General features: G+C 69.2%; 55 protein-coding genes, 1 pseudogene and 1 riboswitch (1 of these 57 running past the window's edge). Of the genes and pseudogenes, 20 read left to right on the top strand and 36 right to left on the bottom strand.

Going from position 1 to position 55538, the window contains the following annotated elements; all coding sequences use genetic code 11:
• Positions 1 to 958, bottom strand: partial view of a polyprenyl synthetase family protein gene (locus QM619_RS13710; RefSeq protein ID WP_415109700.1) — the 5' portion only. 131 nt of this gene lie to the left of the window's left edge; 958 of the gene's 1089 nt are visible here — the first part of the coding sequence; its start codon is at positions 956 to 958; its stop codon lies beyond the left edge, outside the window.
• 52 nt (positions 959 to 1010) lie between these two features.
• On the opposite strand from QM619_RS13710, the gene QM619_RS13705 reads away from it, so the two are divergent.
• Positions 1011 to 1955: a methylenetetrahydrofolate reductase gene (locus QM619_RS13705; RefSeq protein ID WP_415109697.1), complete on the top strand. Its 945-nt coding sequence runs from the start codon at positions 1011 to 1013 to the stop codon at positions 1953 to 1955.
• Here the strand turns inward: QM619_RS13705 and QM619_RS13700 are convergent.
• The 16 genes from QM619_RS13700 to QM619_RS13625 form a co-directional block, all read right to left on the bottom strand.
• Positions 1879 to 4077, bottom strand: a complete 2199-nt coding sequence (locus QM619_RS13700) for a HelD family protein (RefSeq protein WP_415109694.1) — start codon at positions 4075 to 4077, stop codon at positions 1879 to 1881. The genes QM619_RS13705 and QM619_RS13700 overlap by 77 nt on opposite strands.
• A gap of 87 nt (positions 4078 to 4164) precedes the next feature.
• Positions 4165 to 5661: a glucose-6-phosphate dehydrogenase gene (gene zwf, locus QM619_RS13695; RefSeq protein ID WP_415109691.1), complete on the bottom strand. Its 1497-nt coding sequence runs from the start codon at positions 5659 to 5661 to the stop codon at positions 4165 to 4167.
• A 67-nt stretch (positions 5662 to 5728) separates the two neighbouring features.
• The gene (locus QM619_RS13690) at positions 5729 to 6415 is read right to left on the bottom strand and encodes a TetR/AcrR family transcriptional regulator (RefSeq protein WP_415109688.1); all 687 of its coding nucleotides are present in this window, start codon (positions 6413 to 6415) and stop codon (positions 5729 to 5731) included.
• A 38-nt stretch (positions 6416 to 6453) separates the two neighbouring features.
• Positions 6454 to 6633, bottom strand: a complete 180-nt coding sequence (locus QM619_RS13685) for a hypothetical protein (protein ID WP_415109685.1) — start codon at positions 6631 to 6633, stop codon at positions 6454 to 6456.
• Between the two features lie 63 nt (positions 6634 to 6696).
• On the bottom strand, positions 6697 to 8094 hold the full coding sequence (locus tag QM619_RS13680) for an MFS transporter (RefSeq protein WP_415109682.1): 1398 nt from the start codon (positions 8092 to 8094) through the stop codon (positions 6697 to 6699).
• Positions 8095 to 8196: 102 nt separating this feature from the next.
• A complete protein-coding gene (locus tag QM619_RS13675) occupies positions 8197 to 9108 on the bottom strand; it encodes a shikimate dehydrogenase (RefSeq protein WP_415109679.1) in 912 nt (303 codons plus the stop codon).
• Positions 9105 to 9965, bottom strand: coding sequence for a sugar phosphate isomerase/epimerase family protein (locus tag QM619_RS13670; protein ID WP_415109676.1), 861 nt, complete (start codon positions 9963 to 9965; stop codon positions 9105 to 9107). The genes QM619_RS13675 and QM619_RS13670 overlap by 4 nt, the downstream gene beginning before the upstream one ends.
• A gap of 9 nt (positions 9966 to 9974) precedes the next feature.
• Positions 9975 to 11741, bottom strand: a complete 1767-nt coding sequence (locus QM619_RS13665; protein ID WP_415109673.1) for a thiamine pyrophosphate-binding protein — start codon at positions 11739 to 11741, stop codon at positions 9975 to 9977.
• Between the two features lie 22 nt (positions 11742 to 11763).
• Positions 11764 to 12654, bottom strand: a complete 891-nt coding sequence (locus tag QM619_RS13660) for a citryl-CoA lyase (RefSeq protein WP_415109670.1) — start codon at positions 12652 to 12654, stop codon at positions 11764 to 11766.
• A 9-nt stretch (positions 12655 to 12663) separates the two neighbouring features.
• Positions 12664 to 14103 (bottom strand): aldehyde dehydrogenase family protein, encoded by a 1440-nt coding sequence (locus tag QM619_RS13655; protein WP_415109667.1) that lies wholly within the window; start codon positions 14101 to 14103, stop codon positions 12664 to 12666.
• Between the two features lie 155 nt (positions 14104 to 14258).
• Complete coding sequence (locus tag QM619_RS13650; RefSeq protein WP_415109664.1) at positions 14259 to 14669, bottom strand: type II toxin-antitoxin system VapC family toxin; 411 nt, start codon at positions 14667 to 14669, stop codon at positions 14259 to 14261.
• Positions 14666 to 14917 carry an AbrB/MazE/SpoVT family DNA-binding domain-containing protein gene (locus QM619_RS13645; RefSeq protein WP_415109661.1) on the bottom strand — a complete coding sequence of 84 codons (252 nt, stop codon included), beginning with the start codon at positions 14915 to 14917 and terminating at the stop codon, positions 14666 to 14668. The genes QM619_RS13650 and QM619_RS13645 overlap by 4 nt, the downstream gene beginning before the upstream one ends.
• Positions 14918 to 15038: 121 nt before the next feature.
• A complete protein-coding gene (locus tag QM619_RS13640) occupies positions 15039 to 16085 on the bottom strand; it encodes a Gfo/Idh/MocA family protein (RefSeq protein WP_415109658.1) in 1047 nt (348 codons plus the stop codon).
• Between the two features lie 13 nt (positions 16086 to 16098).
• Positions 16099 to 17403: an ATP-binding protein gene (locus tag QM619_RS13635; protein WP_415109654.1), complete on the bottom strand. Its 1305-nt coding sequence runs from the start codon at positions 17401 to 17403 to the stop codon at positions 16099 to 16101.
• A 79-nt stretch (positions 17404 to 17482) separates the two neighbouring features.
• Entirely contained in the window at positions 17483 to 17926 is a 444-nt protein-coding gene (gene aroQ, locus QM619_RS13630) for a type II 3-dehydroquinate dehydratase (protein WP_415109651.1), read from the bottom strand.
• 37 nt (positions 17927 to 17963) lie between these two features.
• Positions 17964 to 19535, bottom strand: a complete 1572-nt coding sequence (locus QM619_RS13625) for a shikimate kinase (protein ID WP_415109648.1) — start codon at positions 19533 to 19535, stop codon at positions 17964 to 17966.
• A 155-nt stretch (positions 19536 to 19690) separates the two neighbouring features.
• Between QM619_RS13625 and QM619_RS13620 the strand changes: the two genes are divergently transcribed.
• Positions 19691 to 20077: a hypothetical protein gene (locus QM619_RS13620; protein ID WP_415109645.1), complete on the top strand. Its 387-nt coding sequence runs from the start codon at positions 19691 to 19693 to the stop codon at positions 20075 to 20077.
• Between the two features lie 26 nt (positions 20078 to 20103).
• Here QM619_RS13620 and QM619_RS13615 read toward each other — a convergent pair whose 3' ends face one another.
• The gene (locus tag QM619_RS13615; protein WP_415109642.1) at positions 20104 to 21393 is read right to left on the bottom strand and encodes a DUF222 domain-containing protein; all 1290 of its coding nucleotides are present in this window, start codon (positions 21391 to 21393) and stop codon (positions 20104 to 20106) included.
• 294 nt (positions 21394 to 21687) lie between these two features.
• Here QM619_RS13615 and infA point away from each other — a divergent pair, with 294 nt between their 5' ends.
• The 7 genes from infA (at position 21688) to rplQ (ending at position 25482) form a co-directional block, all read left to right on the top strand.
• Entirely contained in the window at positions 21688 to 21909 is a 222-nt protein-coding gene (gene infA, locus QM619_RS13610) for a translation initiation factor IF-1 (RefSeq protein WP_415109639.1), read from the top strand.
• Between the two features lie 100 nt (positions 21910 to 22009).
• Positions 22010 to 22123 (top strand): 50S ribosomal protein L36, encoded by a 114-nt coding sequence (gene rpmJ, locus QM619_RS13605; RefSeq protein WP_002514836.1) that lies wholly within the window; start codon positions 22010 to 22012, stop codon positions 22121 to 22123.
• A gap of 219 nt (positions 22124 to 22342) precedes the next feature.
• The gene (gene rpsM, locus QM619_RS13600) at positions 22343 to 22717 is read left to right on the top strand and encodes a 30S ribosomal protein S13 (RefSeq protein ID WP_415109636.1); all 375 of its coding nucleotides are present in this window, start codon (positions 22343 to 22345) and stop codon (positions 22715 to 22717) included.
• A gap of 43 nt (positions 22718 to 22760) precedes the next feature.
• Positions 22761 to 23177, top strand: coding sequence for a 30S ribosomal protein S11 (rpsK, locus tag QM619_RS13595; RefSeq protein WP_415085041.1), 417 nt, complete (start codon positions 22761 to 22763; stop codon positions 23175 to 23177).
• 26 nt (positions 23178 to 23203) lie between these two features.
• On the top strand, positions 23204 to 23809 hold the full coding sequence (gene rpsD, locus QM619_RS13590) for a 30S ribosomal protein S4 (RefSeq protein WP_415109633.1): 606 nt from the start codon (positions 23204 to 23206) through the stop codon (positions 23807 to 23809).
• A gap of 114 nt (positions 23810 to 23923) precedes the next feature.
• Complete coding sequence (locus tag QM619_RS13585) at positions 23924 to 24928, top strand: DNA-directed RNA polymerase subunit alpha (protein WP_415109630.1); 1005 nt, start codon at positions 23924 to 23926, stop codon at positions 24926 to 24928.
• A gap of 23 nt (positions 24929 to 24951) precedes the next feature.
• Positions 24952 to 25482 carry a 50S ribosomal protein L17 gene (gene rplQ / locus QM619_RS13580; protein ID WP_415109627.1) on the top strand — a complete coding sequence of 177 codons (531 nt, stop codon included), beginning with the start codon at positions 24952 to 24954 and terminating at the stop codon, positions 25480 to 25482.
• 110 nt (positions 25483 to 25592) lie between these two features.
• On the opposite strand, the gene QM619_RS13575 is transcribed toward rplQ, so the two are convergent.
• The 12 genes from QM619_RS13575 to trmB all read right to left on the bottom strand — a co-directional run bounded on the left by QM619_RS13575 (position 25593) and on the right by trmB (position 37110).
• Entirely contained in the window at positions 25593 to 26210 is a 618-nt protein-coding gene (locus tag QM619_RS13575) for a transglycosylase family protein (RefSeq protein ID WP_415109624.1), read from the bottom strand.
• A gap of 31 nt (positions 26211 to 26241) precedes the next feature.
• Positions 26242 to 27345 (bottom strand): ubiquitin-like domain-containing protein, encoded by a 1104-nt coding sequence (locus QM619_RS13570; RefSeq protein ID WP_415109621.1) that lies wholly within the window; start codon positions 27343 to 27345, stop codon positions 26242 to 26244.
• Positions 27346 to 27527: 182 nt separating this feature from the next.
• Positions 27528 to 28142 carry a superoxide dismutase gene (locus QM619_RS13565; RefSeq protein WP_415109618.1) on the bottom strand — a complete coding sequence of 205 codons (615 nt, stop codon included), beginning with the start codon at positions 28140 to 28142 and terminating at the stop codon, positions 27528 to 27530.
• 44 nt (positions 28143 to 28186) lie between these two features.
• The gene (locus QM619_RS13560) at positions 28187 to 29086 is read right to left on the bottom strand and encodes an ECF transporter S component (RefSeq protein WP_415109615.1); all 900 of its coding nucleotides are present in this window, start codon (positions 29084 to 29086) and stop codon (positions 28187 to 28189) included.
• The gene (locus tag QM619_RS13555) at positions 29083 to 30672 is read right to left on the bottom strand and encodes an ABC transporter ATP-binding protein (protein WP_415109613.1); all 1590 of its coding nucleotides are present in this window, start codon (positions 30670 to 30672) and stop codon (positions 29083 to 29085) included. Before QM619_RS13555 ends, QM619_RS13560 begins: the two co-directional genes overlap by 4 nt.
• Entirely contained in the window at positions 30669 to 31802 is a 1134-nt protein-coding gene (locus tag QM619_RS13550) for an energy-coupling factor transporter transmembrane component T (RefSeq protein WP_415109610.1), read from the bottom strand. The genes QM619_RS13555 and QM619_RS13550 overlap by 4 nt, the downstream gene beginning before the upstream one ends.
• Positions 31781 to 32644 (bottom strand): hypothetical protein, encoded by an 864-nt coding sequence (locus QM619_RS13545; protein WP_415109607.1) that lies wholly within the window; start codon positions 32642 to 32644, stop codon positions 31781 to 31783. The genes QM619_RS13550 and QM619_RS13545 overlap by 22 nt, the downstream gene beginning before the upstream one ends.
• Positions 32641 to 34224: a hypothetical protein gene (locus QM619_RS13540; RefSeq protein ID WP_415109604.1), complete on the bottom strand. Its 1584-nt coding sequence runs from the start codon at positions 34222 to 34224 to the stop codon at positions 32641 to 32643. Before QM619_RS13540 ends, QM619_RS13545 begins: the two co-directional genes overlap by 4 nt.
• A gap of 102 nt (positions 34225 to 34326) precedes the next feature.
• Positions 34327 to 34393, bottom strand: a riboswitch (cobalamin riboswitch).
• Positions 34394 to 34465: 72 nt separating this feature from the next.
• Positions 34466 to 34825, bottom strand: a complete 360-nt coding sequence (locus QM619_RS13535; protein ID WP_415109601.1) for a hypothetical protein — start codon at positions 34823 to 34825, stop codon at positions 34466 to 34468.
• A gap of 130 nt (positions 34826 to 34955) precedes the next feature.
• The gene (locus QM619_RS13530) at positions 34956 to 35555 is read right to left on the bottom strand and encodes a class I SAM-dependent methyltransferase (protein WP_415109598.1); all 600 of its coding nucleotides are present in this window, start codon (positions 35553 to 35555) and stop codon (positions 34956 to 34958) included.
• The gene (gene truA / locus QM619_RS13525; RefSeq protein ID WP_415109595.1) at positions 35552 to 36385 is read right to left on the bottom strand and encodes a tRNA pseudouridine(38-40) synthase TruA; all 834 of its coding nucleotides are present in this window, start codon (positions 36383 to 36385) and stop codon (positions 35552 to 35554) included. Before truA ends, QM619_RS13530 begins: the two co-directional genes overlap by 4 nt.
• The gene (gene trmB, locus QM619_RS13520) at positions 36382 to 37110 is read right to left on the bottom strand and encodes a tRNA (guanosine(46)-N7)-methyltransferase TrmB (protein ID WP_415109592.1); all 729 of its coding nucleotides are present in this window, start codon (positions 37108 to 37110) and stop codon (positions 36382 to 36384) included. The genes truA and trmB overlap by 4 nt, the downstream gene beginning before the upstream one ends.
• Positions 37111 to 37216: 106 nt before the next feature.
• Here trmB and QM619_RS13515 point away from each other — a divergent pair, with 106 nt between their 5' ends.
• The 3 genes from QM619_RS13515 (at position 37217) to QM619_RS13505 (ending at position 38382) form a co-directional block, all read left to right on the top strand.
• Positions 37217 to 37444 carry a hypothetical protein gene (locus QM619_RS13515; RefSeq protein WP_415109589.1) on the top strand — a complete coding sequence of 76 codons (228 nt, stop codon included), beginning with the start codon at positions 37217 to 37219 and terminating at the stop codon, positions 37442 to 37444.
• Entirely contained in the window at positions 37437 to 37865 is a 429-nt protein-coding gene (locus QM619_RS13510) for a TA system VapC family ribonuclease toxin (RefSeq protein WP_415109586.1), read from the top strand. The genes QM619_RS13515 and QM619_RS13510 overlap by 8 nt, the downstream gene beginning before the upstream one ends.
• A 106-nt stretch (positions 37866 to 37971) precedes the next feature.
• On the top strand, positions 37972 to 38382 hold the full coding sequence (locus tag QM619_RS13505; RefSeq protein ID WP_415109583.1) for a YccF domain-containing protein: 411 nt from the start codon (positions 37972 to 37974) through the stop codon (positions 38380 to 38382).
• 67 nt (positions 38383 to 38449) lie between these two features.
• Here the strand turns inward: QM619_RS13505 and QM619_RS13500 are convergent, their stop codons facing one another.
• Both QM619_RS13500 and QM619_RS13495 read right to left on the bottom strand, forming a co-directional pair.
• Complete coding sequence (locus QM619_RS13500) at positions 38450 to 39364, bottom strand: endonuclease domain-containing protein (protein ID WP_415109580.1); 915 nt, start codon at positions 39362 to 39364, stop codon at positions 38450 to 38452.
• Between the two features lie 146 nt (positions 39365 to 39510).
• Complete coding sequence (locus QM619_RS13495; protein WP_415109577.1) at positions 39511 to 41601, bottom strand: elongation factor G-like protein EF-G2; 2091 nt, start codon at positions 41599 to 41601, stop codon at positions 39511 to 39513.
• A gap of 105 nt (positions 41602 to 41706) precedes the next feature.
• Here QM619_RS13495 and QM619_RS13490 point away from each other — a divergent pair, with 105 nt between their 5' ends.
• A complete protein-coding gene (locus QM619_RS13490; protein ID WP_415109574.1) occupies positions 41707 to 42594 on the top strand; it encodes a hypothetical protein in 888 nt (295 codons plus the stop codon).
• Positions 42595 to 42624: 30 nt separating this feature from the next.
• Here the strand turns inward: QM619_RS13490 and QM619_RS13485 are convergent, their stop codons facing one another.
• From QM619_RS13485 to QM619_RS13475, 3 genes are all read right to left on the bottom strand, one after another.
• On the bottom strand, positions 42625 to 43578 hold the full coding sequence (locus tag QM619_RS13485; protein WP_415109570.1) for an asparaginase: 954 nt from the start codon (positions 43576 to 43578) through the stop codon (positions 42625 to 42627).
• 156 nt (positions 43579 to 43734) lie between these two features.
• Positions 43735 to 44982: a glycosyltransferase gene (locus QM619_RS13480; protein WP_415109567.1), complete on the bottom strand. Its 1248-nt coding sequence runs from the start codon at positions 44980 to 44982 to the stop codon at positions 43735 to 43737.
• Entirely contained in the window at positions 44979 to 47153 is a 2175-nt protein-coding gene (locus QM619_RS13475; protein WP_415109564.1) for an ArnT family glycosyltransferase, read from the bottom strand. Before QM619_RS13475 ends, QM619_RS13480 begins: the two co-directional genes overlap by 4 nt.
• Positions 47154 to 47487: 334 nt before the next feature.
• Here QM619_RS13475 and rplM point away from each other — a divergent pair, with 334 nt between their 5' ends.
• From rplM to QM619_RS13440, 7 genes are all read left to right on the top strand, one after another.
• A complete protein-coding gene (gene rplM, locus QM619_RS13470; protein ID WP_415109561.1) occupies positions 47488 to 47931 on the top strand; it encodes a 50S ribosomal protein L13 in 444 nt (147 codons plus the stop codon).
• Entirely contained in the window at positions 47928 to 48458 is a 531-nt protein-coding gene (rpsI, locus tag QM619_RS13465) for a 30S ribosomal protein S9 (protein WP_415109558.1), read from the top strand. Before rplM ends, rpsI begins: the two co-directional genes overlap by 4 nt.
• Before the next feature lie 7 nt (positions 48459 to 48465).
• Positions 48466 to 49818 (top strand): phosphoglucosamine mutase, encoded by a 1353-nt coding sequence (gene glmM / locus QM619_RS13460; RefSeq protein WP_415109555.1) that lies wholly within the window; start codon positions 48466 to 48468, stop codon positions 49816 to 49818.
• 211 nt (positions 49819 to 50029) lie between these two features.
• Positions 50030 to 51565, top strand: a complete 1536-nt coding sequence (locus tag QM619_RS13455; RefSeq protein WP_415109552.1) for an amino acid permease — start codon at positions 50030 to 50032, stop codon at positions 51563 to 51565.
• Positions 51566 to 51585: 20 nt separating this feature from the next.
• Positions 51586 to 52464 (top strand): glutamate ABC transporter substrate-binding protein, encoded by an 879-nt coding sequence (locus QM619_RS13450; protein WP_415109550.1) that lies wholly within the window; start codon positions 51586 to 51588, stop codon positions 52462 to 52464.
• Positions 52461 to 54353, top strand: a complete 1893-nt coding sequence (locus QM619_RS13445; RefSeq protein WP_415109547.1) for a putative nucleotidyltransferase substrate binding domain-containing protein — start codon at positions 52461 to 52463, stop codon at positions 54351 to 54353. The genes QM619_RS13450 and QM619_RS13445 overlap by 4 nt, the downstream gene beginning before the upstream one ends.
• Complete coding sequence (locus QM619_RS13440) at positions 54350 to 55189, top strand: metallophosphoesterase (RefSeq protein WP_415109545.1); 840 nt, start codon at positions 54350 to 54352, stop codon at positions 55187 to 55189. The genes QM619_RS13445 and QM619_RS13440 overlap by 4 nt, the downstream gene beginning before the upstream one ends.
• A gap of 99 nt (positions 55190 to 55288) precedes the next feature.
• On the opposite strand, the pseudogene QM619_RS13435 reads toward QM619_RS13440, so the two are convergent.
• Positions 55289 to 55538 (bottom strand): annotated as a pseudogene (locus QM619_RS13435) (polyphosphate kinase 2); the annotation flags it as partial.

The following is a 55538-nucleotide window of genomic DNA, read 5'->3' as shown; positions in this document are numbered from 1 at the left end:
CCAGGGCTCCGGAGCTGACGATGATTTCGCGGGCGGCGGCGATGTCGTCGGCGTCCAGGTCGGGGTTGCCGAGCAGCCCGCCGAGGCGCTCTTTGGCGGTCTCGGACGCCAGCTGCAGGGCGTGCGCGACCAGCACCGTCCGCTTGCCTTCGCGCAGGTCGTCGCCGGCCGGCTTGCCGGTCACCTCCGGTTCGCCGAAGACGCCCAGCACGTCATCGCGGAACTGGAAGGCCCGGCCCAGGGGGGAGCCGTAGGCGGCCAGCGCGGTCAGCGCCTCGGCGGAGCCGCCGGCCAGCGCGGCCCCGATCTGCAGCGGCCGGATCACCGTGTACCGGGACGTCTTGAACTCCACTACCCGCGGCACAACGGCCATCAGGTCGGCGGTGCCGATCGGCTCGACCTGAGCCACCACGTCCAGGAACTGACCCCCGGTCACCTCGGTGCGTACCGCGTCCAGCAGCGGAATGCCGCGGCCAAGCGCCTCGGCGGGCAGCCCGGACGAGGTGAACAGCTCCATCGACCAGACCAGCAGCAGGTCGCCGAGCAGGATGGCGCCGGCCCGTCCGAAGGCTTCCGGCGAGCCGGCCAGCCCGTGCTCGGCATGCCAGCGTTCGAACTGCCGGTGTGCCGCCGGCAGCCCGCGGCGGACGTCGGAGGCGTCCATCACGTCGTCGTGGACCAGTGCCGAGACATGCAGCAGATCCAGGCTGGCGGCCGCCCGCAGCAGAGGCTCGGGCTCGGTGGTCTCGGCGACCGACTGGTGCCCCCACCAGCAGAACGCCGGACGCAGCCGCTTGCCGCCGGCGGTGAATGCGGTGGCCAGATCGCTGAGCATCGCGGTGTGCCCGCCGAGGTCGGACAGCCGGTCGGACTGTGCGCCGAGGAAGTCCCGCAGGGTGCTTCCCACGGCATCCCGGAACGGCGCGCCAATCGGGTCGTCAGCAGCGAAGATGCCCATCCCCTGAGCCTACGGGGCGGCGCCCTACAGTGCTCGCCTAGGGTTGCTCTTCGTGTCCGTGAACCATGCCGAACCGGGACGCCAGCCGGCCATCGCCAACCTGCTGGCCGATACCGGAGGTCCGACCTTCAGCTTCGAGTTCTTCCCGCCCGCCGACGAGGCCGGCATGGACGTGCTGCGGCAGACGATCATGGACCTCGACCATGTCGGCCCGGACTGGCTGTCGGTCACCTACGGCGCCTCCGGGGCCACCCGCGACCGGACCATCTCGGCGACCACGTTCATCAAGACCCAGACCGCGGCGCAGACCGTCGGGCATCTGACCTGCGCCAGCCAGTCCGTCGACCAGCTGCTGGAGACCCTCGCGTCGTACCAGGCGGCCGGCGTCCGGCACATCCTGGCGATCCGCGGTGACATGCCGGGCGGGCCGACGGTGCCCTGGGTGCGGCACCCCCAGGGTCTGGCCAACGCCACCGAGCTGGTCGCCCTGATCGCCGGCAACTTCGACTTCGGCATCGGCGTCGCCGCCTTCCCCGACGTCCATCCGGAGCGGCGCGACGCCGATCTGGACGCCCGGCTGCTGCTTGCCAAGCAGGAGGCCGGGGCCAGTTTCGCGGTCACCCAGCTGTTCTTCGACGCCGACGCCTACTTCCGGCTGGTCGACCGGGTCCGGGCCATTGGCTGCACGCTGCCGATCGTGGCCGGCATTCAGCCGGTGACCAATGTGGCCCAGATCAACCGGTTCGCGGCGCTGTCCGGGGCCGAGCTGCCCGAGCGGGTGACCAGCCGGCTGCACGCGGTCGGCGACGACCCGGCGGCGGTGCGTCGGGTGGGCGTCGAGATCGCCACCGAACTCAGCGCCGACCTGCTCCGCGGCGGCGCCCCCGGTCTGCAGTTCTTCACCCTGAACCGGTCGCGGGCTACCTCAGCGATTCTCGCCAATCTCCGCCGGCTGGGTCTGGATCGACGCACACCAGTCGTTGTGTCGGACGAGTGAGCGCCACGTAGAGCACCCGGACGCCGCCCGGCGACTCGGCCACGATGTCGTCCGGGGCGACCACGACCACGCCGTCGTACTCCAGGCCCTTGGCCTGCAGCGGGGTGACCGCCACCAGCCGCGGCTCCGCAAGCTCCGCCACGGCCCGCTCGACCGCCGCGTGGCGCGACGGGGGAGCGATCACGCCGACCGTTCCCGCCAGCTCGCCCAGCAAGTGCCGAGCCCGATCGATGATCGTCGGCAGCAAGGCCTCCGGCGCCACCGCCAGCAGTTCGGGTTCGACCCCGGTGTGCCGGACGGCTTCGGGCAGGTCGGCGCCGGGAAAGCCGCGGCGGACGACGTCCGCGGCCAGCGCGAACACCTCGGCCGGCGAGCGGTAATTGACGCTCAGCCGGAACGACCGGCTGGGGGCATGCCCGATCAGCTCGGCGAGCGCCCGGTCGGATTCGGTCTGGTCGGCCCAGCTGCTCTGCGCCGGGTCGCCGACGATCGTCCAGGACGCGTGGGCGCCCCGGCGGCGCAGCATCCGCCACTGCATCGGGGTGATGTCCTGGGCTTCGTCCACCAACAGGTGCGCGTATTCCTCGTGTGCCGCGGCGTCCGGGTCGTCGACGATCTGGCGGGTCAGCCGGTCGGCGATGGTGGTCAGCTCGGCCACCTCGCCGCCCTCGATGAAGACCGGGTCCTCGGCGTCCGGTTCGGCCGGGACGGGTCCGAGCAGTTCCGCCAGTTCGTCCAGCAGCGCGATGTCGGCCACCGACCAGGTCTCGTGGTGGAACGACTCGGTCAGGACGCGCTGCTCGTCGGCGTTCAGCAGACCGACCGACACCATGCGGGTCACCGCCGGGTCGTCCAGCCGCCGCAACACCTCGGTGGGGCTCAGCGTCGGCCACCAGGCGTTGATGAACATCCGCCACTGGGCGCTGGCGGTGATCAGGTCGTCGATGGTCTCTCGGTCGAGCTCCAGCTCCTCGGGCACCTGCGCTGCCAGCTGCGTCAACAGCGCCTTCTCGGCCGCCTCCCGTGCCTGGTTCACCTTGTGCCGGGAGAGCACCTCGGCGCGCAGCCGATCGAGCGCGTCGGTGTCCAGGCTGACCGGTTCGCCCTTCACGGTGAGCAGCAGCCGGGCGCCGTCCGGGCCGGGATCGACCAGCGGCAGATTGACCAGCCGCTTCAGCAGCGGCGCCATCCGCAGCGAGCCTTTGACGGTGGCCGCGGTCGCGTCGTCGTTGCGGTCGGCGGCGAAGCCGAGCACGTCGGAGGCCACCGCACCGACCGAGCGCAAGGTCACCGAGTCTTCGCCCAGCGACGGCAGCACCCGTTCGATGTAGCTCATGAACAGCGCGGACGGCCCGACCACCAGGATGCCGCCGCGTTCGAAGCGGCGTCGGTTGGAGTACAGCAGATAGGCCGCGCGGTGCAGGGCGACGACCGTCTTGCCGGTGCCGGGACCGCCGGAGATGACGGTCACCCCGTGCGCGTCGGCGCGAATCGCCTCGTCCTGCTCGGCCTGAATGGTGGCGACGATGTCGCGCATGTGAGCGCCGCGGGCCCGTTGCAGGGACGCCATCAGCGCGCCCTCGCCGATTATCACCAGATCGCCGGCCTCGGCTGCGTCCAGCAGGTCGTCCTCGATGCTGATCACCCGGTCGTTGCGGCAGCGCAGCACGCGGCGTCGGGTGACGTCCATCGGGTTGGACGGCGTGGCCCGGTAGAACGGTTCGGCGGCACGGGCCCGCCAGTCGATCACCAGCGGCTCGTACTCCTCGTCGCGGACGCCGATCCGGCCGATGTAGCGCAGATCGCCGTCGGCCAGGTCGAGCCGGCCGAAGACCAGGCCTTCGTGTTCGGCGTCCAGCACCGCAAGCCGTTTCGCCGCCTGGAAGGCGAAGGCGTCCCGCTCGAACATCGCGGTGCCGTCTTCTTCGCGCATCCAGGTGCCGCGGTCCGAGGTGTAGATGGCTCGTCCGGCATTGGCCGCCCGGCGGGCGGAGGCTGCCGCTGTGGCGAGCTGCGCGTAGACGAGATCGACATGGGCCTGCTCGATGGCGAGTTCGCGGTCGAGGGCCGAGGCTGGCTGGGTCAAGAAACCTCCTGCTTGCCGTTTTGCCAGACCCGCCATTCTACGCCGATCGAATTGGCCGTCCAACGAGGGCGCGACGAACCGTGCGGCGCCGGCCGGAAGCGGACAACTCGACCGGGCCGCAAACTACTTCCCGGCGCGCCAAGAGCGCTCGAACGGCAGCCGCCAGGCATGCGGGGCGATCAGCTGATGGATCGAGTTCGGCCCCCAGCTTCCGGGTGCGTACGGTTTGACGGCCGGCGGGTTGGCCAGCATCGGGATCGAGCGTTCCCAGAGGCTCTCGATGCCTTCGGCGGTGGTGAACAGGGTGTGGTCGCCGCGCATCGCGTCCAGGATCAGTCGTTCGTAGGCCTCGAGCACGTCGTCGGCGCGGTCGGTGTCGTGCGTCGAGAACTGCATCGAAAGCTTGTCCAGCTTCATTCCCGGGCCGGGCCGCTTGCCGTAGTAGGACAGCGACACGCGGGATTCGTCGGCGAGATCGAAGGTGAGATGATCCGGGCCGGCCGAGCCCACTCCGGAATCCGCCGGGAACATCGTGCGAGGGGCCTCTTGGAACGCGATCGAGATGATCCGCTGGCCCTCGGCCAACTGTTTCCCGGTCCGCAGGTAGAACGGGACGCCGGCCCAGCGCCAGTTGTCGAGATGGCAGCGCAGCGCGATGAACGTCTCGGTGTCGGAGTCACGGGCCACCCCGGGAAGCTCGCGGTAGCCGCTGAACTGGCCGCGGACGACGTCGGTGGGCAAGATCGGCAGCAGCGCGCGGAAGACCTTGTTCTTCTCCTCGCTGATCGATGCGGGGTCGAGCGCCGTCGGCGGCTCCATCGCCACGAAGGCCATCACCTGGAACAGGTGGGTGACCACCATGTCCTTGTACGCCCCGGTCGATTCGTAGAAGCCGGCGCGCTGATCGAGGCCGAGCGTCTCGGGCACGTCGATCTGGATGTGATCGATGAAGTTGCGGTTCCAGATCGGTTCGAACAGGCCATTCGCGAAACGCAGCGCGAGTACGTTCTGGGCGGCTTCCTTGCCGAGAAAGTGATCGATTCGAAACACGTTCTTCTCATGGAAGACTTCGTGCACCTGTCTGTTGAGGGCGACCGCTGACTCCAGGTCGGTGCCGAACGGCTTCTCCATGATCACCCGCGCCCGGTCGACCAATTTCGCCCGGTCGAGCATGCTGATGACACTGAGGGCTGCGGCCGGTGGGACGCTCAGGTAGTGCAGGCGCCGGCAGCCCGCGCCGAGTTGCTTCTCGGCCGACTTCACCGCTGCGGCCAAGGCTTCGGGGCCCGCCCCGGTCGACACGTAGCGCAGGTTGGCGGCGAAGGCGTCCCACTCGTCGGCGGGCAGGGCACGTTTCCCGAAGTCGTCGACCGCTCGCTTGGCGAACGCCCGGAAGTCGTCATCGGACATCTCGTCCAGCGAGGAGGCCACCACGATCATCTCCGGCGCGAGGTGCGAACTGGCCAGGCGGGCCAGGCCGGGGATCAGCTTTCGCCGGGAGAGGTCGCCAGTGCCGCCGAAAAGCACGACGACGTGTGGAGGGGTTGTCTCCGCTTCCTTCCGGTAGGGTCGCGCCGACGGGGCCGGGTAGGCAATTGTTTGTGCCTCAGAACTCGCCATTGACGAAGTCTCGCACTATTTCCAGCGGTGCCGGAAGACCCGATCGGATATTTGAAGACCGATGGCGCTACTCGGTTGGATCGGGCGTGCGCAGCCAGGCGCAGACCATCGCGGTCAGATCGGCGATCGCGGCGTCCAACGATCCGGGAGTGTCCATCCGGACGCCGAACGTGGCCTGGATGGTGGGTGCGTTGGTGACCCGGAACAGCGCGACCGCGCTCATGTACAGGTGCAGGTCGACGGCCGCGACCTCACGAACGAAGCTGCCGTCGGCGCGGCCGCGCGCCAGGATGTCGTCCAGGGTCTGCAAGATCGGCAGGTTGGTGCCGGCCTGCCGGCTGGAACGCCGCAGATGGGTGGCGTTCAGGGCATTCTCCGAGGCCACCAGGCGGGCCAGTTCGGGATGCGTGTCGTGCCAGCGCAGGGTGTGGTCGATCAGCCGCGCGAGCGCCTCGCGCGACGGCAGATGGGTCAGGTCGAGCGCCTTCTCGGCGGCCCGGATGTCGGCGTAAGCCCGCTCCAGGACGGCGGTGAACAGCCCGTCCTTGTCGCCGAAGTAGTAGTAGATCATCCGTTTGGTGGTGGAGCTCTTCGCGGCGATCTCGTCCACCCTGGCGCCGAAGTATCCGAGCCGGGCGAACTCGGCGGTCGCCACGTCGAGCAGTTCGGCACGAGAACGCGGGGCGCTGCGGGTTCTGCGGGCGGCTGGCGCCGCGGGCTGGGAGGCGAGTTGGGTCGCGGGCTCGGCCGGCATGGCCGCCACTGTACGCCGAAGCGGCGCGGCCGAGTTGGTCAGGAGCGTTGCCGAAGCAGCAGGACGAGGTTGACGACGGCGGTGACCGCACCGACGCTGAGGAAGAGCCAGCCGAACAACTGGGCGGTGCCGACCCCGTTGCTGCTCATGTACCAGCCGGCGACCAGCAGGAGCACGGCCATGGCCAGGCCGACACCGGGCTGGGTGGTCGGTTTCATTCAGAACTCCTCACTGGGTGGGCAGCCGTTCGGCTGCCCACCCAGGGTACGGACGGGCGATGGTCAGGCCGAGGCCTTGGCGGCCTTCGCGTCGGCGATGGCCTGATTGCGCAGCCGGTGGTATTCGGCCTCAGGAACCGGCTGAGCGCCGGGAACGCCGAGGTCGTCGCCGTGCAGCCGGTAGGTCTCCGGAGACTTCCAGGCTGCGACGGACGCGACCACGCACAGCGCGAGGGTCAGCGTGCCCACCGTCATCACCACGCTGGTCGATCCCGGCGGGGCCACGATCGGGAACACCAGCACCATGGCCGACGAGGCGACGGTGCCGAGGTTCTGGGCGATCGCCATCGAGCTGACCCGTGTCTTGGTCGGGAACAGCTCGGGGTAGAAGGCCGGGAAGACGGCGTTGTAGCCCTGGTACACCGCGCCCCACATGACCAGCGAGAACACGATCGCCAGCGTCACGTTCGCCTGGCTGATCGACCATAGGTAGCCGTAGGACATCAGGCCGCAGAGCACCGGCGCCCAGATCATCATCGGACGGCGTCCGATCTTGTCGGACAGGTTGCCGACCAGCGGAATGACGACACAGGCCACCACGTTGCCGAGCAGCGGGATCCACAGGTACACGTCCGCGTGGAAACCGATGCCGTAGTCCTTGTTGGTGGCGTAGGTGGCGCCGAAGATCGAGGTGGTGACCGCGATGATGTTGGTCAGCGCCATGCAGAACACCCGGCCGATCGCGCCGGGGTTCTCCCGGAATGCCTGCCGGATCGGGGACTCGGCGACCTTGCCCTCCTCCTGCTCTTCGGTGAAGGCGGGGGTCTCGTCCACTTTGCGGCGGATCAGGTAGCCGGCGATCACCACGCCCGCACTGAGCGCGAACGGAATCCGCCAGCCCCAGCTGTGGAACGCGTCGTCGGAGAGGAAGTGGGCCAGCGGCAGGAAGACCGCGGCGGCCAGGATCTGGCCGAACTGGGTGCCCTGCAGGGTGAAGCTGCCGAAGTAGCCGCGGCGTCCGAACGGCGCGTGCTCCAGGATCATCGAACTGGCGCCGGAGATCTCGCCGGCGACCGCGAAGCCCTGGACCAGGCGCAGCGCCATCAGCATGGCGGGGGCCAGGATGCCGACCTGCTGATAGGTGGGCAGCACGGCGACCAGCATGGTCGAGACGCCCATCAGCAGCATGCAGAGCACCAGCACGTTCTTGCGGCCGTGCTTGTCGCCCCAGGCGCCCAGGACGAAGGCGCCTATCGGGCGCGCCACGTAGCCGACCACATAGGTGCCGAGGGCGCCGATGATCGCCATCCGCGGATCGCGATTGTCGAACATGATGGTCGGGAAGATCAGGGCGGCGGCCTGGGCGTAGATGAAGAAGTCGTAGTACTCCAGGGCACTACCGATCCAGCCGCTGGCTGTCGCCTTTCCGGTTTGTTTTTCGTGTGTGGATGTTGCGGACATGAGAACCTCTCGTTCAGGGGCCACAAGGGCCGTGAACGCATCGCCTTCGATGCGTAGCCGGTGAAGTCCCAGGTTCTGCCCGGACCCCACTGGAGAGTGCGGTCAGGCAACCATTGCCCGGACCTGAGCATGCATTCGCGCGGCGTCGGGTGTGACGCCGGTGAACAGCTCGAACGCTTGGGCGGCCTGTTCTGCCGCCATTCCAGCGCCATCAACCGTGTGGCAGCCCGTTTCGCGGGCTAGCAACAGCAGTTCGGTGTGTAGTGGGAAGTACACAATCTCCGAGACCCACAGGTCAGGTCGCAGAAGTTCGGGGGGGACGGGGCTGCCGGGGTGGTGGGCCATGCCCATCGGGGTGGCGTTCACCACGCCTTCTGCCCCGTTCAGGGAGTCGGCCAGGTCGGTCCCGACCTCGATCCGGGCGGCGCCGAACAGTCGGCCCATCCGGTCCGCCAGATCGCGGGCACGCGCGGCGTGTAGGTCGTGCACGATCAGCTTCGGGGTGCCTAGGTCGAGCAGCGCGTAGGCGACGGCCGCCCCGGCCCCGCCCGCTCCGAGCTGGACGACGGTGCCCCGGCAGGCGTCCGGGAGGGCGTCGGCGAACGGCTTCTGGTAGCCGCACCAGTCGGTGTTGTGGCCGACTGCCCGGCCGCCGCGGAGCACTACCGTGTTCACCGCGCCCAGCGCGCTGGCCCGGGCGGAGAGCTCGTCCAGGCAGGGGATGATCGACTGCTTGAACGGGTGGGTGACGTTGAACCCGGAGAATCCGGACGTCCGCGCCCAGTCCACGACGGCGGCGAGATCGTCGGCGGTGATTCCCCAGTCGAGGCTGTCCAGGATCCGGTAGGACAGCCACATACCCTGTTCCCGGCCCTCCTGCTCGTGCAGGGCGGGGGTGCGCGAGGCACCGATGCCCTCGCCGAGCAGGAACAGCTGGTGGACGTCCGGACGGCATCCCTGGCCCCAGGGGCCGGTGCTCGTCGCGATGTCGGCGATCGTCGCGGTTCGGGTCATCGGTGGCTCCTCAAGCCGGTGGCCGGCTCGGCGGCGAGATAGTGGCGGGCGGTCTCCAGGCAGCGCCGGGCGTGCGCCTCGTCGCCGATGGCGGCCACCTGCTCGGCGTTGGGAATCTCCACGGAGTAGACCATCGCCGGCAGCGCCGCCAGCACCTCCGCAGGATGCGTGCCGCCCTCGCCGAGGTAGCTGCGGCCTGCCCGGATGATTCTGGCCATCTCGTCGTGCTCGGTGGGGATGTCGGCCGGAGCGTCGCAGATCTGGGCGAATTCGAACCATTCGGCGGGCAGTGCGGCCAGGTCGGCCACTCGTTCCCGTGAGCGGTGGAAGTGGTGCAGATCGATCATCAGCCGGGCGTTCGGCTCGTTCACCTGACGGAGCACGTCGACGGCGTCCGCCATGGTGGTGATGGTGGCCAGCGCCAGCCACTCCAGGTTCACCGTCATGCCGTACTGCGCGGCCAGCCGGCAGAGCCGGCCGAAGGCGTCCACCGAGTAGCCTCGGTCGGCGCTCCAGATGCTGGAGAGCAGATGCTTGGCGCCGATCTCGGCGCCGACCGCGAGCTCGGGTTCGTAGCTGCCCGGATCGACATCGTCGGCGATCCGGGCAAGTTCGATATCGTGCACCGGCAGCCCGGTCTGCGCCAGTGCCTCCCTGGTGGCCCGCAGCAGTGCCGGGTTCCGCGCCAGCGAGTGGTCCATGCCCGGCAGCCCGTCGCAGATCAGCCGCGGGCTGACGAAGTCGTAGCCGGTCCGTGCGGCGATCCGGACGAGTTCGGGCGTCGGGGTGTCGATGATCGTCAGGTGCCCCAGCGAATACTGCTGGGCCTGCGGATCGACGGTGACTGCGGCGGTCATGATCGGGGCTTACGAGGTGGCCGCGTGGTGGATGCCGGCGCCGGGGGAGTAGATGTCCATGATGTTCCAATGCCCCGACGTCGGGGTCGGCACGTTGATCATCGACACGTCGATCACCACCGGGACGCCGGCCGCGATCGCCGTGGCCAGTGCGGGCTTGAACTCATCCGCGCTGGTCAGCGTCACCCCTTCGACGCCGTAGGCCCGCGCGATGGCGCCGAAGTCGGTCGGCACCGGGCCGTCCGCGTTCTCGAAGACGGTGCCGTAGGTGGTGTCGAAGTGGGCCTTCTCCAGCCCGGCGATGGTGCCGAACGCGTTGTTGTTCATCACTACCCAGACCGCCGCGATGCCCTTCTCGCGGGCGGTGTAGAGCAGGCTCGGGTTGGCGCCGAAGCCGCCATCGCCGACCAGCGAGACCACCACCTTGTCGGGGCAGGCGATCTTGGCGCCCAGTGCGGCGGGGGCGCCGAAGCCCATGGTGGCGAAGCCGCCGGGGGTGAACACCGAGCCGGGGGTGAGGATGTCCATCTGCTGGGCCATCCCGTTCTTGTTCCAGCCCACGTCGGTGGTGATGATCGCGTCGCGCGGCAGCACCTCGCGCACCTCGGCGAGGATCCGCTCCGGACGCATCGGCCAGGCGTCGCTGGCCACCGCCGCGGCGTTGCGGGAGCGGAAGTCGTCGCGCTGCCGCTTGATCTCGGCCAGCAGCTCGGGCCGCTGGACGCCGTCCGGGGCGAGCCGCTTGGCGGCCTCGACCAGGGCGGCGATGGCCGGCTTCAGGTCGGCGACGGCGCCGAGCTGCAGCGGGTAGTTGCGGCCCAGCTCTTCGGGATCGATGTCGATCTGCATCAGCTTGGTCGGCGGGATGCGGAAGGTGTACTGCTCCTCCCACGACGAGCTGTCGGCCTCGGCGAAAGTGACGCCCAGGGCCAGGATCCAGTCGGCGTTGCGGGTGGAGGCGTTGACGAACTCAGTGCCCCAGAAGCCGGTCATGCCGAGCACGCACGGGTTGTCGTCGGCGACCGCGCCCTTGCCCATCAGGCTGTGGCTCACCGGCAGCTGTAGATGATTGACCAGTTCGGCGAGTTCGTCGGTGGCATCGGCCAGCACGATGCCGCCGCCGACGTGCAGCAGCGGACGCTGCGCGGCCAGCAGGTTGGTCACGATCTGTTCGGCGACCGCCGGGTCGAGGCCGGGTTTGGCCAACTCGGTGGTGCCGGCCATCGCCTTGTCGAAGGTGGCCACGTCCACCTCGGCGGAGAAGATGTCCATCGGCACGCTGACCAGGACGGGGCCCGGGCGTCCGCTCTGCGCCAGTCGGAACGCCTTGTCGATGATCTCGGCGAACAGGTGCGCCGACTCCACCCGCCAGGCCCGCTTCACGAACGGACGGTAGATCTCGTGCTGCGCGCCGTCGGCGTGCAGGTTGACCTCCTGGTGCGGGTGCTTGCCGTAGTAGTGCGAGGGGACGTCGCCGGCGATGACCACCATCGGCACCGAATCGAGGGCGGCGTTGGCGACCCCGGTGGCCGCATTGGTGAGGCCGGGGCCGAGGTGCGAGAGCACCACCGAGGTGCGCTTGGTGGCACGGGCGTAGCCGTCGGCGGCGTGTGCGGCCAGCTGCTCGTGCCGGGTGTTGACGAACTCGATGCGGTCGGACTTCGACAGCGCCGCGAGCACCGCGATGTTGGTGTGCCCGCACAACCCGAAGACGTGCTTCACGCCGCGATACTCGAGGTAGCGGACGAGCTGGTGCGAGATCAGGTCGGTGATCATCGGTGACTCCTGGGTTCGGTGCTCAGTCGGATTCGGTGGGGTCGGACGGCGCGGCTCCTGGCAGGTCGCGGCGCGGTTCGCCGGTGTAGCGGTAGGGGATCTTCGGCGTCATCGGGCCCTTGATCCGGCCACCCTGGTTCGTCTGCTCCCAGGCATGGGCGAGGATGCCGACCGAGCGGGACAGGATGAAGATGCCGCGGCCCAGCTCGGGGGCGAAGCCGAGCTCGGAGTAGATGACCGCGGTGGCGCCGTCGATGTTCATCGGGACCCGGCGGGCGCGTCCGGCCGAGATGGCTTCTTCGACCGCGCGTCCGATGGTGGCGAACCGGCCGCTGACTTCGCCCTTCGCGGCCAGGTCGTCGACCAGGCCGAGCAGCCGGGGTGCCCGCGGGTCGAGCGGGTGGAAGCGGTGTCCGAAGCCGGGTGCGTACTTCACGCCGCGCTCGTTCCAGCGCGCCCAGACGGTGGTCGCTGCCGCGACGGCGTCCGCGTCGATGAGCGGGGCGTCCGGGCCGTGACCGTGTTCGGTCAGCTCGGCGTCGATGTCCCGGTAGAGCTCCATGCACTGCTGGCCGGCGCCGCCGTGCACGTCGTCCAGCACGTTGATCGCCGAGGCCATCGCCCCGTTCAGCGGCAGCCCGCAGGTGACCGACATCCGGCTGATCGCGATCGACGGGGCGTGCGGCCCGTGGTCGACGGACGCCACCAGCGCGGCCTCCAGCAGGGACGCCTGGTCGGCGCTGGGCAGCTCGCCGCGCAGCATCAGCCAGATCATCTGCGGGAAGCTGACCCGGCCGATCAGCTGCTCGATCGGGTAGCCCCGGACGCCGATCTTGCCGGGGTGGATGTCGATGATGTCGGTCGACCACCAGTTCTGGGCGGCCTCCACCAACTCCTCGGGGGACTGGGTCATCGGTGGGCCTCAGGCGTCCGCGGGCTCGAGTGCCGGGTCGTAGAAGTCGCCGAACAGCTCTTCGTCGCTGGGCTTGTCCTCGGGGATCGGACGGGCCACCCAGGTGGTGTTCAGGTAGTGCTTGAGGTGCACGTTCTCGCTGGTGATGTTGCCGCCCCAGGTGCCGCAGCCCATCGAGGAGGTCATTGGCATGCCGTTGTTGAACGCGCCCGCGTTGGCCTTCGACTGCGGCTGCCGGACCATGATCCGCGACACCGGCGCGGCCAGGCCGAGGCGGTGGATGTGGTCGTCGTCGTGGGAGTAGATGCCGCAGGAGTGGCCCTTGCCGCCCACCTCGTAGACGGCGCGCATGGCGTCCAGGGCGTTCTCGAACTCGCCGGAGTAGCGGTGCACGGTGAGCAGGGTGGTCAGCTTCTCGCGCGAGAACGGGTACTCGGCGCCGATGCCGTCGCCCTTGACGAAGATGAAGGTGGTGCCGTCGGGCACCTCGAAGCCGGCGTGCTTGGCCAGCTCGGAGGGCGCGATGGCGACGGTGTCGGGCAGCCGGTGCGCTTCGTCGTCCCACATCACCTTGGCCAGCGCTTCGCGCTGCTCGCCCTCCGCGAGGTAGCCGCCCTCAGCCTGCAGCGCGGCGATCATGTCGTCCCAGATCGACTCGTGGATGATCAGGTTGCCGTCGGCGGAGCAGCCGGAGCCGAAGTCGGAGGTCTTGGAGATCCGGGTGTTGCGGGCGGCGATCTCGACGTCGGCGGTCTCGTCGATGATCATCGTCGAGTTGCCGGCGCCCACCCCGTAGGCGGGGGTGCCGGAGCTGTAGGCGGCCCGCACCATCGGCTGTCCGCCGGTCGCGATGACCAGGTCGGACGCCGCCATCAGCGCCTGTGACATGGCCACGCTGGGTTGGGTGATGCACTGCAGGATGTCGGCCGGCGCACCCTCGCGCTCCAGCGCCTCGCGCATCAGCCGGACCGTCTCGAAGGTGGTCTTCTTGGAGCGCGGATGTGGGGAGAAGATCACCACGTCGCGGGCCTTGATCGAGTAGATCGCGTTGCCGGCCGGGGTCAGGTCGGGGTTGGTGGTGGGCACGATGCAGCCGATCAGGCCGACCGGCTTGCCGTACTTGACCAGGCCCTTCGCCTCGTCGGTCTCGATGATGCCGACGCTGGGCTGGCGCAGTGCGTCGCGCAGCACGCCGCGGATCTTCATCCGTTTGCCCATCCGGCTGACCGGGTCGCCCAGGCCGGATTCCTCGATGCCCTCGTGCACCAGCCGGCTGAAGGTCACCTTGTTCGCCACCGCCCAGGCGACCGCCTGGCAGAGCCGGTCGACCGTGGCCTGGTCGTAGGTCTCGATGATCTTCTGCGCGGCACGGGCCTTGGCCAGCAGGTCGGCCAACTCCTCTTCCTGCTCCGGCCGGAGGGGTTTCGGTTGGCTCGTCGTCGATGCCATCAGTGCGTCTCCCAGGTGAATCGCGGGTTTGTCGGGATCAGTATGCATAGAAATTCGGCGTTTGTGAACCATCTGGTTAGTTCAATGCGGAGAAGTTGGGATGCTCGGGTCTCAGTTGAGAGGTTCGCGGTTTGGCGCCCAGCTGTTCGGATCGCTCAGCCGGATGCCGAATCCAGCACACGAGCCGGCAAGCCGGCCTCGGTCGCCAGTCGGGCCGCTTGGCGATCGAACGTGACGAACTCCGTGGCGCCGAGTTGCAGACCGGAGTATGTGATCACGCCGTCGGCGAAGTCACCGCCACGTCGCAGGACAGCCAGGCCATGGTCGGCGGCCTGTTCGTCATAGGCGACGTTCGGCGCTGCCAGCAGCCGGTCGAGGGCAAGCCCTACGTCGTCGGTCGACATGCGGTAGGCACGCCTCAACACCCAGACGAACTCGCACAACGTCGACAGTGGCACAGCAATCAGTTCGGCCTCGCGCAGTACCGCGGCGGCCAGGCGCGCCTGTTCGGGATCGTCCCCGATCGCGGCGCGGACCAGGACATTGGTGTCGGCGGTCAACCTCACTGCTCGCCCGCCCAGCCTGCGGCGATGGCCTCGTTCATCTCGTCGATCGACACCGGCGTGGTCACCTTGTCGTGCAGGACGCCGATGAATCCCTCGATCGATCCGGACCGGCGGGTGCGGCTCAGCGTCACCTGCCCGTTCGGCAGTACCTGGACGTCGACCTTGTCCCCAGGGCGAACCCCGAGCGCCTGCAGGATGTCCTTGCGCAGCGTGATCTGACCTTTGGCGGTGATGGTGAGCGTTGTCATGATCGTCCCTTCGGTAAGGCAAGTATACCTTACCGATGCATCGAGGTCGCTGATCGCCGTCCGACGCTGGTTGAGCTTGTCGAAACCTGGATCTCGACCAGCTCGACCGACGAAAGTCAGTTCAGCCGGTGATCTCGACCGGTTTGCCGGTGCGTGCCGCCTCGACGACGGCTTCCACCACCCGCAGGGTCTTCAGGCCGTCGCGGGCGCTGCAGATCGGTTCTGCTTCGCCGCGTATGACGGCGGCGAAGTGGGTGATCTGGTTGGCCAGCGGGTCGGTGCGCTCGACGTCCTCGACGACGGTGTCCATCGGTTCCCACCAAGACCGTGTGCCGGGGAAGGTGCGGATCCGCATGGTCGGCACCGACAGCGATCCGTCGGTGCCGGCGAGGTGGTAGCAGTCCTCGTCCGGGAAGGTGGAGTAGCTGAGGTTCTCGCGTGCGGTCTGCTCCCAGGAGCGGGCGGACGCGGCGGTGTCGGAGAGCAGGAAGGTGCCCAGGGCGCCGTTGGCGAAGGTGAACACCATCGCGGCGGTGTCTTCCACACCGAAGCCGCGGGTGGCGTTCGAGGTGACCGCCTGGACCCGGACGATGTCGCCGACCAGCGACAGCAGGTTGTTCACCTCGTGGATCAGGTTGAGCAGGATCGGACCGCCGCCGGGCATCCGGCGCCAGCCGCCGCCGACATCGAAGTAGTCGTCCGGCTTGTAGAACATCGCGGTGCCGACCACGGCGACCAGCCGCCCGAGGCGTCCGCTGTGGACGATCTCGCGGGCCGTCGCCATCACCGGGCTGTAGTTGCGGTGGTGCCCGGTCAACACAGGGACGCCGGCCCGTTCGGCGGCCTCGACCAGCCGGGAGGCGTTCTCGACGGTGTCGCCGATCGGCTTCTCGACGATCACCGGGACGCCCGCAGCGACGCATTCCAGGCCGCCCTCGACATGCAACCGGTTCGGCGTCGCCAGGATGATGCCGTCCGGCTTTCCGGCGGCGAACAGCTCGCCGAGCGAGGCGTAGAGGGGCACCCCGTACTGCTTCGCCAGCGGTGCGCCGTCCGGCCCGGGCTCGACGATGGCGTGCAACTGCGCGGCGTCGCTGCGGTCGATCTCTTCGAGATGGCGCTTGCCGATCAGGCCGGCCCCGGCGACGGCCAATCGAGTCCTCTCCATGGGAGACATGGTCTCAGCCACGGGCCAGGTCGGACAGGTGCGATGTGACCGGTCGCCACAGCCGGTCCACCGGCAGCACATGGAGGCGGTCTTCGTAGGTGTACGAGCGTCGACCGGTACTGAAAGCTACACCGGCGACGAATCGGCTTCCGAGCGCCTCGCGCAGTTTACGCATGGCTTTGAAATCGGAGCCCGCGACCCGTTCGTTCGCCTTGACTTCGAAGGCGAGCACGCGGCCGTCGTCGAACTCGATGACGAAGTCGACCTCGTCGTGGTCATGGGTTCTCCAGTGTCCGACGGCCACTGCCTCATCAAGCCATGAGGCCTGCTTGCGTAGCTCTCCGATGACGAAGGTCTCCAACAGGCATCCGAACTCAGTGAGCGCGGTGGCGTCCAATGTCGCCAGTTTGGCGGGGCTGACCCGCATCAGGCGTGCGGCGAGGCCCGAATCGACCATGTGGAGCTTTGGCCTCGCCGTCGCACGGGCGCGGAGGGTCTTGCCCCAGGCAGGCAGCCTGACGACGAGGAATAGGTCCTCGAGTAGGCGGGTGTACTGCTCGGCGGTCTTGCGATCGATCCCGAGATCGCTGGTTGTCTCTGCCAGGTTCATGACCTGCGCCGTACGTGCGGCCAGTCGTCCGAGCAGATCGCGCAGCACCTGCCGTTGGCGGAGCCGTGCCAGTTCCGCCGCGTCGCGCTCGATCGACTGATCGATGTAGTTGTCGAACCAACGGTTGCGAGCGGCCGCGGCCCGTCGGATCGCCAACGGGAATCCGCCGGCAACAACTCGCTCGACATACTCGGCGCGCGTTGTGGCTGAGGTCGGGTGTGCGGCAACCGTTCCATCGGGTTCGGCTCGCAAGGCTTCCACCAAGTCCTCGCGAACGCCACCCAACTCGCCTTGGGACAAGGGCCAGATGGTCATGACATGCAAGCGGCCAGTCAGCGCTTGAGCCGTGCGCGGCAGCGCGTCGTGTCGGGTAGACCCCGTCAGGACCGCCGTGCCTGGCAGGCTGCCTTCTCGGTTCAGCCTGGCCTTGAGTGCGTCGAGGACTTCCAGCGCGTGCTGATATTCGTCGATGCACACCGGTGTCGTGGCGTCGACGGCAGTACTTACGTTCGGCAGTACGGCGTCCCGCACTGCGGGGTCATCGAGATCGACGACCGGGACGCCCCGACTGTCGGCGAAGACTCTCAACACCGTCGACTTGCCCACTGACCGCGGACCGTGCAGGGCGATAACCGGCTCGTCGGCCGCATACGAATCGAGCAGCTGGGACACCCGGCGCGGGACCATGGCGGCGGTCGGTACTGTCACAGCTTCAAAGCTACCAGAATTCGAGGAGGCAGAACTCCCAAAATCCGAGGGGGGTAAACTCCCGAAACGCGAGGGTCGTTCAGCCCTGGTTCTTCAGCTGCTCGATGACGAACTCCAGCGCCAGGGTGTAGCCCATCACCCCGAAGCCGGCCATCACGCCGACGGCGATGTCGGAGAGGTAGGAGTGGTGCCGGAACGCCTCGCGCTTGTGCACGTTCGAGATGTGCACCTCGCAGAACGGGACCTCGACGCCGGCGAAGGCGTCCCGGATGGCGACGCTGGTGTGGGTGTAGGCGCCTGGGTTGATCACCACGAACTGGGTGCCGTCGGTGCGGGCGGCGTGGATGCGATCGACGATGGCGCCCTCGTGGTTGCTCTGGAAGCACTCGACCGTGTGCCCGGCGGCCTCGCCCTGAGCGATCGCGGCGGCCTCGATGTCGGCCAGCGTGGTGGCGCCGTAGATGCCGGGCTCGCGGGTGCCGAGCAGGTTCAGGTTGGGGCCGTTGATGACGAGGATGGACATCGCGCTTCCTTACGGTTGTGGTGTGGGGGACATGGTGTCAGGCGGACGCCAGGTCGGCCAGCGCCAGTTCCACGACCTCGCGCGGCGGCCGGGCCTCGACCGGGCTGCCGAGGTCGCGCAGCACGATGAACCGCCAGCCGTCGTGGAACTTCTTGTCCCGGTCGAACGCCCACTCCAGCTGATCGATCGAGAAGCTGGCGCGGGTCGGCAGGCCGAGGGCGTCCAGCACGCCGCGGTGGGCGTCCAGGCCGTCCGTCGACAGCCAGCCGAGCCGATGCGACAGGTGGGCCGCGGCCATCATGCCGAGGCTGAGGGCGCCCGCGGGTTGGCCCGGTGCGGCGGATTCGAAGGCGCGGCTGAAGGTGTGGCCGTAGTTGAGGTGGGCCCGCGCGCCCTGCTCGCGTTCGTCGGAGGTGACGATGTCGGCCTTGATCTCGACGCTGCGCCGGACGACGTGCAACAGTTCGGCAGGCTCGCCGGCGGTGAGTTCGCCAGCGCGCCGGCGGAGGAATTCGAGCAGGTCGGGGTCGGCGAGGAACGCGTGTTTGGCGATCTCGGCGAGCCCGGCGGGGTAGTCCGGACGCCCCGTCGCCAGGTCGGCGTCGCACATCACCAGCGCCGGCTGGTGGACGAGGCCGAGCAGATTCTGGCCTTGCGGCAGATCGAGGGCGTTCTTGCCGCCGATCGCCGAATCGGCCTGGGCTTCGAGGGTGGTCGGCACGAGGACGAACCGCATGCCGCGGTGGTAGGTGGCGCTGAGGAACCCGACCAGGTCGACGGTGGCCTCGCCGCCGACACCGATCAGCAGGTCACTGCGGTGGATGGCGAGTTCGGCCAGTTGCCCGGCGAGGGCGCCGACCTGCTCGAGACTCTTCACCTGGGCCGGTGTGCTGTCGGCGGGCAGGCGCAGTCGGTGGACGTCGGAGACCGCATGAGAGACGGCGGCCGCGACCCGGTCGCCGGTGTCGTCGTCGCCGGGACCGGAGATCACCACGACCTGGCGCACCTCGGGCAACTCGGGCAGCAGCCGTCCGAGCTGGTCGAGGACGCCGTGACCGACATGGACGCGGTAGCTGCCGCCGGGCGGCGCGACCAGGATGCCGGGGCTGCCGTCCAGTTCGGCGGTGGAGGTGAGCCGGGCCAGGATCTCGAAGGCGACGTCCTCGACCCGGCGTCCGGTGGTGAACGAGGTGATGGACGCCGTGGTCGCGTAGACGTCCAGCCGGTTGGCGTAGAGGGTGTCCAGGCCCGGTTTGCCGAGCAGTGGGCGGTAGGTGTCGCCGCCGACACGGGCGAGGGCCTCGGTGAGTTCGACATGCAGATAGATGACGGTGTGCCGGCGCAGCGCCTCGCGGGTGACCGCCGAACCGCAGGCGCCGCCGCCCAGCGACAGCACGCACGCCTGCCCGTCCAGCAAGTCGATGATGGTGCGTTCCTCCAGCTCGCGGAACCCTGGCTCGCCCAACTCGTCGAACAGGGACGAGATGCTGCGCCGCTGCTGATGTTCGATGACCAGGTCGCTGTCGACGAACGGCAGACCGAGCCGTTCGGCCAGCAGCCGACCGATGGTGGTCTTGCCCGCACCCATGAATCCGATGAGGACGATCACGTGTGCTCCTGGTCGGTGCTCGGGCCCCGCCTCGATGCGGGCGGCTGGTCGCCCGGAGTCTACTGGCCCGATCTGGGACGGCCGTCCGGGGTTCGGACGGTGGCTTGGGGTTCACACGTATTCTCCGAGCCTGGAAGCAAAGGAGCTACCGCCGCATGCCGTTCGCCTTCATCTATGTGGTCGTGATCGGCTTTGCCCTGGTCATCTGCCTGGTTGCGGCGGTCGCCGTCCGCGACGAGGTGCGCCGTCCGGCGAGTTGGGGACGTCGTGTGGGAGCCGTCGCGTCGGTGGCTCTGGCCGCGCTCGGCCTGTTCTTGGCCGTCACGCAGGTGACTGGAACCTGGGGCGAGCTGTGTGGCAGCGCGGTCGGGATCCTGACCTACACCCCTGACCCGGCGACGCAACACCTGGACGACACCACGAGGGCGGCCTATCAGGCCTGCATCGATCGACGTGCTACCCAGATGACGTTGGCCACCATCAGTCTGATCGCCGCCCCGATCATGTTGGCGGTCACCCGGAGGCTCGCCGCGCGGCCTTGAGGTCGCAGTGAGCTTTGCCTCAGCTCTCAGGCCGCGGACCCGAAGTATCGGAACTCCACGGTGAACGGTGTGAAGCCCGGTTCGTGGGGGAGATCGGGTGGTCGGCTGTGGTGTTCGTGTCCGGTGGGGGTCCGGACGCCGATGGTGCCGTCAGGTTGGACCGTATGACGCCAGCCGGAGTGCTCTTTGAGGTAGTTGCACTGCTCGCACAGGCCCTGCCCGTTGGCGGCAGTGGTCGCACCGCCGGCCGCGGCGGGCGTGATGTGGTCGGTGTGCCGGATGGGCGCGTCGCACCACGGTGTGCGGCATACGTCGTCACGGGTGGCGATGAAGGCGGCCAGGCCGTCCGGGAAGCGGCGGCGGGTCGATTCCATGGCGACCAGTCGCCCCTCGCCCGGTGTGCCGTAGAGGCGGCGGATCCATCCCCGCAGCTTCTCGCTGGCATGGGCGGCGATCCTGCGCGCGACCCCAGCGGGGATCGGTCCGTAGCCGGCAAGCCGGGCGGGCGTGTTGCGGGTGCCGAGCAGTGCTTCGTCGGTGATCACCAACTGGATCTCGACCTCGACCTCGTGGGCGGCTTCCTGGCCGGTGACGCGGGCAACGAGCGTGTCGGCCATGACCTGGTTCTTGGTGCGTTCGTCGCCGGCCGCGCGGGCAGCGTCCGCGGCTTGGGTGAGGGCGGCGTAGGCAGCGACTCCCTGGGCGGCCGGCAGCAGGGCGGAGACCCGCGCCATGCAGTCGGGTGCGGGCCGGATGGTGACGTTGCGGTCGGCCTCGGCCCGCCCGATGCGGGCGACCACGCTGTGCGGGTCGAGCCGGTAGGCGACCTTGCGGGCCTCGGCAGCGAGTTCGCGGGTGGACAGCTCGGCCAGCTTCGGGCCGAGCTCGGCGTCCGCTTCGACGCGATGAGCCTTCGACAGGCAGGCGGTCTCCCGCGCGAACACGGTGACTCGCCACTCGGAGACGTCGCCGGCGCTGAACACGGCCATCGCGTGCGGCATTTCGGTGGCCAGTACGGACGCCAGGCCGACCAGGCTGCTGGCGCGGTGGGGTGATTCGTGCCGGGCCAGCCCGATCTCACCGGCGAGGGAGGCGGACACCCGCGTGACGGTGCGGCCCGCGGCCCTGGCTTCGGCCTCTAAGACGCCGCGCAGCTCCATTGTCAGCCGTGCCTGCGCGGCCGCAGCGGCGTTCTTGAGCCGCTCCAACTGGGTGATCTGGTCGATGAGTTCGACCGGGTCGCCACAGGTCAAGCCGGCCAGCCCGTCGACCAGTGTGGTCAGAGCGGCGGCGTCGAGCCTGGCGAAAGCGTCCATGCAGGTAGTATAATAATACATATGTATGAATACAAGAGAAGGGTCTGAAGTTCCTCTCGGCCTGTGGTCGGTGGCGCGGCGCGGGCTCCGATGGTCATGATCCTGGCAGGCGGCACTGACAGCTTCTGGTGGGGAGGGTCTCGACAAGCTCGACCAACGGATCCGCAAGGGGTGTCGGTGCGCTCGACTGTCGGCAGGGGAGCGGGCTTCGATTTGGGGGCCTCCGGCGTCCTGGACTAGACTCGCTCGTCGGTTACCTGTGTCTCAGGTGCGTCCACGTTCAGATTGGGAGCAATGGCGAAAAGGGAAGGTGCCCTCGAACTCGAGGGCCAGGTCGTCGAAGCACTGCCGAACGCGATGTTCCGGGTGGAACTCGCCAACGGCCATCGCGTGCTGGCCACGATCAGCGGCAAGATGCGGCAGCACTACATCCGTATCCTCCCGGCCGACCGCGTCGTCGTCGAGCTGTCTCCCTACGATCTGACCCGCGGCCGCATCGTCTACCGGCACAAGTGATCCGTACGACATCATCCACCACCGGTTCCGGCCACTGATTCCCCGAGCCTTCGTGCCCGGGGACAGCTTTGTCCGGAGCGACGAGTCAGAAAGTTGCTCGATGAAGGTTCAGCCGAGCGTCAAGAAGATCTGCGACAAGTGCAAGGTCATTCGCCGGCACGGTCGCGTGATGGTGATCTGCGACAACCCGCGGCACAAGCAGCGCCAGGGCTGACCTGGTCTGCGCCGTCGGGCCGCAGCACCGGACGGCGCGCCGTCCACCGTCCTTTGAGGACGGACCAACAGAACAACGTGATCGCACCAGCGGAAGCAATCCCGCTGCCACCCCCGGTCGGAGGCCGGGGCCCACGCCGAGGCGGCGAGGGGACGCATCACGCCAGACACCTCCGCGGACCGGGTCGACGCCCCGTCCGGAACTGAAAGGAAACGCCTCATGGCACGCCTCATCGGGGTCGATCTGCCGCGCGAGAAGCGCTTGGAGATCGCCCTCACCTACATCTTCGGCATCGGCCGTACCCGAGCCGCCGAAACCCTGGCCGCCACTGGCATCAGTGGCGACATCCGTGTCCACCAGCTGACCGACGAGCACCTCGTCGCGCTTCGCGATCACATCGAGGCGAACTACGAGACCGAGGGCGACCTGCGCCGCACCGTCGCCGCCGACATCCGGCGCAAGATCGAGATCGGCTCCTACCAGGGCCGTCGTCACCGCATGGGCCTGCCGGTCCGCGGTCAGCGCACCCGGACCAACGCCCGCACCCGCAAGGGCAAGAAGAAGGCCGTCGCCGGGAAGAAGAAGGGCCGCTGACGCGGCTCCTCCTCACACGAGATACCAGGAGTACTGAAAACACATGGCTACTGCAGGCCGCACCAAGGCTCAGGCAGCTTCCAAGACGAAGCTGCGCCGCAAGGAGAAGAAGAACGTCACCGCCGGTCAGGCGCACATCAAGTCGACGTTCAACAACACCATCATCACCATCACCGACCCCACTGGTGCGGTGATCTCGTGGGCCTCCGCCGGCACCGTCGGCTTCAAGGGCTCGCGCAAGTCGACCCCGTTCGCCGCCCAGATGGCCGCCGAGGCCGCCGGACGCCGCGCCATGGAGCACGGCATGAAGCGCGTGGACGTGTTCGTCAAGGGTCCGGGCTCCGGCCGCGAGACCGCCATCCGTTCGCTGGGCGCCGTCGGCTTGGAGATCGGCCCGATCTCCGATGTCACCCCGGTGCCGCACAACGGCTGCCGTCCGCCCAAGCGCCGTCGCGTCTGAGCCCGAGCAGAGAGAAGGACTGAACCATGGCCCGTTACACCGGACCCATCACCAAGAAGTCGCGCCGGCTCGGCACCGACCTGGTCGGCAACGACAAGTCGTTCGAGCGCCGCGCCTACCCGCCCGGCGTCCACGGCCGCGGCCGGACCAAGGAGAGCGAGTACCTGCTGCAGCTCAAAGAGAAGCAGAAGGCCCGCTACGCCTACGGCGTGCTAGAGAAGCAGTTCCGCCGCTACTACGAGGAAGCCAACCGGCTGGCCGGCAAGACCGGTGACAACCTGCTGATCATCCTCGAATCACGCCTCGACAACGTCGTATACCGCTCCGGGCTGGCCAACACCCGCCGGCAGGCTCGCCAGCTGGTCGTGCACGGCCACTTCCTGGTCAACGGCAAGAAGGTCAACATCCCGTCCTACCGGGTGAGCCCGTACGACATCATCGATGTCGCGCCGAAGTCGATCAAAACGCTGCCGTTCGTGATCGCCCGTGAGACCCACCACGAGCGTTCCGTTCCGGGCTGGCTGACCGTGCGCCCGAACAAGGGCCGCATCCTGGTGCACCAGCTGCCGGTGCGCGACCAGATCACCGTCGACGTCCAGGAACAGCTGATCGTCGAGCTCTACTCCAAGTAACGCCTCATCGGGGACGCCGGTTCGCGCCGGCGTCCCCGAACCCCGCACGGGACCGACTCGGGCGGGACCATGACTGCCGTCATATAGCGGTCGGCAGGAAAGGAACATAACTTCATGCTCATCGCACAGCGTCCGACCTTGACCGAAGAGGTCATCGACGACTACCGCTCCCGCTTCGTCGTGGAGCCGCTGGAGCCGGGTGTCGGCTACACCCTCGGCAACTCGCTGCGCCGCACGCTGCTGTCGTCCATCCCGGGCGCGGCCGTCACCAGCATCAAGATCGAGGGCGTCCAGCACGAGTTCTCGACCATCGAGGGAGTCGTCGAGGACGTCACCGAAATCATCCTCAACCTGAAGAGCCTGGTGCTGTCCTCCGAAGAGGACGAGCCGGTGGTGATGTACCTGCGCAAGGCCGGCCCCGGTGAGGTCACTGCCGCCGACATCGCGCCGCCGGCCGGGGTGGAGATCCACAACCCCGACCTGCACATCGCCACCCTGAACGACACCGGCAAGATCGAGATGGAGCTGGTCGTCGAGCGCGGCCGCGGCTACGTGTCGGCCGCCCAGAACAAGAACCTGGACTCCGAGATCGGCCGGGTGCCGGTCGACTCGCTGTACAGCCCGGTGCTGAAGGTCACCTACAAGGTAGAGGCCACCCGCGTCGAGCAGCGCACCGACTTCAACCGGCTCACCCTGGATGTCGAGACCAAGCCCTCGATGACCCCGCGGGACGCCGTTGCGTCCGCCGGCAAGACCCTGGTCGAGCTGTTCGGCCTGGCCCGCGAGCTGAACGTCGAGGCCGAGGGCGTCGAGATCGGCCCGTCGCCGGTCGACGAGCAGCTGGCCGCCGACCTGGCGCTGCCGGTGGAAGAGCTGAAGCTCACCATGCGCAGCTACAACTGCCTCAAGCGCGAGGGCATCCACACCGTCTCCGAGCTGGTGTCGCGGTCCGAGCAGGATCTGCTCGACATCCGCAACTTCGGCTCGAAGTCGATCGAAGAGGTCAAGCTGCGGCTGCACGAGATGGGCCTGTCGCTGAAGGACAGCTCGCCCGGCTTCGACCCGCTGGCTGCTCTCAACCGTTACAACGACGACGCCGACTTCGGCGACGAGTACTGATCCGCGAATAGGAGAAACCCGAAATGCCCAAGCCAACCAAGGGCCCCCGGTTCGGCGGCTCGCCGGCCCACCAGCGGATCATCCTGGCCAACCTGGCCAGCCAGCTCTTCGAGCACGGCAAGATCACCACGACCGAGGCCAAGGCGAAGCGCGTCCAGCCGCTGGCCGAGCGACTGATCGCCAAGGCCAAGCGCGGCGATCTGCACAACCGGCGCCAGGTGCTGACCACCATCACCGACAAGGGTGTGGTGCACGTCCTGTTCACCGAGATCGCCCCGAAGCTGGCCGATCGCGATGGCGGCTACACCCGGATCACCAAGGTCGGGCCTCGCAAGGGCGACAACGCCCCGATGGCCGTGATCGAGATCATCACCGAGTCGGTCGAGGAATCCCGCAAGAACAAGGCCAAGGCCAAGGGTGGGTCCGCCGCGCCGGCCAAGAAGGCCGCGCCGGCCGCTCCGAAGCGGGCCAAGAAGGAGGAGTCGGCCCCGTCGTCTCCCTCTTCGGCGTCCGCCCCGTCGGCGCCGTCCGCCGATGAGGACGCCAAGGCCTGAGTGCTGCGTTCTTCCTCCGCGCTCGCTCAAATTTATGTGGGGCTCGCCGAATTCGGCGAGCCCCACATAAATTTAAGCTGGCGCGATGTGGAAGGTGGCCTGCGCAGGGCTCAGAGGACGTGGCGGCAGCTCCACGGCTTGAAGCCGCGCGTGGCGTAGAGGCGATTCGCGACGGTGATCTGCTCGGACTTGGTCGCCTTGTGCGGGTACTTGGCGAAATGCTGGCCTTTGACAGACTTCCAGGTGGCGAGGTTGAACTGCAGTCCGCCGTAGTAGCCGTTGCCGGTGTTGACATGCCAGCGGTTGCCGGACTCGCATTTCGCGATCTTGTTCCACTGGTTCAGCCGGGCCAGGTTGATCTTGTGCTTGCCGTTGGTGCCGACTTTGACGACCTTGTTGACCACCTTCTTGGTGATCTGCTCCTTCACCAACACGGTGGTGGAGACGCCGTCCACGGTCGTGGTCTGGTACGTCTGGGTGGCCTTGCCGTTGCGGCCCTTGGTGACTACCTTGGAATCGCCCTTGTACAGCGACTTGGTCCCCATCTTGACCGTGGCGTACTTCAGGGTGACCTTCTTGCTGGACGTCTTCGTGGTCACCGTCGAGCCGCTACTGCTGGACTGCCCGGCGTCCTCATTGTCGGCGGCATTGGCTGGCACACTGCTCAGGCCGGCGAGCAGCAGGACACCGCAGGCGACGAGCGCCGACCCCTTCGTGGTCAACTGCATCTGCGAACTCCCTCTTCGTTGATCGGATGGGTCAGGCCGCGTGGCGGCAGCCCCAGGGCGCGAGCCCTGCCTTGGCGTAATAGCGGTTGGCGACGGTGATCTGTTCGGCGCGGCTGGCCAGGTCGGCACGCGGGGCGAAGTCGGTGCCACCGTTGGCGCGCCACGACGCGTTGGCGAACTGCAGCCCGCCGTAGTAGCCGTTACCGGTGTTGATATGCCAGTTGCCGCCGGACTCGCACTTGGCGATTCTGTCCCACATCGCGGCGCGGGCCAGGTTGAGGCCGCCACCGCTGCCGCCGTCAGCGACCTTCTTGGTGCCGACCAGCAGCTTCTGGTTCACCGGGGCGGTCACCACCACCCGCTTCAGGACCTTCTTGGTGGCATCGCCGCCGTTGACCTTGGTGTATTCGTAGGTGACGGTGGCCTTGCCGTTGCGGCCGGCCTTGGTGACCTTGGTCTGACCGACGTACAGCGACGTGGATGTCGACTTGGTGGTGCCGTAGCCGATCTTCTCGGTGACCGTGCGGGTGGTGATGCTGACCCGGTCCAGGGTGACATTCTGCTTGGCGACGATTGCGGTGCTCAGGGCGGGCTTGATCCGGTCGTTGGCGCCCACGGTCAGCTTCCGCTCGGCCAGCAGATCGGCGACGGTCGCGGCGGTGGTGGTGACCTTCTCGGACTTCCCGCCGACCTTCAGAGTGACCTGCTTCGCCGTCCGGACGTCGACGGTGAGGCCTTCGCGTCCGATGCCGGCCGAGCGGGAGAGCGAGAAGGCGGCGCCGCCCAGGCCGCGCAGCTCGGCGGCGGCCAGCGCGCCGTCCAGAGTGGTCGCGGTGGTGTAGAACTCGGTCGGCTTGCCGTCGACCAGCAGGGTGACCTTGCGCGAGTACTGCACCTGGACGGTGCCGCCGTCGCTGACCGCGGAGTCGACCGCAGGGAAGACCAGGTCGCGCGGACCGAGCTCGATGCCGTTCGCCTTCAGCACGTCGCCGACGGTGCCGGCGTAGCTGGTGCTGACAGAACTCTGGCCGTCGACGGTGAGAGTGATGGATTTGTCGAGTGAGGTGGCGGCGACAGCACCACCGGCGAGGACGACGGCGCCGGTGAGGGCGGTCAGCTTCCAGGACCAGATCACGTGTTTACAGCTCCAGTTACTCGGGGATTCCGGAGGAGTTCATAAGAACAACCTGAGAACGAGTGTGACGGAAGCTGAGAAGACACGCAAATCTCCCCGCGTCATGCTATGGATCGACGCCGGCGTCCCGGACGACGACGAACGGCCCCGGGATCATCCCGGGGCCGTTCGACGATGGGTGCTCAGAACAGGCCGGAGCTGGCCTCGCGGGCCTTGGTGAAGCGCTCGGTGACATCGGCCCAGTTGACCACGTTCCACCACGCCTTCACGTAGTCGCCCTTCACGTTCAGGTACTGCAGGTAGAAGGCGTGCTCCCACATGTCGAGCTGCAGAACCGGCAGCTGGCCCACCGGCAGGTTGCCCTGCTGGTCGAACAGCTGGTTGATGTTGAGCCGCTTGCCCAGGGTGTCCCAGACCAGCACCGACCAGCCCGAGCCCTGCAGGCCGTTGGCGACCTCGTTGAACTGGCTCTGGAAGCCCTCGAACGAGCCGAAGAACTCGTCGATCGCGGCGGCGATCTCACCGTCGGGACGGCCGCCGCCGTCCGGCGACATGTTCTTCCAGAACACCGAGTGGTTGATGTGTCCGCCCAGGTGGAAGGCGAGGTCCTTCTCGAGCTTGTTGATGGCGGCGAAGTCGCCGCTCTCGCGGGCCGCGGCCAGCTTCTCCAGCGCCGTGTTCGCACCGGCCACGTAGGCGGCGTGGTGCTTGTCGTGATGGAGCTGCATGATCTGTGCGGAGATGTGCGGCTCGAGTGCGCCGTAGTCGTAATCGAGGTCCGGCAGCGTGTACGTCATCGGTACTCCTTCGTTGGGGCTTCTTGATTGGGTCAACCCACAATTCACGGCCCAGTATTCCCTGCCGGACGAATCGGTGGCACCTCCGCACGGGCGGGATCGGGATCGGAGCCGGCGGACGGCCCCGCCGACGGGGAGGTTCCGGCTGGCTCGATCGTCGGCAGCGGATCGGTTCGCACTCCGTGGCCGGCGGTGAAGCTGGCCCGACGCGCGGTCCGCCGCAACAGCCGCAGCAATGGTGCGCCGACCATCAGGATCACCACCGCATTGGTCAACGCCCGGCCCAGGTTCCAGCCCATCGAGGTGGCCAGGTTGAACAGCGCGAACCGATGCAGATTCTGTAGCGGGGTCGCAGCCGGGTCGAAGGACAGCTGGGTGCCGTCGCCGAGCGCGAACGGCCAGAACGAGAAGTCCATCAGCCAGCCGTAGCCGAACGCGGACACCATCCCGTAGCCGGCCAGCAGCACCAGCTCACCACGTCCGGACGCTTTCGGCAGCCAGCCGGCGAACAGCCCGATGAAGCCGGCGGCCAGCATCTGGTAGGGCAGCCACGGCCCGACACCGGAGGTGATCAGAGCCGAGGTGAACAGGGTGATCGCGCCCAGCGCGAAGCCGAAACCGGCACCAAAGACCCGTCCGGCCAGGATGAGCAGGAAGAAGACCAGTTCGAAGCCCGCCGTCCCGGCGCTGAGCGGACGCAGAATGCTGCCCACCGCGGCCAGGACGCCGAGCATGGCGAGCGCTTTGACGTCCAGCTCGCCGCCGGCCAGTTCGGCCAGCACGATGGCGAGCGACAGCGGCAGCACCAGAGCGAACACCATCGGCGCCTGCAGCGGGCTGGCGCTGCCTTCCGGACGCAGGAACAGCGGCCAGGCGAAGGCGATCATGCCGGCGAGGACCGCCACGATCAGCGCCAGTGCCGATTGCCAGCGGAGGCCGGTCATAGCAGCCCCCGTGCCACGTCGGCCGGGGTGAGCACCGGAACCGGCGCGAACACCTTCGCCATCTGCGGGGCGTAGGCCGGGGACGAGGTGAGCAGTTCGGCGGTGCTGCCGTCGGCGATCACCTCGCCGTCGGCCATCAACAGCAGCCGCCGGCTGGCCAGCGCGGCGAACTCGACATCGTGGGTGCTCAGCGCGATAGCGATGCCGTCGGCGGCCAGGGCGTCCAGAATCCGGTGCAGCAGGGCCTTCGAGGCGTAGTCGAGCCCGCGGGTCGGCTCATCGAGCAGCAGCACGGGGGCGCGTGCGGCCAGCTGGATCGCCAGCACCAGTCCGAGCCGCTGGCCCTCGGACAGGTCGCGCGGATCGCGCTCGGGCGGCAGGTCGAGGCCGAGCCGGGCGATCAGGTCGATGGTGGTGCCGGGCTCGGCACCGCTCTCGGCGTCCGCCTGTGTGCATTCGGCGGCGACCGTGGGCAGATAGAGCAGATCGGCGGCGGTCTGCGGCACCAGGGCGACCAGCCGGCGCGCCTCGACGGCGCTCAGCTTCCGGGGGTCCTGACCGGCCACGGCGATCGTCCCGGCGCTGGTCAACGCGCCTTGCAGCGCCCAGAGCAGCGACGACTTGCCGGCGCCGTTGCGTCCGAGCAGGGCGGTCACCGTGCCGGCGTGCAGATCGAGATCGACACCGCGGACGGCGCCGATCGGGCCGTAGCGCACCTCGATGTTCCGGGCGGACAGGGCAACCGGGCCGGGGGAGGCGTCCGGAGCCGGCGGTGGGGCGATGGTGATCCCGGAGGCCTCGACGCGGCGCCGGGCCTCCCGGACGCTGAGCGGCACCGTCGGCCAGCCCAGGGCGCGGGCCAGCGCGGCCAGCGGCGGGGTCACCGAGGCGCGGGCCAGGATCTCGGCGGGGGAGCCGTACTCGGCGCTGCCTTCGCCGGGCAGCCAGATCATCGAATCGGCTGCCTGCATCACCCGTTCCAGACGGTGCTCGGCCAGCACCACGGTCAACCCGACCTCATGCACCAGGGTGGCGATCGCCGACAGCACGTCCTGCGCGGCGGTCGGGTCGAGGGCCGAGGTGGGTTCGTCCAACACCAGCACCCGCGGCTGTGCGGCCAGCACGGCGGCGATCGCCACCCGCTGCTGCTGGCCGCCGGACAGTTCGATCAGTGGACGCCGGCGCAGCTCGGCGATGCCCATCAGGTCGAGGGTCTCCTCGACCCGTTTGCGCATCGCCACCGGGCTGACCCCGAGCTGCTCCATGCCGTAGGCGACCTCGTCCTCGACGGTGTCGGTGACGAACCCGCGCAGCGGATCCTGGCCGACGTAGCCGACCCACTCGGCCAGCTCCCGTGGGCGATGACCGGCGGTGTCGCGTCCGGCGACCGTGACCCGGCCGCACAGGGTGCCACCGGTGAAATGAGGCACCAGGCCGTTGATGCTGCCCAGCAGGGTGGATTTGCCGCTGCCGGTGGGGCCGACCACCAGGCACAGGTCGCCGTCCGGAATCTCCAGACCGATCCCACGCAGGGTGGGTCGGTCGGCGTCCGGGTAGCTGACGGTGACGTCCTGCCAGGCGATCATGCCGGTGCTCCACCGCGCAGGGCGCGGACCCGGCTGTCGGTCCGGGGGTTCTCGACGGCTGGAAATCGAGGCGGCACGGTGAACGCCAGCGGAGCCAGGCAGCAGGCCACCGCGGCCAGCATCGGCAGGGTCAACTCTGGCCAGACCAACGGATCTGTCGAGGGAAACACGGTGTCGTAGGTTGTCTCGAGCCAGCCCAGGGTGAATACGATCGCGGCAGCCAGGACGCCGCTGAGCGCGACCCCGGTCGATCGCCAGGACCACGGGTGCGGACGGTAGCTGGTCACCCGCAGCGCGCGTCCGGCCAGCCGCAGGCCCAAGCCGGTGCCGACGATGCCGAGCCCGAGCGTGGCCGTCGCGACCTCCCAGTACGCCGTGCTGAGCAGCAGGAACGCGCCCAGCAACGCGATCGTCGACGAGACGATCATCAACGGCAGAGCGCCCGCTACCGGTCGTTCTCGGGTGCGGCCGAAGCCGCGGGCCTCCATTCCGGCCGCCAGCGCCATCGACCGTTCGATCGCGTCGGCGAGGACGGGCAGCGCGATCCGACCCAGCGCGCGGATGCCCCGGACCGGGTCGCCGCGCAGCCGACGGGCCCGGCGCACCCGCTGCGCGCTCTCGATCAGCTGCGGCGCGACGGTGAGCGCGATCACCACCGCCACGGACGCCTCATACAAGGCGGCCGGCACCGATTTGAGCGCCTGGCGCGGGTTGGCCAGCGCATTCGCCGCGCCGATGCCGAGCAGCATCACCGCTAGTCGGAGGGCACTGTACAGGGTGTAGACGAGCCCCTCCGCGGTCACCGCGCCACCCAGCCGGATGCCGGCCGCCCACTCGGGCAGCGGAATCTCGGGCAGGGTGAAGAACACTGTTTCGCCGCCGCTGCCGCCGATCAGGATCTGAAAGAACACCCGCATGGCGATCACGAACAACGCCAGCAGCAGATAGGCCCGCACCGAACGCGCCCAGGGAGCGGCGGTGCGCCGGATCATCACCACGATCACCACGGCCAGCGCGATCAGCACGAGCAGCAGCGGGTTTGTGGTGCCGCTGACGGCCAGTCCGATGCCGATCGCCCAACACCACCAGGCCCATGGGTGCAGCGATCTCAGGGCTTCCTGCCCTTCCACCACCAGAGTCCAAGCCCGGCCGCACCGGCCAGGACGATTCCCAGGGTGGTGATCAGGCCCGCCGGCGATCCCGAACCCGAGTCGTCGACGGGGGCGGCGACCGTGATCGGCACCCCGGCGGTCGCGGGGACGGACGTCCCGGTGTCGCTGGACTGGGCGGTGACGGTCGGCGTCGCGGTCGTGCCGGGTTCGGTGGATGCGCTGGGTGTGCTGCTCGCGGTGGTCTTGCTCGGTTTCGCAGTCGCGCTGGGCCTGGCGGACGTGCTGCCCGGCTTCGCGCTCGCGGCAGGTTTCTTGGTCGGGGAGGCCTTCTTCGTGGGCTTGGGCTTCGGTTTGCTCGGGGTCGTGGACGGCGTGGGCTCGTCCTGCGTGGCGGCCGGTGGCGCGGCGCCCGGCGGGACCTTGCCGTCGCTCAGCGACTGGTAGCGCCAGCCCTCGGCATTGCCGGACGTCGGCTTGTAGCCGTTTGCGCCGAGGTTGGAATACGTCCAGCCGCCGTAGCTGCCGTCCGCCTTGGGGGTGGCGTGCCAGTACGACCAGTACGCCTTGTTGATGTCCGGTTTGCTCGGCTTGCCGCTGATCTTGTAGACGAAGCCGTCGGTGATGGTGGGGGAGAACCCGGCGCTGCGCAGCGCGGCCGCGCCGGTGCCGTAGCTGGTCGCGCACCGGGTCGAAATGCCGCCGCTCAGGCTGCCGAAGTCGACCACTACCCACACCCCGCTGCAAGACGCCGCCTGTGGCAGGGTGCGGGCCCGGAGGACTGTGGCAGCCGGCGCCGAGGGTGCGGTCGCGCTGGCGGCGAACATTGTCGCCAGCGCGACCGCGGCGAGGAATCGCCTCACTTGCTCACCTTCACGGTCGGAGCCGACGTGCGGCTCACCGTCTGGTACCCGTCCTTCTCGGCGGTCACCTTGACCGTGATGGTCTTCTTCGCGTCCGACTTGGTCAGCGTGTAGGTCGCCTTGGTGGCTTTCGAGATCGACTTGCCGGAGCGGTACCACTGGTAGCTGAGGCTGTCGGGCGTCGGCGTCCAGGTGCCGGACGTGGCAGTCAGGGTCTGGCCGACCGTAGCCGTCCCGGCGATGGTCGGGATCGGACTGGCCGCGTAGCCCTTCGGCGGGGTGGCCAGGTCTGGGGCCGCGCCGTTCAGCCACGGTCCGTAGATCCAGCCCTCGGCGGTGCCTTGCTTCGGCTTCGACTGGCTGGCGCCGACCGCATACTCCGTCCACTCACCCCAGCTGCCGTCCGATTTCTGTTCGGCGCTCCAGTAGCCCCAGAACGTGTTCGCGGTCGAGGTGCAGGTGCTCGGGTACTTCTGGATCCGGCACAGGAACGGGCCGAAGTTGGTCGACATGGTCTTGGTCGAGAACCCGGCGCTCTTCAGGGCGTCCAGCCCGTTGGCGTACTTCGTGGCGCAACGCACGGTCTGCTGACCGTTGCCGCGATCGACCACGACCCAGACCCCGGTGCACGAGTCCGTCGCCTTCGGCAGTGAGGGCGGGCTCTTCGGGCACTTCCCCAGGTTGAGCGATGCGTCCAGCGCGGACTTGCCGGTGATCAGGTAGAGGGCGTTGGCGGTGGCCATCACATCGGACGCCGTGCCGGCGTCCAGCGAGTTCGGGAAGCCCCCGTCGGAGTGCTGCACGGTGCCCAGCCACTGCTTGGCCTTGGTCACCTCGGTGCCGCTGCCCAGCGCGGAGCCGAGCAGGCCGGTGGAGTCGACCGGGGAGTAGTTCTCCCAATACCCGGCCGGCTTCTGCTGACCCTTCGCCCAACTGACCGCCTCGGCGACCTGTGGATCGAGGTGGCCGAGCGCTTTCAGCGCCAGAATGCCCATCGCGGTGGTGTCGGGATCGGCGTCGAACCCGTTGTTTTCGTAGCCGAACGCACCAGAGGTGTCCTGCTGGCCGAGCAGATTGGTCAGCAGCGTGACCGGAATCGTGGCCCCGGCCCGCTGCAAGGCGATGATGCCGAGGCTCTGGCTGAAGGCGGACTTCGACGAACCGACCTGACCGTCCTTCGGCAGGCCCTTGGTGACCAGCGAGACCAGGTTGTAGCCGGCGAACTTCTTCGGGTTGAGACCCAGCGCCTGCACCGTGATCGCCATGTTCGCGGCCCGCGCCTGGTTGAGCTTCTTGCTCGGGTACAGGTACGACTTGGCGTTCTTCTCGATCTGCTTCACCAGGGTGCGGGCCGCTGGCGCGTAGCTGCAGCTCCCGGTGGTCGCCAGGCCGAGCGCCGCGGTCATCGACGCGCCGGCGCCGTCGCCGGTGGCCGGAAGGTTGCGAACGATGAAATTGGCGGCCTTGGTCGCGTCGGCCGCACCGGCCGCGGACGCCCATGGCGACGACTGGATCAGGCCGGTCAGCGCCAATGCCGCTGCAGTCCCGGCAGCGAGCGAGCGCCTCAATGGTGAGTGCATCTGGATGGGTCCTTTCGCACGGGCATGCGGACGAGGTCAGACCCGGGGTCCATCCGGCTCACCCGCGTGCCACGACAGGTTGACAGAGCCAGAACATATGCAGGCATTCCGACTGGGCCATCGCTGGCGTCACGGCTGCGGGTCAGCCCCGGATTCGCACCGGGTTCCCCTGCAGTGGTTCAGGTGGCATCAGGGTAACCCACCACCGCGGACTCGCCGGCTGAGTTGCGAAACCTCCCCGTCACTCCGCGTCGTCGTCGGGACGCTGCTCCTTCTTGGTGCCGCCGTCGATGCGGCCCCGGAACTCGTCGAACGCCTGCTGGCTCTTCTCGCGCGCCCCGGCAGCGAGGTTTTTGATGTTGTCGCCTGCCGAGGTCGAGAAGTTCTTCAGGTTGTCGCCGGCGTCCGTGGCGAAGCCCATGATGTTCCCACCGGCATCGGTGGCGAAATTCTTGATGTTGTCGCCAGCCGAGGCGGAGAACTCGCGGACGCGGTCGAAGGCGTCTTCGGTGAATTCCCGGACCTGTCCGCCGACCCCTTTGGCCTTGGCGACCAGGTCGTCGATGAAGGTGCCGGTGTTCGCGGCATTCTCGTCAGCCATGGGGGGCTCCTTGCTTCCGCGTCGGCCAGCCAGTCTGGCCCGCGGCCAACCTTAGGGGCTCTATAGCGCGCGGTGCGGCAGACACACCCGGTACCGGATCGGCGGATCGGGCCCGTGCGACAGATCGGGCTCAGCCGGACGTCCGGGTCACCGCGAAGACCCGGAAGCCCTTCGCGCTGGCCGTCCGCTCGCAGGCCCAGCCCTGGTCGATCAGCCAGCGCTGCAGCGAATCGGCGCCCAAGTTGCGGCCGACGACCAGGCGGGCCGCGCCGTCCGGTGTCAGTCGGGGCAGCCAGGTCAGCAGCAGCTCGTGCAAGGCGTCCTTGCCGATCCGGATCGGCGGGTTGGACCAGATCTCGTCATACCGGACGCCGGCCTCGGCGGCGTCCGGCAGCGACGGACGCACCCGGTCGGCGACGCCGTGGGCGCGGGCGTTGGCGGCGCACAAGGCGAGTGCGCGCGGGTTGACGTCGACCGCGTCCACCACGGCAGCGGGGCAGGCGGTGGCCAGCGCGACCGCCAGCACGCCCCAGCCGCAGCCCAGGTCGAGCAGCCGTGAGGCGTCCGCCGGTGGTGCCGCCGAACGCAGCAGGACGCTGGTGCCCAGATCGAGGCCGTCGCCGGAGAACACCTCATTGGCCGTAGTGAAACGCCAGTCGGTGTCCCAGAATCGGACGTCGATGTGCCGCCGCCTCTCAACCGAGGTGGGCGCGGTGAAGTAGTGGCTCACTCCGCGGACTCCGGGCTGCTGGCGGCGTCCAGGGTGCGCCGGGCGCGGGCCTCGGCGGCGCGGGCCGCCAACTCCTTGTCGCGCGGATAGCCGACCTCTTCCAGGGTCAGCCCGCCCGGCGGCATCACCCGGACCTCACCTGCGCGCCGGCCGGCGTCGAGCAGGCCGATCAGCCACTCGGGCTCCCGGCGCCCGGTGGCGACGGTGACCAGGGCACCGACCAGCGAACGCACCATCGAGTGGCAGAATGCGTCCGCCCGGACGGTGATCTCGGCGACGTCGCCCCAGGTGCGGCGTGCCGACAGCTGCAGCAGGTTGCGGATCGTGGTGGCACCCTCGCGCTGCTTGCAGAAGGCCGCGAAGTCGTGCAGGCCGCGCAGCCGTCCGGCCACCGCGTTGATCTTCTGCAGGTCGAGCTCGGTGCGCAGCGGGGTGACGTGAATGCGCAGCAACGGGTCGGGCGTCGCGTCGGCGATCCGGTACACGTAGCGCCGCCAGATCGCCGAGAAGCGGGCGTCGAAACCGGGCGGGGCCAGGCTCACCCGGCGCACCACCAGGTCGGACGGCAGCACGTTGCGCAGCCGGTAGCTCAATTCGGCGATGGTCCGCGGGACGTCGCTCACGTCCGGCAGATCGACGTGGGCGACCTGACCGCGGGCGTGCACCCCGGCGTCCGTGCGGCCGGCGCAGGTCAGGCTGACCGGTTCGCTGAGCCGCAGCACCCGCGGAATCCAGGCCTCGAGCTCTTCCTGCACGGTGCGCAGGCCGCGCTGGGCCGCCCAGCCGTGGAATTCGGTGCCGTCGTAGGCGATGTCGAGGCGCAGCCTCACCGCCGTCCCCCTTCTCGGATGCCGTAACACAGGTCGTAGATGGTCCGGCCGGCCGCGATTCCCTTGGCCTCGTACCTGCTCTGCGGACGATCTTCCCACCGTGGCGCCCAGCCGTTGTAGCGGTTGACCAGCACCGGATGATCGTCCAGCACCTCGCGCATCGCTGACGCGTAGTCGGCCCAGTCGGTGGCCAGCCGCCAGACCCCGCCGTCGGCCAGCTTGGCGGCGACCAGATCGGCGAACGGACGCGACACCAGCCGCCGCTTATGATGCCGCTTCTTGTGCCACGGGTCGGGAAAGAAGGTCCACAGCTCGGCCAGCGAGCGATCCTCGATGAGCGTGCCCAGGGCGTCCACACCATTGGCGACGACGACCCGGAGGTTGGCCACCCCGGCCCGCGCGCATTTGGAGAGAGTGCTGGCCACGGCCGGCTCGAAGACCTCGAAGGCGACGTGGTCGCGTTGCGGATGCGCGGCGGCGACGGCCGCGATCACATCGCCGGTGCCGCCGCCGATCTCCACCACCAGCGGGGCGTCTCGGCCGAAGACGGACGCCCAGTCGACATGGGCGTCCGAGGCCACCGAGGTGCTGGTGAGCCGCTTCGGCACCCGGATCACCCAGTCGGCATGCTCGCGCCAGGCCTTCTCTTGACTGGGGTTCATCCGGGCGCTGCGCCGGACGAACGACACGACCTCGCGCTGCACTCGGGGAGGTGTCTCGGTCATGCGGTCAGGTTATCGGCGGAATCGTCTGCGTTCCCGCGCCGGTGGGTCGATGGGCTTCGCCTCTCCCGAGTGATGCGTGATGTGTGATGCGTCGTATCCTGGGGTCATGCGAACCACTCTCGACCTCGATCCGCGGGTGCTGGCAGCCGCTCGTGCGCGGGTGAACGAAGGCAGGAATCGGAGCATCGGCGACGCCGTCTCTGAATTGGCGCTGGCCAGCTTGGCTGCCCCGGCTCCGGCCGTGGCCCGCGCCGACGGGCTGGTGCTGCTGCCTACCGCGCCGGATCATCTGATCACCGACGAACTGGTCGCCGAGGCCCTGCTCGATGAGTGAGTTCGACCTGCCCGACGTGAACGTGCTGGTGGCACTGCTTCATCCGCAACACGTCCACCACCAGGCCGCGCAGGCATGGTTCGCGGCCACCGCGTCGTTCGCCACCACTGCGATCACCGAGGCCGGCTTCCTCCGGGTGTCGCTCAACCCCGCCGTCGCCGGCCTGCCGGTGCCCGGTTCTGCCGCGCTCGCTTCGCTCGGCTCTGTGCGTGCGCAACCGCGGTGGCGCTTCCTGGCCGATGACTCGTCCCTTGCCGAAGCGCACATCGGGCTGTCCGGACTGGTCGGATTTCGACAGGTGACCGATCTGCACCTGGTCAACCTAGCCGCCCGGCATGCGGCGCGGTTGATCACATTCGATACCAAGATCCGGCCGGTGCTCGCATCCGGTGACCGCGACGTGGTCCATGTCCTGAGTTAGCTCCCGGAGTCGTCCCTGAACCATCCCCCGCGACCCCCGTGGTCGGTGACAGGAGCCCGCAGACTGGAACGGACGGCGCACCTGCGCCGGACGAAAGGCACTCTTCATGCGCACCCTGTTGAACCTCATCTGGCTGATCTTCGGCGGCCTGTGGCTGGCCATCGGCTACTTCTTCTTCGGGCTGATCGCCTGCATCTTCATTGTCACCATCCCGTTCGGCATCGCCTCGTTCCGGATGGCTTCTTACGCGCTGTGGCCGTTCGGCAAGACCATCGTCGCCAAGCCCACCGCGGGCGTCGGTTCCGCGCTCGGCAACATCATCTGGTTCCTGGTCGCCGGGCTCTGGCTGGCCATCGGGCATTTGACCACCGCGGCCGCACAGGCGATCACCATCGTCGGCATTCCGCTGGCGATCGCGAACATCAAGATGATCCCGGTCACCTGCGTGCCGCTCGGCAAGGAGATCGTCGACACCGATCGCATCCCCTACGGCAGCCAGCCGGTCTACTCCTTCTGAGGCTCGTCGGCCGCGCACGGGCTCGCCGGATTACGTCCGATTTGGACGACCGCCCGCCTCAGCCGCCTCAAGTCTGGTCAGGATCGGACGTAATCTGGCGAGCCATCAGGGTGCGGACCTCAGCGATCAAGGTATCGGGGTCCTCGGTGAGCTGTTTCCAGGTGTAGCGCAGGACCCGGTAGTCGCCGATCACCAGCGCGTTCTGCCGGCGTCGGTCGGACTCGAACACCTCGGGCTTGGTGTGCACCCCGTAGCCGTCGAACTCGAGGACGAGCCGAGCCGCTTCGAACAACACGTCAGGGAAGCAGCGGCGAGAGTCGATCATCAGTTCGGCGTTCGCCACCCAGCCGGTGATCCGATGCTTGCGCAGCAATGCCTGCAGCCGGCGTTCCCCACCCGACCACGGGTTGTCCTGACTGGCCCGGACAACCCGGCATCGCTCGCGATGACCCTTGGTGCTGGCCAGCGCGGGCAGGACGTCCGACAGTTCGGCGGGCTTCACCAGACCTGCGCGCAGGAAGCGCTCGATCATGGCGCCCTGATCGCGGGCAGCCGCTTCCACTGCCAGATAGGACGCCGAGGCACAGCGCAGGCCGTCGATCCGGACCCGATGCTCGGCCGGAACCGTCCGGCGGGTCCAGCGCACACCGGGCGCCGCGTACCGGGACTGGGGGTGCGCCAGTCCGACGGTGTCCTGGCGGCCGAACGCGGTCTTGTCCAGGGTCCGGGTGAGCGCGGCGACGGCGTCCGTGCCCCACAGCAGCGATCCGGGGTAGGTGGCCAGCGCAGCGGCGCACCGGGAGAGCCGGCTGGTGATCAGCTGCGCGTTCACGAAGGTGCCGGGGAGCACCCGGACGATTGCGCCCGAGCGGACGAGTCGGTCGAAGCCGGCCCGCGACGTCCGATGGTCCCGTCTTCTCAGCACGCCGTTGTTCAGGGCCATCACGGTGGTCAGTGTCATCAGGTCATCGAGGTCGTCCACCACGACATCGCAGCACGTTCGGACGCCGTGCTGGGGCGCAGATGGAGTTATCCACAGAACTGATCACGAAAATGAGTGGGAGCGCCGGCGAGTCGGGTGTGGGCAAGCTCCGCCGGTGGACCCATACCGCGCCTGGCTGCGTGGAGCTACTTCGTGTACTTCGCCAGCAGTTGGGCGGGCAGCAGTTCGTAGCCGTGGAATTCGCGGGTGAAGGTGCCCGAGCCGTGGCCGATGCCGCGCAGATCGATCGGGTAGCGGGCGAGTTCCGCCTGCGGCACCAGAGCGCGCACCACCGACTTGCCGTCCAGGGAATCCGAGCCGAGCAGCTGCCCGCGGCGTGCGGACAGGTCGGTCATCACCGCGCCCAGATATTCGTCGCCGACGGTGACCGTGACCAGGTCGAGCGGTTCCAGCAGGGCGACCGCGCCGTTGGTCGAGGCGGCCTCTTTGATCGCCAGCGCGCCGGCCATCTGGAAGGCCATGTCGGAGGAGTCCACCGAATGCGCCTTGCCGTCGTACAGGGTGACCCGGACGTCGACCATCGGATAACCGGCGAAGACGCCCTTGTCGAGCTGGTTGCGGATGCCCTTCTCGACCGACGGAATGAACTGCCGCGGCACGGCGCCGCCCACCACTTTGTCGACGAACTCGAAGCCGGCGCCGCGCTCCAACGGCTCCACCTCGATGTTGCAGACCGCGTACTGGCCGTGGCCACCGGACTGCTTCACATGCCGGCCCAGCGCGGACGCCTTGCGGGTGAAGGTCTCTCGCATCGGGATCTTGAGCTCCTCCTGCTCGACCCGCACCTGGTAGCGCTCGACCAGCCGTCCGAGCAGCAGGTCGGCGTGGGCCTGCCCGGTCGTCCACAGCACCAGCTGATCGCCGGCGCCACGGTCGAGCCGGACGCTGGAGTCTTCGACGGCCAGCCGTTGCAGCGCGCCGGCCAGCTTGTCCTCGTCGTTGCGGGTGGCGGCCCGGATCGCCAGCGGCAGCAGCGGCTCGGGCAGTGGCCAGGTCTCCACCACGCCCGGACGCTCCTTCGACGAGAGCGTGTCGCCGGTCTCGGCGGTGCTGAGCTTGGGCAGCAGCACGATCTCGCCGGCGATCGCCTGCGGCCGCGGTTTCAGCTCGGTGCCGACCGCGCCCTGGATCAGCCCGATGCGTTCCTCGTTGTCGTGGTCGGGATGGGCGTCGTCGTCATGGCCCAGGACCCAGGAGCGATGCCCCGAGACGTGCACCACGTCGTCGGTGTGCAGCGTCCCGGAGAACACCCGCACCATCGACAACCGGCCGGCGAACGGGTCGGTGGTGGTCCGGATCACCTGGGCGACCAGCGGCGCCGCCGGGTCGGAGTCGGCCTGCGGCAGCACCTCGCCGCCAATGGTGGTGAGCGGGGGATTGGGATGCAGGCCGGGGGTCGGGAAACCGTGCTCGATCAGCGCGAGCAGCTCTTCGACGCCCACGCCGGTGCCGGTCTGCACCGGCAGCACCGGGAACAGGTTGGCGGTGGCCACCGCCTTCATCAGGTCGTCCAGGAGTGCGCTCAGCTCGAGGTGCTCGTCGTCCTCGAGGTAGCGGTCCATCAGGCCCTCGTCCTCGGCCTCGGCGATGATCGACTCGATCAGCGGGCCGCGGTAGGCCTCGACCTGGTCGTCGTGGGCGTTGAGGGTGCGGACCACCCGCTCGCCGCCGGAGTAGTCGTGCTCTTCCAGGGTGAGCAGGCCGATGTTGCCGACCACCTCGCCGGGGCCGGCGAAGGTGGGCACATGGGTGGGCCGGACGCCCTCCCCGAACTGGTCCTGGCATTCGGCGACGGAGGAGTCGAAGTCGGCGTGCCCGGCGTCCAGCTTGGTCAGCACGATCGCCCGCGGCAGGTTGGCGTCGCGGCACTCCTCCCACAACGAGCGGGCCGCGCCGTCGATGCCGTCGGCGGCGGAGACCACGAAGATCGCCGCGTCGGCGGCCCGGATGCCGGCCCGCAGCTCGCCGACGAAGTCTGGATGGCCGGGGGCGTCCAGCAGGTTGACCACCTTGTCGCCGGTGACGAACGAGGCCAGGAACAGCTGGGAGGCGCGCTCGGCGTCCTCTTTCTCGCCGCGATAACCGGGCACACGGGCCTTCAGCAGCTGTTCGAAGAGGGACGTCTTGCCGGATCCGGCATTGCCGATCAGGACGACGTTGCGGACGTCGTCGGGACTGGTCAGCTGCATCGTGGTCGCGTTCGCCTTTGAACTCATGAAGCTACCTAACACCCGCTCCGGAGGCCCTGCAACGGCAACGGAAAAACCGATGTCGGTGGCCACCACTAGGGTGAGGGTAGGCACCCGGAGCGGAGGCACCCGATGGACATCGTCTTAGCGCTGTTGCGCACCCTGATCTTCGTGGTGGCCACGGTCGCGGCCACCATCTACGTCGGTCGCCGGATCGGACGCGGCCACGTGCCGCTGTGGTCCGGCAGCATGCTGCTGGTGCTTTACTGGCTGATCGATTTCGGCTGGACCAGCTATCGGGCCGGGGCGCCCGACGCCACCCCGGACGCCGCCGGCTGGGTCAGCTGGTTGAGCCACCTTCTGCCGTTCCTGGCCGCCCTGTCCTTCATCTGGGGCATCGTGCAGGCGGGCGTTGCGCCGGTGCGCAGAAGCGTCGGTCACGGTGGCAAGCCCGCGTCCGGAATGCCGTCGACGGCACCCGTGCCTGCCGATGCCGCGGGGTCGGCGGCGCCCTACGCGCCGAGCGCGCCAGTGTCGAGGCAACCCGTGCAGGAGCAGCCCATGCCGGGCTATGCGCCGCCGCCGACCGGTTCGGGTCCGACGGGTGCGGTACCGGGCCAATGGGGTGGTCCGTCGGGCGGAGCGGTGGTGAGCCCGCGGGTGGCCCCGGCGTCCGCGCCTGGTGCGCATACACCGACCCAGCCCCACCGGCACAAGCCACGTCCGCCCGGCCTGATCGTGCCGCATGCGGTGCCCGTGGTGATGACGCCGTCGGCCAGCCACCACAGCCCGCTCGACCCGGACCCGGTGGTCGATCTCGGCCCGGAGGACGACGACCCGACGCCGCCGGTCGCCACCCTCGTGCCGCCGCCCGAGACGTGCACCGATGCGTCGCCCGCCGATATGCCGGCGTCCGATGCGCCGGCCGATCCGGTGCCGACTTCACCTGCGCCGGCGTCCGGTTGGCAGCCGGTGAGTCCGCGTCCGCCGGCGTCCGGAGTGGAATCACCGTCCCGCTGATCGACCGGCCCTGTCTCAGATGTCGATGTCTCAGATGTCGATCGGGATCACCGCGCCGACCACCTGTCCGCGGCCGTAGATCGGCATCTCCATCATCCGGGTGCGCAGCTTCGCGTCACCCAGCCAGAGCCGCCGGAGGATGGCGCCCATCACCACCGGACGCGCCCGGATGCCGCCGTCGGTGATCTTCAGCGCGATGCCGCGTCCGTCCGGGAGTCCGGCGGCGTAGACGCCTTCCGCGCCGTCCTTGGCGATCATCCCGGGCACCCCGCGCATCAGGTCGGTGACGTCGCGGCCGGTGCCGCCGACCAGCTCGGGGTGGGCGCGCATGGCGTCCGCGATCTCTTTCTCGGCACCGCCGGTGGCCGCGGCCAGAGTGCCGAACATCCGGGCCAATCCGACCAGGCCGACCGCGAGCGCCGGGGCGCCGCAGCCGTCGATCGACGTCCAGGAGACCCGGACGCCGAGGCTGCGGACGGTCTCGATGACCGCCTGCTGGGCGGGATGGCCGCGGTGCAGATAGGTGTCCAGCCGCCATTCGTTGCGGGCCGAGGTGGCCAGCATCGCGGCATGTTTGCCGGAGCAGTTCTGGGCGAGCGACGACGGGCCGCGTCCGGCCGCGATCCATTCGTGGCGCTGGGCGTCCATCAAGGGCAGATCGGGGGTGTTCCGCAGATCGGATTCATCGAGCCCGGCGCCGTGCAGCAGGTCGAGCACGGTCTGCAGATGCATCGGTTCGCCGCTGTGGCTGGCGCAGGCCACCGCCAACTGATCGGACGGCACCTCCAGCCCGCAGCGCACCATCGCCAGCGCCTGGATCGGCTTCAGCGCCGACCGGGGCAAGATGTCGCTGCTGTAGTCGCCCCGGCTGTACGAGACCGACCCGTCGGCGCGGGTGATCACCACGATGCCGCGGTGCGCCGACTCGACGAACCCGTTGCGCACCACCTGCGCCACCACCGGGGGATCGCCGAGATTCACCACGCCCGGAGTCTAGGGAAGTGCCGTTGAGCGCGCCATCGAGATCCCGGCGTTCGCCGGGATGACGAGAACTCCATTCCGTCACCTGTCATCCCGGACTCGATCCAGGATCCCGGCCTGTCACCCCTCGGAACTCCCGGCACACTCGACCAACGATGATCACGACGAGCTTGCCATCACCAGCTTCAGCGCCACGAATCGCACCCCGGTGGCCACCGCGTTGGCGACCGCCAGGACGCCCAACTCGAGCCAGCGGGCGGCGTCCGGGACCATCAGATGCAGAGTGGCCAGCGAGCCGCTGGTCAGTCCGAGCGCGACGATGAAGGCGAGCAGGCCGGTGGCGTGATGGGCCAGCAGTCCGTCGGTTCCGCGCACCCCGAAGGTGACGATCCGGTTCGCGGCGGTGTTCGCCACCGCGGTCACCGCCAGCGCGATCAGGTTGGCCGCCTGGGCGTCCAGCACCACCCGCAGCAACAGATAGAGCACCGCGTAGGCCAGCGTGGACGCCACCCCGATCGCGGCGAACCGGACCAGTTGCCCGAACAGCCCGGACGGCACCCCCGCCACCGGGGCGACCGACGGCGAGCCCATCGGCGGGCGGGCCAGCTCGGCGCGCACCGCGCCGATCGGGATCCTGCCGGTGGTCAGCCCGCGCAACAGCCGCCACACGCCGCGCAGATCCTCGGCCGCGGTGGCTGCGATGTCGACGGTGGTGCCGGGATCGTCGACCCAGTCCACCGGCACCTCGTGAATCCGCAGCCCCGAGCGCTGCGCCAGCACCAGCAGTTCGGTGTCGAAGAACCAGTTGGTGTCCTCGACCAGCGGCAACAGCCGCCGGGCCACATCGGTCCGCATCGCCTTGAACCCGCACTGGGCGTCACTGAACGACACCCCGAGGGCACCCCGCAGGATCAGGTTGTAGGTCCGCGAGATGAACTCCCGTTTCGGCCCCCGGACCACCCGCGAGCCGCGGGCCAGCCGGGTGCCGATCGCGACGTCCGAATGCCCGCTGACCAGGGGAGCGAGCAGCGGCAGCAGCGCGGTCAGGTCGGTGGACAGGTCGACGTCCATGTAGCCGACCACATCGGCGTCGCTGGCCAGCCAGGTCTGCTTCAGCGCTCGGCCGCGGCCCTTGGCGTCCAGATGCACGACTCGGACGCCGTCCAGCTCGGCGGACAGCCGCTGCGCGATCGCCAGGGTGTCGTCGGTGGACGCGTTGTCGGCGATGGTCACCCGATGCCGGTAGGGCAGGGCGTCGTCCAGGAAGCCGGTGAGCCGCCGGATCGAACGCTCCAGGTCGGCCGCCTCGTTGTACACCGGGATGACGATCTCGACGCTGGCCAACCGGGCGGGCAGCGGACGCGACCCGCGCGTGGTGTCGTCGGCCAGGGTCATCGCGGTACTCACTTCGCCGCCGTCAGGTCGTAGACGGTGGTGTTGCCGACCGTCGTCGCCGAGTAGTTCTGCTGCACCCAGTTGGCGATCTCGGACGCCGATCGGCTGCCGCCGTTCTGGCCGCCGAAGTTGCCGCCGCCGATGAAGTAGTGCACCTTGCCCTGTGCCACCCACTCCTGGAACTGGGCCAGCGTGGGGGACGGGTCGGAGCCGTTGAAGCCACCGATCGCCATCACCGGATAGCCGCTGGCCAGTTGGTAGCTAGCGGCGTTCTGGGCGCCGGTGGTGGCGGCCACCCATGTGTAGTCGGACGCGTTCGCTTGCAGCGCGGCGAGCAACTCGGACGACACCGTGGCGCCGTTCAGCAGCCCGCCGGCCCCGCCGCCGCGGCCACCGCCCGTGGAACGGCTGCCCTGCGGGGACTGGCCGGCGCCGGGCGTGGTGCCCTGCTGCCCCTGGCCGGACTGGCTCTGGCCTCGGCCGGACTGGCCCTGGCCGGACTGGCCCTGGCCCTGGCCGGACTGGCCCTGGCCCTGACCGGCCTGGCTCCGACCCTGACCGCCACCGCCCTGACCGCCACCGCCCTGACGGCCTCCGCCCTGACGGCCTCCGCCATCCGCGCCGCCACCACCACCGGCGCCGCCGGAGATTCCGCTCCGCGCCGGTCCGGCCGTCACGATCGAGCCGGTGTGCGGGGTGGCCGCGGTGTTCAGCGAGTAGGCGGCCGGTCCGGGCAGCCCGGCGACCACGGCGCCGGTCACCGCGACCGTCTGCAGCGGACGGACGACGGCGCGTCCGAACGTGAACAGCACCGCCGACCCGGTCAGCACGGCCGCCGCCACCAGCGAAGTGGTCCGGTAGGCACCGCCGGGCACGGACGCCAGCGCGACGCCCCAGGCGCCGGTGCCCAGGGCGGCGGCCGCCAGCGCCCCGCGGCCAAGCCAGGTCCGGCGATGCGTCCAGGCCAGGGCGCCGCCCACGGCCAGGGTGCCGCCGATCGCCGGGGCCAGCGCCACCGTGTAGTAGTCGTGGTAGATGCCGGCCATGAAGCTGAACACCAGTGTGTTGATCACCAGCCAGCTGCCGAACAGCACCAACGCCGCGTTGGCACGGGTCCGATGGGTTTCGGCACCGGCCCGGAACGTGGTCGCCCAGCCACGGCGTCCGATCAACAGCAGCGCGGCCAGGCCGAGCAGCAGCGCCGCCGGGATCAGCCACGACACCATCTCGCCCGAGACGGTGGTGAACATCCGCAGCAGGCCCAACTGCCCCCAGCGTCCGGACGCGTTGCCGACGGAGCCGGTCTCGTCGCCGTTCAACCGGCCCAGGCCGTTGTAGCCGAAGGTCAACTCCAGTATCGAGTTGGTCTGCGAGCCTCCAATGTAGGGACGCCACGACTCCGGCACCAGCTCGACGATCGCAACCCACCAGCCGAAGGCCAGCACCATGGCGCCGAACGCGGTGAGCAGGTCGACGACCTTCTTCCGCCAGGACGCCGGGGCGCCGATCGCGTAGGCCAGCACCAGCGACGGCAGGATCACGAACGCCTGCAGCATCTTGGCCAGGAAGCCCAGCCCGATCAGGGCGCCGGCGGCCGCCAGCTTCCAGCGGGACGCCGTCTCGGCGGCCCGCAGGGTCAGCGCCGCCGCGGCCACGTAGCAGAACACCATCAGCGCGTCCGGGTTGTTGAACCGGAACATCAGGGTCGCCGCCGGGGTGAGCGCGAAGGCCAGCGCCGCGACGATGCCCGCCCAGTGCGCCCGGCGCGCCGAGCCGCCGCGGGCCAGCGAGCGCCGCACCGTGCCGTACAGAATCCAGGCGGACGCCACCCCGAGCAGCGCCTGCGGCAGCAGGATGCTCCACGAGCTCAGCCCGAAGACCCGTGCCGACAGCTCCATCAGCCACAGCGAGGCGGGCGTCTTGTCGACGGTGATCGAGTTCCCGGCGTCCAGCGAGCCGTAGAAGAACGCCGTCCAGGACTGGGTGCCGGCCTGCACCGCGGCCGAATAGAACGAGTTGGCCCAGCCCGAGGCCGCCAGGTTCCAGGTGTAGAGGGCGGCCACCGCGAGCAGGGTGGCCGCCAGCGAGCCACGTCTGACCCGCGGCGAAAGCCCCGCGGAGAGGCGATCTGGCGGGCCGGCAGGTGCGGTGGCGGTCGGAGAACTGATTGTTGTCGTCGTCACGCTCACCACAGTCGGTGACCGCACTGTCACGTCTCTGAGGGGTGACTGTGGGGTTCCTGTGGCCGGCGAGCAGATCGGTGCCGCACTGGCCGAGGTCGAGGCGCATGTCCGTCGACAGCGGCCAGAGCACGTAGGAGGCATTCGGCGACCCGGTGGACGACGCCCGGTCGCTCGACCTGATCGCCCTGATCTGAGCGGGCCGGACAGCGGTCGCGACGTCGTTTTGACCCGTACCCGCCACGGCGGGTAACCTGAGTCGCTGTTGCGCTGTGGTCTGCCTGAGCAGATCCCGCACTGCCGACCGAACAGCTACCTATGGAAGTGGTCCACGAGCGTGTCTACGTACAGCCCCAAGTCGGGTGAAATCACCCGGAACTGGCATGTGATCGATGCCTCCGATGTCGTCCTCGGACGACTGGCCGTCACCGCCGCCACCCTGCTGCGTGGCAAGCACAAGGCCCAGTTCGCCCCGCATGTGGACGCCGGCGACTTCGTGGTCGTGGTGAACGCATCCAAGATCGCCCTGACCGGCAACAAGCGGACGACCAAACTGGCCCACCGGCACTCCGGACGCCCCGGCGGCCTGAAGTCCGTTCCCTACGGCGAACTGCTCGCCAACGATCCGCGGCAGGCCGTGGAGCGCGCGGTGTGGGGCATGCTGCCGAAGAACAAGCTGAGCCGTCAGCTGATCCGCAAGCTCAAGGTGTACGCGGGTCCCGAGCATCCGCACAGCGCCCAACAGCCGCAGCCCTACCAGATCACCCAGATCGCTCAGTGAGAGCCGAAGGAAGCACCGTGACTGAGACCGTGGAGACCACCGAGGAGTTCACCCCGTTCACCGAGGGTGAGCGCGAGATCGCCTACCGCGCCGAGGCGGCCCCGTCGTCCGCTGCGCCGGGTGAGCGTCCGGCCCTGATCGGCCAGGCCGACGCCACCGGCCGCCGCAAGGAGGCCATCGCCCGCGTTCGGCTCACCCCAGGCAACGGCCAGTGGAAGATCAACGGCCGTTCGCTGGAGGACTACTTCCCGAACAAGCTGCACCAGCAGACCGTCAACGAGCCCTTCGAGACCGCCGCGGTCGCCGGTTCCTATGACGTGGTCGCCAAGATCGTCGGCGGGGGCGTCACCGGCCAGGCCGGCGCGCTCCGGCTCGGTATCGCCCGCGCCCTCAACGCCGTGGACGCCGAGGCGTCCCGTCCGGCGCTGAAGAAGGCCGGGTTGCTGACCCGCGACGCCCGGATCAAGGAGCGCAAGAAGGCCGGCCTGAAGAAGGCCCGCAAGGCTCCGCAGTACAGCAAGCGCTGATCGACTCGTGGCAAGGCTTTTCGGCACCGATGGTGTCCGTGGACGAGCCAACGCCGAGCTGACCGCCGAACTGGCCCTCGACCTCGCCGTCGCCGCCGCCCACGTATTGGGCGAGGCCGGCGTCTTCGAGGGCCGCCGGCCGTTCGCGGTGGTCGGACGCGACACCCGTGCTTCCGGCGAGTTCCTGGAGGCGGCGGTGGTGGCCGGGTTGGCCTCGGCCGGCGTGGACGTGATCCGGCTCGGCGTGGTGCCGACGCCCGGCGTGGCGTACCTGACCGGCGCGCTGGACGCCGACCTCGGCGTGATGCTGTCGGCCAGCCACAACCCGATGCCGGACAACGGCATCAAATTCTTCTCCCGCGGCGGCGTGAAGCTCGACGACACCGTCGAGGACGCCATCGAGCAACGGCTCGGCGAGTCCTGGACCCGGCCCACCGGGGCCGACGTCGGGCGCGTCCGCGACGACCTGGGCGCCGTCGAGGGCTACATCGCCCATCTGGTCTCCAGCCTCGGTGCAGACGCCTCGCTGGCCCCGCTGCGGGTGGTCATCGACACCGCCAACGGCGCCGCGTCGCTGACCGCGCTGGCCGCCTTCGACGCCCAGGGCGCCCAGGTGATCCCGCTGCACGCCGCCCCCGACGGCCTCAACATCAACGACAACTGTGGCTCCACCCACATGGAGTCGCTGCAGGCCGCGGTCGTCGAACACGGCGCCGACCTGGGCATCGCACTCGACGGCGACGCCGACCGCTGCCTGGCGGTGGACGCCGACGGCGCCGTCGTCGACGGCGACCAGATCCTGGCCATCCTGGCGCTGGCGATGAAGGAGGATCGGGCGCTGCACAGCGACACCGTGGTCGCCACGGTGATGAGCAACCTCGGCTTCATCATCGCCATGCGCGCCCACGGCGTCCGGGTCGACCAGACCAAGGTGGGCGACCGATACGTGCTCGAGTCGATGAACGCCAACGGCTTCACCCTCGGCGGCGAGCAGTCCGGGCACGTGATCATGAGCGAATTTGCCACCACCGGCGACGGCGTGTTGACCGCGCTGCACCTGGCCGTTCGAATGGCCCGCACCGGCAAGACGCTGGCCGAGCTGGCATCGGTGATGACTCGGTTGCCGCAGGTGATGATCAACGTCCCCAATGTGAACAAGGTGCGCGCCGGACTCGACCCGGTGCTGCAGCAGGCAGTGACGGCCGCGGGGCGTGAACTGGGCGAGACCGGACGCGTGCTGCTGCGGCCGTCCGGCACCGAACCGCTGGTCCGGGTGATGGTCGAGGCGGCCAGCGACGAGCAGGCCCAGGAGATCGCCGAACGCCTGGTCGGCGTGGTGCGCGACCGGCTCGCACTGTAGCCCAGGCTTCCGCCAGCTGAGATTCTCGGGCGAGACCGGCCGGTAACGCGGTCTTCATCTGTTTGCGTCGGGATTCTCCGAAGGAATCGCTTGCGCCCTGGGCGCCGGACTGGCAAGGTGCCAGGAACCGAACGCGCGCCCCCAAATTCCTCCTCCGGTTTCCTGGTGGGTGATCGTCTCGGCTCCGTGCCGTTCGATGGAATGAGAACCGATGACTGAAGTCAAACCCTCGCAATTATCGGCGCTGGACGCTGAACAGGTCGGCTACAAGCAGACGCTCGGACGCCGCCACGTCCAGATGATCGCGATCGGCGGCGCCATCGGCACCGGCCTGTTCCTGGGCTCCGCGTCCCGGCTGCACAACACCGGCCCGGCCTTGGTGCTCAGCTACGCCGCTGTCGGCGTGATCGCCTACTTCCTGATGCGGGCGCTCGGCGAGCTGGTGCTGCACCGGCCCACCTCCGGCGCCTTCGTGTCCTATATGCGCGAGTTCTTCGGTGAGAAGTGGGCGTTCGTCACCGGCTGGGTGTATTGGATGAACTGGGTGCTGACCGGCATCGCCGACCTGTCCGCGGTCGGCCTCTACATGCAGTTCTGGTTCCCCACCCTGGACACCTGGATCACCGTGCTGGTCGGGCTGGTCGTGGTGCTGGCGGTCAACCTGATGTCGGCCAAGGCGTTCGGCGAGTTCGAGTTCTGGGCGGCCATCCTCAAGGTGGGCGCCATCGCGGTGTTCCTTGTGGTGGGCGCCGTGGTCGTGATCGGCGGCATGGACGTCGGCGGCCACAAGGCCGGATTCCAGAACCTGTGGAGCAATCCGGGCGGCTTCTGGCCGACCGAGGCACCCTACGTCTGGTACGGGCCGCTGCTGGTGATGTCCGGCGTGGTGTTCGCCTACGCGGCCATCGAGATGGTCGGCGTCGCGGCCGGCGAGATGCAGAACGCCGCGCGCGAGGTGCCGAAGGCGGTCAACGCGGTCATCATGCGGATCGCGGTGTTCTACGTCGGCTCGCTGCTGCTGCTGGTGTCGATGCTGCCGACCGAGGAGTACAAGCCCGGCATCAGTCCGTTCGTCACCGTGTTCGAACGACTGGGCATCAACTGGATGGCGGCCGTCATCCAGGCGATCCTGATCATCGCCGCCATGTCGAGCCTGAACGCCGGCATGTTCTCCACCGGACGCGTGCTGCGCAGCCTCGGCATGTCGAAGCAGGCGCCGCTGTTCACCCTGAAGATGAGCGATTCCGGCGTCCCCTGGGCCGGCATCGTGATGACCGCCTGCGTGATGGCCCTGGGTGCGGTGCTGAACGCCTTCGTGCCGAACGCCTTCGAGCTGGCCATCGAGGCGACCGCGATCATGATCGTCTACACCTGGGCGACGATCTTCGTCTGCCAGATCAGGCTGCGCCAGTTGATCGACAAGGGCGTGGTGCCGCCGACACCGTTCCCGGCGCCGGGATCGCCGTGGACGTCGTATATCGGGCTTGCCTTCCTGGTATTCGTCGTGGTCGGCATCGCGATATCGGGCTGGCAGAGCGCCGAGGAGTTCTCCCACAAGATCAACTTCCTGGTGGTGGTCTTCGGCATTCCGGTGCTGAGCGCGTTGTTGGCGCTCGGCTGGCGACTGGTGAAACCACGGGTGGCTGCGAACACCGGCGGACGGATCGAATCGGTCTGGACCGACACCGGGCCCCGGTACGGAGACGTCACGGTCGCCGACCCCGACGCCGACACACCGGCCCACTGAGACCCGGAAGGAATCCACTGATGCGTATCAAGGCTTCACCACTGACACGTCTGGCGGTCGCCGCCGTCTCGCTGGGTCTGCTGCTCACCGGATGCGGCAGCCCCGGCGAGGTCAAGGACCCCACCCCGATCGCGGGCGCCACCACCTTCAGCGCGCTGAAGATCGGCATCTCGTTCGATGAGCCCGGTCTCGGCACCGCCACCCCGACCGGCGATTCGGACGGGGTGACGATCGGCAAGGACGCCAAGGGCTTCGACGTCGACACCGCCACCTACATCGCCAAGGCGCTGGGCGTCCCGGCCGAGTCGATCACCTGGGTGAAGGCCGACCCGGTCGACCGGGAGCGGCTGCTCGAAGAGAACAAGGTCAATCTGGTGCTCTCCAGCTACACCATCACCGACGAGCGGAAGCGCCGGATCGACTTCGCCGGCCCGTACTTCATGGCGCACCAGGACCTGCTGGTCCGGCGCAACGACGAGGAGCTGACCGGCCCGGACCGGCTGAAGGGCCGGACGCTGTGCGCGGCGGCGAACACCACCTCGGCTCAGAACGTGCTCAGCCGCTACCAGGGCGATGTCGCGTTGGTGCAGCCGAACACCTTCTCCGAGTGCGTCAAGCGGCTGGTCGCCGGCGATGTGGACGCGGTCACCACCGACGACGTCATCCTGGCCGGCTTCGCCGCGCTGCCTGAGTACAAGGGCGTGCTGCGGGTGCTCGGCCAGGGCTTCTCCGACGAGCCGTACGGCATCGGCGTCCCGAAGGGCTCCGACCAGCTGGTCGCGCAGATCAACCAGGCGCTGACCAGCTACATCGCCGACGGTTCCTGGAAGGCGTCGCTGGAACGCAATGTGGGGCCGTCCGGCTACAAGATCCCGGCGCCGCCCACGCCCGGGAAGTGACCGCGGTTCCGACCGGGCGGCGCGGGGCACTGGTCCCGGCGATGGCCGCGCTGGCGGCCACGCCCCCGTTCGCCGGGCTGGACGCCCAGGCGATCGAGGGCCTGGCCACGGCGTCCCGCATTGCCGAGTACCGCGAGGGCGAACTGATCCTGGACGCCTTCCGGGCTCAGCCCAGCGAGGTGGTCGTGGTGGTCTCCGGCAAGGCCCGGGTCTGGCGGGACGCCGAACGTCCGCACGACCCGGCCGCGCCGGACCTGATCTGCGGGCCGGGTGAGGTGTTCGGGTTGGACGCCACCCTGACCGGCAAGGCGATCGGGCCGCTGGTGGTGGCCGACGGGCCGCTGCGGGTGTTGCGGGTGCCGGCCGACCGGGCCGCCCACGCGCTTCCCGAAGCCGACGAGCCGCCCGACCACGGCGTCCTGGCCGCGGACGACCTGGCCGAGGCCGGCGGACGGATCCGGCTGGACGACGTCGCGGTCGACCCGCTGGTGATCGTCGCCGGCACCACCAGCGTCCGGGAGGCGGCCGCGGCCATGCCGGACACCGGGGTGGCCGGCGTCCGGTTGGCCGGCGGCGGGCTGGGCGTGGTGACCGACCGGGTGCTGCGGCAGCGGGTGCTCGCCGCGGGACTGTCGCCCGAGACGCCGGTCGGCGAGATCGCGGTGACCGACCTGCCCAGCGTCGATCGGGACGCCTCGGCGACCGAGGCACTGATCCTGCTGCTCGACGCGCGCACCGACCATGTGCTGGTGACCGGGCCGGACGGGGGCATCGTGGGCACCGTCGAGGCCCGCGACTTCATCGCCTCGCCGGTCGTCCCAGGCCTGCTGCTGCACGAACGCATCCGGCGCGCCGACGACGTCGCCGCCCTGGTCGAGCAGGCCCGCCGGATGCCGGCGCTGCTCGCCAACCTGGTGGCCGGCGGGCTGACCGCGCCCTGTGTGCTGAGCGTCTATTCGGCACTGGTCGACGCCGTCATCCGGCGGATGCTGGAGCTGGTCTTCGTCCGGCACCCCGACCTGTCGCCGGACGCCTTCACCTGGCTGTCGCTGGGCAGCAACGGACGCCGCGAGGCGACGCTGAGTTCGGACGTCGACTGTGCGGTGGCGTTCCACGAGCCGCTGCCGCAGACCGAGATCGACCGCTACCGGGCGGTCTTCCTGGAGATGACCGGTTCGCTGGCGGAGGCCGGCCTGACCGGCGACGGTCACGGCGCGACCGCCGCGCACAAGCTGTTCGCCCGCAGCAGCGCCTCCTGGGAGGAGATCGCCCAGCAGTGGCTGGCCGACCCGAGCCGCGACAACGGCGCCATGATGGTGTCCCTGCTGCTCGACGCCCGCCCGATCCACGGCGGGCTGGCGGTGCCGGCGGTGGACCGGATGGTCGCCGAGCTGCGGGCCCATTCGGCCAGCATGCGGATGCTGCTGGACGAGTCGCTGGCCAAGCGGGCCCGGCTGCGTCCGATGGTGCGGGTCTTCCCCGGCCGAGAGAGCTTCGACATCAAACGCGACGCGCTGCTGCCGATCGTCAACCTGGCCCGCTGGGCGGCGCTGATGGTCGGGTCGTCCGCGCTGCCGACCACCGAGCGGCTGCGGGCGGCGGCCGGCTCGTCGATCCTGCCGGCCCGGCAGGCGGCGACCCTGATCGAGGTGTTCGAGGTGCTGCAGGCGATCCGGCTGCGCCGCCAGCTGAAGCAGGTCGAACGCGGACGACCGGCCACCGACCACCTGCATCTGGACCGGATCTCGGCGATCGACCGCAGCATCATCGCGCGCGCCGTCCGGGAGATCGCCATGGTGCAGCAGCGGATGGCGAACCTGTCCCGCTACGAGGGGCCGGAGGACTGGGCCCGCCCCGATCCGCGGCCGGAGCAGGCCTGGCAGGGATGAGTCTGCTGCGGCCGCTGCCCGGCCAGCGGGTGGCGGTGATCGGGGACGTCGGGGGTCACGTGGACGCCCTGCGCGCCGAGTTGGCCCGGCTGGGCGTCCCGGACGACGGTGCCGGGCCGCTGCCGCCGGATCTGCTGGTCGTCCAGGTCGGCGACCTGATCCATCGCGGCCCCGATTCGGCCGGGGTGGTGGCGCTGGTCGACCGGCATCTGCAGACCGACCCCGACCGGTGGATCCAGCTGGTCGGCAACCACGAGGCGTTCTATCTGCGGCGTCCGCAGTTCAGCTGGTACGAACGGGTGCCGCGCAGCACCGCAGCCGTGCTGCGGCGCTGGTGGGCGAGCGGACGGATGCGGCCCGCGGCGGCGATCCGGGTCGAGGGCGAGGACCTGCTGGTCAGTCACGCCGGGCTCACCCGCGGCTTCTGGCAGGAGGTGCTCGGGGCGCCCCCGGACGTCGCGGCGGCCGCGGACGCGCTCAACGCGCTGGCCCGCACCAACGGCCGGGCACTGTTCCGGCCCGGCACCATGGTGGGCTGGCGCGACCCCGATCATGGCGCCGGACCGGTCTGGGCGGCGGCCGGCACCGAGGTGGCGGCCAGCTGGTCGGGGCACCGGCTGCCGTTCAGCCAGGTGCACGGCCACAGCTCCGCCTACAACTGGGAGACCGGCGGCTGGCGGCTGGACGACGCGCTGCGGTCGTCGGCGTCCGTGGACGACGCGGCCCGGCATGTGGTGATAACTCTGCCGGGCGGACGCCTGATCGGGGTCGACCCCGGCCATGGGGTGGCCAGCCGGACGTCCTGGCGTGCGTTCGAACTGCCCGACGGGCAGTGAGCGGCGATGGCGTCCGGGTCAGGCGGATTCGTCGATCAGGTCGCGCATGCGAACGGGGGGCGGTGGTGACCACCGCCCCCCGTACGACAATGCGTCGGGTCAGCTCGACCGGACGAGTCCCGCGGTAGTGTCCGGGACCTGGAACTGCAGGCGTCGGTCGGTTCTTTCGTAGCCGGTCGACGGCGGACGCTTCGGCAGCTTCAGCTCCGGACGCTCGATCTTCTGGTAGGGGATCGACGACAACAGGTGCGAGATCATGTTGATCCGGGCCCGCTTCTTGTCCTCGGACTCGACCACATTCCAGCGCGCTTCGGGAATGTCGGTGTGCACGAACATCTCGTCCTTGGCG

This window comes from Micropruina sp. (assembly GCF_047606665.1).
Classification (GTDB): domain Bacteria; phylum Actinomycetota; class Actinomycetes; order Propionibacteriales; family Propionibacteriaceae; genus Micropruina.
The sequence above is the reverse complement of the archived record's forward strand: the minus strand, read 5'-3'. Positions and strand labels throughout refer to the sequence as shown.

What these genes read in the sequence shown, in the direction of transcription:
- rpsD (WP_415109633.1), top strand. Translation starts at nt 23,204, where the DNA reads ATGGCCCGTTACACCGGACCCATCACCAAGAAGTCGCGCCGGCTCGGC.
- QM619_RS13645 (WP_415109661.1), bottom strand. Translation starts at nt 14,917, where the DNA reads ATGACAACGCTCACCATCACCGCCAAAGGTCAGATCACGCTGCGCAAG.
- QM619_RS13575 (WP_415109624.1), bottom strand. Translation starts at nt 26,210, where the DNA reads ATGCAGTTGACCACGAAGGGGTCGGCGCTCGTCGCCTGCGGTGTCCTG.
- rpsK (WP_415085041.1), top strand. Translation starts at nt 22,761, where the DNA reads ATGGCTACTGCAGGCCGCACCAAGGCTCAGGCAGCTTCCAAGACGAAG.
- trmB (WP_415109592.1), bottom strand. Translation starts at nt 37,110, where the DNA reads ATGACCGAGACACCTCCCCGAGTGCAGCGCGAGGTCGTGTCGTTCGTC.
- rpmJ (WP_002514836.1), top strand. Translation starts at nt 22,010, where the DNA reads ATGAAGGTTCAGCCGAGCGTCAAGAAGATCTGCGACAAGTGCAAGGTC.
- QM619_RS13495 (WP_415109577.1), bottom strand. Translation starts at nt 41,601, where the DNA reads ATGAGTTCAAAGGCGAACGCGACCACGATGCAGCTGACCAGTCCCGAC.
- aroQ (WP_415109651.1), bottom strand. Translation starts at nt 17,926, where the DNA reads ATGTCCATCCTCGTCATCAACGGCCCCAACCTGAACCTGCTCGGCACC.
- QM619_RS13665 (WP_415109673.1), bottom strand. Translation starts at nt 11,741, where the DNA reads ATGATCACCGACCTGATCTCGCACCAGCTCGTCCGCTACCTCGAGTAT.
- QM619_RS13620 (WP_415109645.1), top strand. Translation starts at nt 19,691, where the DNA reads ATGCCGTTCGCCTTCATCTATGTGGTCGTGATCGGCTTTGCCCTGGTC.
- QM619_RS13490 (WP_415109574.1), top strand. Translation starts at nt 41,707, where the DNA reads ATGGACATCGTCTTAGCGCTGTTGCGCACCCTGATCTTCGTGGTGGCC.
- QM619_RS13685 (WP_415109685.1), bottom strand. Translation starts at nt 6,633, where the DNA reads ATGAAACCGACCACCCAGCCCGGTGTCGGCCTGGCCATGGCCGTGCTC.
- QM619_RS13455 (WP_415109552.1), top strand. Translation starts at nt 50,030, where the DNA reads ATGACTGAAGTCAAACCCTCGCAATTATCGGCGCTGGACGCTGAACAG.
- QM619_RS13700 (WP_415109694.1), bottom strand. Translation starts at nt 4,077, where the DNA reads ATGGCGGGTCTGGCAAAACGGCAAGCAGGAGGTTTCTTGACCCAGCCA.
- QM619_RS13655 (WP_415109667.1), bottom strand. Translation starts at nt 14,103, where the DNA reads ATGGCATCGACGACGAGCCAACCGAAACCCCTCCGGCCGGAGCAGGAA.
- QM619_RS13510 (WP_415109586.1), top strand. Translation starts at nt 37,437, where the DNA reads ATGAGTGAGTTCGACCTGCCCGACGTGAACGTGCTGGTGGCACTGCTT.
- QM619_RS13585 (WP_415109630.1), top strand. Translation starts at nt 23,924, where the DNA reads ATGCTCATCGCACAGCGTCCGACCTTGACCGAAGAGGTCATCGACGAC.
- QM619_RS13670 (WP_415109676.1), bottom strand. Translation starts at nt 9,965, where the DNA reads ATGACCGCCGCAGTCACCGTCGATCCGCAGGCCCAGCAGTATTCGCTG.
- zwf (WP_415109691.1), bottom strand. Translation starts at nt 5,661, where the DNA reads ATGGCGAGTTCTGAGGCACAAACAATTGCCTACCCGGCCCCGTCGGCG.
- QM619_RS13660 (WP_415109670.1), bottom strand. Translation starts at nt 12,654, where the DNA reads ATGACCCAGTCCCCCGAGGAGTTGGTGGAGGCCGCCCAGAACTGGTGG.
- QM619_RS13565 (WP_415109618.1), bottom strand. Translation starts at nt 28,142, where the DNA reads ATGACGTACACGCTGCCGGACCTCGATTACGACTACGGCGCACTCGAG.
- QM619_RS13555 (WP_415109613.1), bottom strand. Translation starts at nt 30,672, where the DNA reads ATGATCGCCTGGCAGGACGTCACCGTCAGCTACCCGGACGCCGACCGA.
- QM619_RS13615 (WP_415109642.1), bottom strand. Translation starts at nt 21,393, where the DNA reads ATGGACGCTTTCGCCAGGCTCGACGCCGCCGCTCTGACCACACTGGTC.
- rpsM (WP_415109636.1), top strand. Translation starts at nt 22,343, where the DNA reads ATGGCACGCCTCATCGGGGTCGATCTGCCGCGCGAGAAGCGCTTGGAG.
- QM619_RS13450 (WP_415109550.1), top strand. Translation starts at nt 51,586, where the DNA reads ATGCGTATCAAGGCTTCACCACTGACACGTCTGGCGGTCGCCGCCGTC.
- QM619_RS13515 (WP_415109589.1), top strand. Translation starts at nt 37,217, where the DNA reads ATGCGAACCACTCTCGACCTCGATCCGCGGGTGCTGGCAGCCGCTCGT.
- QM619_RS13505 (WP_415109583.1), top strand. Translation starts at nt 37,972, where the DNA reads ATGCGCACCCTGTTGAACCTCATCTGGCTGATCTTCGGCGGCCTGTGG.
- rplQ (WP_415109627.1), top strand. Translation starts at nt 24,952, where the DNA reads ATGCCCAAGCCAACCAAGGGCCCCCGGTTCGGCGGCTCGCCGGCCCAC.
- QM619_RS13540 (WP_415109604.1), bottom strand. Translation starts at nt 34,224, where the DNA reads ATGCACTCACCATTGAGGCGCTCGCTCGCTGCCGGGACTGCAGCGGCA.
- infA (WP_415109639.1), top strand. Translation starts at nt 21,688, where the DNA reads ATGGCGAAAAGGGAAGGTGCCCTCGAACTCGAGGGCCAGGTCGTCGAA.
- QM619_RS13680 (WP_415109682.1), bottom strand. Translation starts at nt 8,094, where the DNA reads ATGTCCGCAACATCCACACACGAAAAACAAACCGGAAAGGCGACAGCC.
- QM619_RS13535 (WP_415109601.1), bottom strand. Translation starts at nt 34,825, where the DNA reads ATGGCTGACGAGAATGCCGCGAACACCGGCACCTTCATCGACGACCTG.
- QM619_RS13675 (WP_415109679.1), bottom strand. Translation starts at nt 9,108, where the DNA reads ATGACCCGAACCGCGACGATCGCCGACATCGCGACGAGCACCGGCCCC.
- QM619_RS13440 (WP_415109545.1), top strand. Translation starts at nt 54,350, where the DNA reads ATGAGTCTGCTGCGGCCGCTGCCCGGCCAGCGGGTGGCGGTGATCGGG.
- QM619_RS13690 (WP_415109688.1), bottom strand. Translation starts at nt 6,415, where the DNA reads ATGCCGGCCGAGCCCGCGACCCAACTCGCCTCCCAGCCCGCGGCGCCA.
- QM619_RS13640 (WP_415109658.1), bottom strand. Translation starts at nt 16,085, where the DNA reads ATGGAGAGGACTCGATTGGCCGTCGCCGGGGCCGGCCTGATCGGCAAG.
- QM619_RS13560 (WP_415109615.1), bottom strand. Translation starts at nt 29,086, where the DNA reads ATGACCGGCCTCCGCTGGCAATCGGCACTGGCGCTGATCGTGGCGGTC.